At 59.4% G+C, this 41,488-nt stretch carries 36 protein-coding genes, 1 tRNA gene and 1 pseudogene; 17 read left to right on the forward strand and 21 right to left on the reverse strand.

The annotated features are described in order from the left end of the window. On the forward strand, positions 1 to 698 hold a 698-nt coding region (locus tag WCZ84_RS06480), incomplete at its 5' end, for a DEAD/DEAH box helicase (protein WP_372685445.1). 238 nt (positions 699 to 936) lie between these two features. On the opposite strand, the gene WCZ84_RS06485 is transcribed toward WCZ84_RS06480, so the two are convergent. From WCZ84_RS06485 to WCZ84_RS06505, 5 genes are all read right to left on the reverse strand, one after another. Then, positions 937 to 1,122 carry a type I restriction-modification system subunit M N-terminal domain-containing protein gene (locus tag WCZ84_RS06485; protein ID WP_372685446.1) on the reverse strand — a complete coding sequence of 62 codons (186 nt, stop codon included), beginning with the start codon at positions 1,120 to 1,122 and terminating at the stop codon, positions 937 to 939. Positions 1,123 to 1,139: 17 nt separating this feature from the next. After that, positions 1,140 to 2,009: a DNA damage-inducible protein D gene (gene dinD / locus WCZ84_RS06490; RefSeq protein ID WP_372685447.1), complete on the reverse strand. Its 870-nt coding sequence runs from the start codon at positions 2,007 to 2,009 to the stop codon at positions 1,140 to 1,142. 238 nt (positions 2,010 to 2,247) lie between these two features. Continuing rightward, positions 2,248 to 3,816 carry an IS66 family transposase gene (locus WCZ84_RS06495; RefSeq protein WP_372685448.1) on the reverse strand — a complete coding sequence of 523 codons (1,569 nt, stop codon included), beginning with the start codon at positions 3,814 to 3,816 and terminating at the stop codon, positions 2,248 to 2,250. A 221-nt stretch (positions 3,817 to 4,037) separates the two neighbouring features. Continuing rightward, positions 4,038 to 4,397, reverse strand: a complete 360-nt coding sequence (gene tnpB / locus WCZ84_RS06500) for an IS66 family insertion sequence element accessory protein TnpB (protein WP_372685449.1) — start codon at positions 4,395 to 4,397, stop codon at positions 4,038 to 4,040. After that, positions 4,397 to 4,747, reverse strand: coding sequence for a cobyrinic acid ac-diamide synthase (locus WCZ84_RS06505; protein ID WP_372685450.1), 351 nt, complete (start codon positions 4,745 to 4,747; stop codon positions 4,397 to 4,399). Before WCZ84_RS06505 ends, tnpB begins: the two co-directional genes overlap by 1 nt. Positions 4,748 to 4,833: 86 nt before the next feature. Here WCZ84_RS06505 and WCZ84_RS06510 point away from each other — a divergent pair. Further along, a pseudogene (locus WCZ84_RS06510) lies at positions 4,834 to 4,995 on the forward strand (integrase); the annotation flags it as partial. Positions 4,996 to 4,998: 3 nt separating this feature from the next. Here the strand turns inward: WCZ84_RS06510 and WCZ84_RS06515 are convergent. The 12 genes from WCZ84_RS06515 to rpmH all read right to left on the reverse strand — a co-directional run bounded on the left by WCZ84_RS06515 (position 4,999) and on the right by rpmH (position 18,498). Beyond that, positions 4,999 to 6,042, reverse strand: coding sequence for a virulence RhuM family protein (locus tag WCZ84_RS06515; protein WP_372685451.1), 1,044 nt, complete (start codon positions 6,040 to 6,042; stop codon positions 4,999 to 5,001). 70 nt (positions 6,043 to 6,112) lie between these two features. Beyond that, positions 6,113 to 9,214 carry a type I restriction endonuclease subunit R gene (locus WCZ84_RS06520; protein WP_372685452.1) on the reverse strand — a complete coding sequence of 1,034 codons (3,102 nt, stop codon included), beginning with the start codon at positions 9,212 to 9,214 and terminating at the stop codon, positions 6,113 to 6,115. Next, positions 9,207 to 10,382, reverse strand: coding sequence for an anticodon nuclease (locus WCZ84_RS06525; protein WP_372685453.1), 1,176 nt, complete (start codon positions 10,380 to 10,382; stop codon positions 9,207 to 9,209). The genes WCZ84_RS06520 and WCZ84_RS06525 overlap by 8 nt, the downstream gene beginning before the upstream one ends. A 1-nt stretch (position 10,383) precedes the next feature. Continuing rightward, the gene (locus tag WCZ84_RS06530) at positions 10,384 to 11,628 is read right to left on the reverse strand and encodes a restriction endonuclease subunit S (protein WP_372685454.1); all 1,245 of its coding nucleotides are present in this window, start codon (positions 11,626 to 11,628) and stop codon (positions 10,384 to 10,386) included. Further along, positions 11,625 to 13,181: a type I restriction-modification system subunit M gene (locus WCZ84_RS06535; protein ID WP_372685455.1), complete on the reverse strand. Its 1,557-nt coding sequence runs from the start codon at positions 13,179 to 13,181 to the stop codon at positions 11,625 to 11,627. Before WCZ84_RS06535 ends, WCZ84_RS06530 begins: the two co-directional genes overlap by 4 nt. 152 nt (positions 13,182 to 13,333) lie before the next feature. Continuing rightward, positions 13,334 to 13,651 (reverse strand): helix-turn-helix domain-containing protein, encoded by a 318-nt coding sequence (locus tag WCZ84_RS06540; RefSeq protein WP_372685456.1) that lies wholly within the window; start codon positions 13,649 to 13,651, stop codon positions 13,334 to 13,336. 163 nt (positions 13,652 to 13,814) lie between these two features. Further along, positions 13,815 to 14,531 (reverse strand): tyrosine-type recombinase/integrase, encoded by a 717-nt coding sequence (locus WCZ84_RS06545; protein WP_372685480.1) that lies wholly within the window; start codon positions 14,529 to 14,531, stop codon positions 13,815 to 13,817. A 21-nt stretch (positions 14,532 to 14,552) separates the two neighbouring features. Then, complete coding sequence (mnmE, locus tag WCZ84_RS06550) at positions 14,553 to 15,935, reverse strand: tRNA uridine-5-carboxymethylaminomethyl(34) synthesis GTPase MnmE (RefSeq protein WP_372685457.1); 1,383 nt, start codon at positions 15,933 to 15,935, stop codon at positions 14,553 to 14,555. A gap of 59 nt (positions 15,936 to 15,994) precedes the next feature. Further along, complete coding sequence (yidC, locus tag WCZ84_RS06555; RefSeq protein ID WP_372685458.1) at positions 15,995 to 17,677, reverse strand: membrane protein insertase YidC; 1,683 nt, start codon at positions 17,675 to 17,677, stop codon at positions 15,995 to 15,997. A gap of 45 nt (positions 17,678 to 17,722) precedes the next feature. Next, positions 17,723 to 17,959 carry a membrane protein insertion efficiency factor YidD gene (gene yidD / locus WCZ84_RS06560; RefSeq protein ID WP_372685459.1) on the reverse strand — a complete coding sequence of 79 codons (237 nt, stop codon included), beginning with the start codon at positions 17,957 to 17,959 and terminating at the stop codon, positions 17,723 to 17,725. Then, positions 17,953 to 18,309, reverse strand: coding sequence for a ribonuclease P protein component (rnpA, locus tag WCZ84_RS06565; protein WP_372685460.1), 357 nt, complete (start codon positions 18,307 to 18,309; stop codon positions 17,953 to 17,955). Before rnpA ends, yidD begins: the two co-directional genes overlap by 7 nt. 54 nt (positions 18,310 to 18,363) lie before the next feature. Beyond that, positions 18,364 to 18,498: a 50S ribosomal protein L34 gene (gene rpmH / locus WCZ84_RS06570; RefSeq protein WP_372685461.1), complete on the reverse strand. Its 135-nt coding sequence runs from the start codon at positions 18,496 to 18,498 to the stop codon at positions 18,364 to 18,366. A gap of 281 nt (positions 18,499 to 18,779) precedes the next feature. Here rpmH and dnaA point away from each other — a divergent pair, with 281 nt between their 5' ends. The 6 genes from dnaA (at position 18,780) to WCZ84_RS06600 (ending at position 27,348) form a co-directional block, all read left to right on the forward strand. Further along, the gene (gene dnaA / locus WCZ84_RS06575; RefSeq protein ID WP_372685462.1) at positions 18,780 to 20,192 is read left to right on the forward strand and encodes a chromosomal replication initiator protein DnaA; all 1,413 of its coding nucleotides are present in this window, start codon (positions 18,780 to 18,782) and stop codon (positions 20,190 to 20,192) included. A 4-nt stretch (positions 20,193 to 20,196) separates the two neighbouring features. Continuing rightward, positions 20,197 to 21,309, forward strand: a complete 1,113-nt coding sequence (gene dnaN / locus WCZ84_RS06580; RefSeq protein ID WP_372685463.1) for a DNA polymerase III subunit beta — start codon at positions 20,197 to 20,199, stop codon at positions 21,307 to 21,309. A 46-nt stretch (positions 21,310 to 21,355) separates the two neighbouring features. Next, a complete protein-coding gene (gene gyrB / locus WCZ84_RS06585) occupies positions 21,356 to 23,809 on the forward strand; it encodes a DNA topoisomerase (ATP-hydrolyzing) subunit B (RefSeq protein WP_372685464.1) in 2,454 nt (817 codons plus the stop codon). Positions 23,810 to 24,104: 295 nt separating this feature from the next. Beyond that, complete coding sequence (locus tag WCZ84_RS06590) at positions 24,105 to 25,730, forward strand: class I adenylate-forming enzyme family protein (RefSeq protein WP_372685465.1); 1,626 nt, start codon at positions 24,105 to 24,107, stop codon at positions 25,728 to 25,730. A gap of 21 nt (positions 25,731 to 25,751) precedes the next feature. Further along, complete coding sequence (locus tag WCZ84_RS06595) at positions 25,752 to 26,558, forward strand: enoyl-CoA hydratase/isomerase family protein (protein ID WP_372685466.1); 807 nt, start codon at positions 25,752 to 25,754, stop codon at positions 26,556 to 26,558. After that, positions 26,551 to 27,348 carry an enoyl-CoA hydratase/isomerase family protein gene (locus tag WCZ84_RS06600; RefSeq protein ID WP_372685467.1) on the forward strand — a complete coding sequence of 266 codons (798 nt, stop codon included), beginning with the start codon at positions 26,551 to 26,553 and terminating at the stop codon, positions 27,346 to 27,348. Before WCZ84_RS06595 ends, WCZ84_RS06600 begins: the two co-directional genes overlap by 8 nt. Here the strand turns inward: WCZ84_RS06600 and WCZ84_RS06605 are convergent. Genes WCZ84_RS06605 through WCZ84_RS06615 form a run of 3 tightly spaced genes read right to left on the reverse strand, consistent with a single transcriptional unit; the run spans position 27,341 to position 30,712 of the window. After that, positions 27,341 to 28,942, reverse strand: coding sequence for a class I adenylate-forming enzyme family protein (locus WCZ84_RS06605; RefSeq protein ID WP_372685468.1), 1,602 nt, complete (start codon positions 28,940 to 28,942; stop codon positions 27,341 to 27,343). The two genes, WCZ84_RS06600 and WCZ84_RS06605, sit on opposite strands and share 8 nt — an antisense overlap. Position 28,943: 1 nt before the next feature. Then, positions 28,944 to 30,158 (reverse strand): ABC transporter substrate-binding protein, encoded by a 1,215-nt coding sequence (locus tag WCZ84_RS06610; protein ID WP_372685469.1) that lies wholly within the window; start codon positions 30,156 to 30,158, stop codon positions 28,944 to 28,946. A 56-nt stretch (positions 30,159 to 30,214) separates the two neighbouring features. Further along, complete coding sequence (locus WCZ84_RS06615; RefSeq protein ID WP_372685470.1) at positions 30,215 to 30,712, reverse strand: nuclear transport factor 2 family protein; 498 nt, start codon at positions 30,710 to 30,712, stop codon at positions 30,215 to 30,217. Positions 30,713 to 30,921: 209 nt separating this feature from the next. Here WCZ84_RS06615 and WCZ84_RS06620 point away from each other — a divergent pair, with 209 nt between their 5' ends. The 3 genes from WCZ84_RS06620 to WCZ84_RS06630 all read left to right on the forward strand — a co-directional run bounded on the left by WCZ84_RS06620 (position 30,922) and on the right by WCZ84_RS06630 (position 34,339). After that, positions 30,922 to 32,094, forward strand: a complete 1,173-nt coding sequence (locus tag WCZ84_RS06620) for an isovaleryl-CoA dehydrogenase (RefSeq protein ID WP_372685471.1) — start codon at positions 30,922 to 30,924, stop codon at positions 32,092 to 32,094. Positions 32,095 to 32,205: 111 nt separating this feature from the next. Next, positions 32,206 to 32,814, forward strand: coding sequence for a TetR/AcrR family transcriptional regulator (locus WCZ84_RS06625; protein WP_372685472.1), 609 nt, complete (start codon positions 32,206 to 32,208; stop codon positions 32,812 to 32,814). Positions 32,815 to 33,295: 481 nt separating this feature from the next. Next, positions 33,296 to 34,339: a metallophosphoesterase gene (locus WCZ84_RS06630; protein WP_372685473.1), complete on the forward strand. Its 1,044-nt coding sequence runs from the start codon at positions 33,296 to 33,298 to the stop codon at positions 34,337 to 34,339. A gap of 2 nt (positions 34,340 to 34,341) precedes the next feature. Here WCZ84_RS06630 and WCZ84_RS06635 read toward each other — a convergent pair whose 3' ends face one another. Further along, on the reverse strand, positions 34,342 to 35,520 hold the full coding sequence (locus WCZ84_RS06635) for a methionine aminotransferase (RefSeq protein WP_372685474.1): 1,179 nt from the start codon (positions 35,518 to 35,520) through the stop codon (positions 34,342 to 34,344). A 261-nt stretch (positions 35,521 to 35,781) separates the two neighbouring features. Between WCZ84_RS06635 and WCZ84_RS06640 the strand changes: the two genes are divergently transcribed. The 6 genes from WCZ84_RS06640 (at position 35,782) to WCZ84_RS06665 (ending at position 41,480) form a co-directional block, all read left to right on the forward strand. Then, a complete protein-coding gene (locus WCZ84_RS06640) occupies positions 35,782 to 35,988 on the forward strand; it encodes a cold-shock protein (RefSeq protein ID WP_372685475.1) in 207 nt (68 codons plus the stop codon). Between the two features lie 836 nt (positions 35,989 to 36,824). Continuing rightward, entirely contained in the window at positions 36,825 to 38,741 is a 1,917-nt protein-coding gene (mnmG, locus tag WCZ84_RS06645; RefSeq protein ID WP_372685476.1) for a tRNA uridine-5-carboxymethylaminomethyl(34) synthesis enzyme MnmG, read from the forward strand. A gap of 26 nt (positions 38,742 to 38,767) precedes the next feature. Continuing rightward, on the forward strand, positions 38,768 to 39,460 hold the full coding sequence (gene rsmG, locus WCZ84_RS06650; RefSeq protein WP_372685477.1) for a 16S rRNA (guanine(527)-N(7))-methyltransferase RsmG: 693 nt from the start codon (positions 38,768 to 38,770) through the stop codon (positions 39,458 to 39,460). Between the two features lie 11 nt (positions 39,461 to 39,471). Beyond that, on the forward strand, positions 39,472 to 40,269 hold the full coding sequence (locus tag WCZ84_RS06655) for a ParA family protein (RefSeq protein WP_372685478.1): 798 nt from the start codon (positions 39,472 to 39,474) through the stop codon (positions 40,267 to 40,269). Between the two features lie 131 nt (positions 40,270 to 40,400). Then, a complete protein-coding gene (locus tag WCZ84_RS06660; protein WP_372685479.1) occupies positions 40,401 to 41,321 on the forward strand; it encodes a ParB/RepB/Spo0J family partition protein in 921 nt (306 codons plus the stop codon). 72 nt (positions 41,322 to 41,393) lie between these two features. After that, positions 41,394 to 41,480 (forward strand) — tRNA-Tyr (locus tag WCZ84_RS06665). The last annotated feature ends 8 nt before the right edge of the window (positions 41,481 to 41,488 follow it).

The raw sequence follows: 41,488 nt of genomic DNA on the forward strand, positions 1-41,488 counted from the left end.
GGTTGACGGCAACACCGATCCGGCGCGATGGTCGTCAACCCATATTGTTCATGCAGTGTGGACCGATCCGGCATATCGCTGCCAAACCGGCCAGTGCACCACAGATACTGGAGTGTGTGCCATGCTACCTGCCGGCGCGAACCGCATTTCCCGAAGACGCGGCCATCCAGGATATATTCCGCCAGCTTGCTAACGAGGTGACTCGTACCGCGTCGATTGCCGATGAAATCGCAGGCGCTTTTGCACAGGATAGCAAGGTGCTGGCCTTGTCCGAGCGGACTGAGCATCTTGACGCATTGCATGCTGCTCTGGTTGGGCGGGTGCAGCCTTTGTTCCTGCTGCATGGCCGTCAATCGAAGAAACAACGCGCCAGCGTGATCGCGGCCTTGAATGCATTGGATGCGGATGTACCGCGTGTGTTGCTGGCCAGTGGCAAGTTGGTTGGCGAAGGTTTCGACCATCCACCGCTCGACACACTGATGCTAACAATGCCGATTTCATGGAAAGGCACGCTGCAGCAGTATGCTGGTCGCTTGCACCGAGAGCAGGCGGGCAAGCAGCGCGTGCGTATCATCGACTTCATCGACACCGGGCACCCTTCGCTGCTGCGCATGTGGGAACGGCGTCAGCGTGGTTACCAGGCAATGGGCTATCGGATAGTTGCAACGGAGGAATTGAATATGGAATTGCCTGCGTAGAGCGAGTTTCTTGTTCTGGCAATGAATATGGGTAGCGCGCCGTTCGGATTGTTTGCGGCGACAGCGACGTTGCCAGGATGAAATAGCTTCCGGCAACTGCCGCAGGATCAGCAGCAAATCCTCATGGTGCGTCTCAGGGGATTGGCTCTGGAACAACGCCAGGCCGTCCTGGCGGAATGGGACGCGCGCTGTGACTCGGGTGCTGTGCATAACACCATTGCCTACCTGTACGGTCTGATCAAGAATTTTCGCCCGTCCATTCCGCATCGGCCTGACGCTTCTGGTCCAGTTCGTCGAGCCGTTTCATGAACAGCAGGTAGGTGATCTGCTCGATGGCGGTGAGCGGATTGCTGATGCCGCCACTCCAGAATTTGTCCCAGAGGCGTTTGATGGCGCTTTGCAGTTCAGGGTTGTTTTGCAGCATGGTGTTTGGCTCTCGATTCAGTCTGTGTCTTGCTGCTTTGGGGCAGGAAGTTTCCCGGCCTGTTTGACGAGCTTCTTTTCTTCGGTCTTGACGCGACGCTCCAGCTTCTTGATGTCTTCTTCTGCGGGAAGCCGCTCAGGCTGGATGCCGCGCTGCCCGAGCATGTCACGCACGCTGCGGTTGTTCTGCTCGTGCTCGCGGGTGATCGAGGTTTCGCCATGCAGCCGTTCCTGCGTGACGTTGTGGTTGGTCATTTCGGTGGCAAGGTTCTTGGCCGCTATGGTCAGCGTGGGCAGAAAGTCGGCCAGCGGACGGGTCTGGGTGATGCCATAGCGGTCTTTCATCATCTGGGTAGTGTGGCCGCCGAACAGCGCGGCATCGCCCTTGGAGCGGATGCGCCCAAAGCCCTTGTCGTCCACGCCGTGCTCGTAGAGGTTCTGCGACAGGGTCTTTTCCGACTCCCGCAGGCGGTCGCGCGCATCCAGCCGGGCCCGCAGGCGCATGCGATCTTCGATCAGTTCCTGCTTGCGGGTCTGGATGGCGAAGTAGCTCTGGGCGAAGGCGATGGCCTGCTTGCGCGGGTCGCCGTTCTGGGCGACGAGGTAGCAGGCATAGCGGGTGAGCATGAAGTCTTCGACTGGGCGGTCAGCGCCACTGCCGATCCCGACCATTTTCGTGACGCCACGAAAATGGTCAGTCTCGTCGTAACCCGTTGTTTTACAAGACTCAATGGCTCGACCAATAGCGGTCTTGAAGTTCTCCCAGCGGGCATAACCGAGGGGTTCCATCAGGTCACGGGCGAACCAGAACTCCACACCTTCTTCGGGGATGGTGTGGCTCAAACCATCGAAATGGCTTTTCAGCAGTTGGATGTCATGGGATTCCATTCGGCTTCTCCGAGCGTCGGGTCTTTGACGTTCCAGCCCGATAAAGCAACTTATCTGTTTGACAATTGCATCATTATATGATACTTATCGTAACCAAAAATATCTCAACGATGGATGGCGGCACCCCTTTGCTGCAAAAGGGATAAAGGCAAGGAAATGGTGTTCAAGGGACAACGGTCCTACCCGGAAAAGGAAAAGACCACCATCACGCCAAACCGTAAGCGGTGCACTTATCTCATTATTCACAGGCAGCCAGATTCATGGCTAAATCCTGGTCATGGGTATTCCACGGCAACAGCGCCTCAATCTCGTCCACCGTCTGGGCCATCGGCAGGCGCTCCAGCACGAAGCGCAGCCACGCATAGGGCTCGCGCCCATTGGCCTTGGCCGTCTCCAGCAGCGAGTACAGCACGGCACTGGCGTGCGCGCCCGCAGGGGTGGCACTAAAGAGCCAATTCTTGCGACCCACCACGAAGGGCCTGATGGCATTCTCGGCCACGTTGTTGTCGATGCTCAGGTCGCCGCGCTCGGTGTAACGCACAAGTCTGGGCCAAATCTTATGCAGGTACCCGAGCGCCTTACCCAGCTTGCTCTTGGGCGCGACCGCCGGCGCGGTCTCGTCCAGCCACGCGCGCAGCGTGTGCAATGCCGGCAGGCTGTAGGCCTGGCGGCCCGCCAAGCGTTGATCATCGCTGGCCTCTTTCAGGCGCGCCTCGATGCGATACAGCTGGCCGATCAGATCCAGCGCATAATCGGCCCGCGCGCTCTTGCCTTTGGCATTGGCCCGCTTGGCTTCTACGAACTTACGCCGTGCGTGGGCCATGCACGCCAGGTGCTCCACGCCCGGTGTGCGGGCCAGCGCCGCATAGCCTTCGTAGCCATCGGTCATCAGGTACCCGCGCCAGCCCTCGAGCAGGCGCACTGGTACCTGCCCCGAGCGGTTGGGGTCGTAATCGAACAGCACCACGGGCTTGCCTGGCGGCCCACCGCATTGCACCCACATATAGCTTTTGCTGTTCGGACTTCTGCCCGGCTCCTTCAACACCTGAACCGGGGTCTCGTCCATGTGAATGAGAGGAGCCTCCAGCAAGGCGTCGCGCGCCAGGTTATGCAGCGGCTGCAGGGCTTGGGCCAGCTTGATCATGGCGCGCGCCATGCTCTGGCGGGTGACCTGGATGTGGTGACGGGCAAGGACCTTTTCAAAGCGTGCCAGCGGCAGCCCATCGACGTACTTGGTGACGGCTATCATGGCAAGGATGCCGGGCCCGAAGTTGCTGCGTGGCAGCACCTGGGCGGGCGCGGGCTGCTGCACCGGAGCCTGGTCCCCCTTGGGGCAGGCGTAGCGTGGGCGCACCATGCGCAGCACCCGGATTTGCATGGGGATGATGTCCAGCTGCTCGCTGACGTCTTCGCCGATGCGCACCAGCGCGGTGCCGCAGGGGCACTGGCGTTGGTCTTCTGGCACATCGATGACGAGCTCCACGCGTGACAGCTCGGGGGGCAGGGCCCGGCGGTGGCCGCGCTGCGGCTTGGCTGCGTTGGCAGTGGCAGCAGGCGTCGCCCCCTCATCAGGATCGTTGGCACCGCCCGCCTGATCGGCCTCGTCGGCTAGGCGCTCGACTTCGTTGAAGAGTTCACCCTGGCGCGATTCGCTGCTGGGGCCGAATTGTTTGTGACGGGCCAGGCGCCATTGTTCAAGGATCTGCTGGACCTTCTCGGCCACCCCGGCGGCGATCCCGCGCTGCAGGTCGTGGGCGAACTGTTCGGCAAGCCCCTGGCGGATCTGCTCGGTGAGTTGTGCCGTCACCTGTTCGGTGATCCGATGCGTGACGCGCTCTGTGACTTGCCGCTCGATCGTCGGAGTGATCTGCGCGATGGCGCGGCTGCGCTCGGTGGCAAGTAGCGCCTACAGCTCTTCGATTGACTGGGGCAGCACCAGCGCCCAGGCACGGTGGCCAGGGGTTTCTTGGGCTGATGACGGGGGGGTGGCTGCATGGCTTGAGGGCATGCAGAATTATACCAAAGAATTTATGTAACTGATTGATAATGAAGCGATTTATGAGGCTTGTTGGCCCACAGATCGAAGCCCTCCAGAAGCCACTCGAGCTCCCTGGTGGTGATCTGGCACGTCGCCCCTGCGCTGGTCTGCCTGGGCCAGGCAAAGCGCTCGGCCTCCAGGCGCTTTTGCCACAGGCAAAAGCCATTGCGGTGCCAGTACAGGGCCTTGATGCCGGTGCGCCTGCGATTGACGAACACAAACAGCGCATCGCCAAACGGATCCATCATGAGCTCTTCTTGTACGATGGCCGACAGGCCATTGATCTGGCGCCGGAAATCCACCGGCTCGCAGTGCAGGTACACCGCACCGATGCGGCTGCCCGGGTGCATCAGCGGCTCCTCGCACTCAACGCCGCTGCGGTGGCCGCAAGCCAGCATGGATCGGGCAAGGCCGCCATCTCCAGACACAGGCCTGGCCCCACAACCAGCGTGCAAGGCAAGCTGCTGCCCATCTGTGTGGGCGCCTCGCGCACCACCTGAACGGTGGCAAACCGTGGCCTGGGCTCTGACACGACCGCCATCGCTGTGCGCTGCGCCTCGCGCTTGATGCGTTTGCGCCAGAAATACAGGTTTGAGGCCGCAATGCCCTCGCGCTCGGCATACGCCTTGGTGGTTGCCCCCTCGCGTTCGATTGCCGCCAGGTGCGCTCGCCAATAGGCCTCGTCCTTACGTGTTTCCATGTGCCATGCTCCGGTCAATATTCACGGCGCACGGCATGACAGCCTCAGATCATCGCCACAATTATGTGAGAAATGGACCGCTTACGTATGAGGTGCTGATGGGGTGGAAAGCGCCGGCGGCGGGTGGCCCTGATAAAGCTCAGCTCAATAGCAGCCAGCGATTGAGTGACCAACACGCCCGGCAGCAGATCAGCCATGAACTCGGGCATGAAAGGTTGAAAGTGACGTCGATCTATCTGGGGGCCTGAGGCTTATCCGTCATCTCTGGTGTTTGACTCACCGGCCGCCAGTTTTTTTACTGCTTTGTCGAAATCGCTTTCAAACAGGCGATCCTGCACAATTCTGTACTTTTCAAATTCGCTTTCCGCATGTGTCTGGGCAAGTTTTGCAGAAATCTTGCCGCTGTTCTGTAGCAATTCCCGTTCATCAAATTCGAGGAAAGCGTCCAGCCGCTTGGACCAGTCTTCCATGCTCATTGGAATCTTGCGGCGCGCCCGATCCTCGGCCAGTTCCAGATAGGCGTTGACGATGCGGCCCAATGAATCCAGCTCGTCCTTGGTCAAGTAGTTCTTGGCCACGGCCACATCGGTTTTCAATATCTTGCCTTCGGGCGCGCTCGCCCAGGACGTCAGTCCCATATGTGGCTTGCTGCTATCGGCCCGCTTGCGGATCAACTCTGCAGCGGTATGGCCGTGGATGGCGTAATGCAGTTTGTTCTGTACTTTGGCGAAGAAGGCCTTGGTGGTCGGCGCGTCCTTGTTGTAGTCCACGCTGGTGGCATAGATGTCGGTGATCTTCTGGTAGAAGCGTCGCTCGCTGAGACGGATCTCGCGGATTTCCGCCAGCAGCCGCTCGAAGTAGTCCTCGCCCAGGAAACTGCCGTTTTCCATGCGCTGACGATCCAGCACATAGCCCTTAATAGCGAACTCACGCAGGACGCCGGTCGCCCACTGCCGGAACTGCGTTGCGCGTAGGGAGTTGACCCGGTAGCCGACGGAAATGATGGCGTCTAGGTTATAGAAGTCCACTGCCCGGGACACCTCCCGCTGGCCCTCCTGCTGAACTATCCGGAATTTCCGGATAGTTGCCTCAGGCGCGAGTTCCTGGCTGGCAAAGATGTTCTTCAGGTGCTCGCTGACGGTGCGTACATCCACCCCGAACAGTTCGGCCATCAGCTTCTGCGACAGCCACAGGGTTTCGTCCTCGTAGCGAGCTTCGATACTCTGCTCGCCGGCCTGGCCAGTGAAGATCAGGAACTCGGCTGTGCTGTTACGGATCAATTTTTTGCCATTCATACCGAGTATCTCCACGTGGTCCGTATGTCGACCAAGCACGCTTTAACACCAGTGCGATAACTCTGGCCGGTCAAACATGCCCACCTACGCCTTTGAATTTTTCGACGAACGCGGCGATCTTCTGGAAGACGCTTTGCTTCTTTGTCAGGTACTCCGGATTGAGCGGGCTCATCTTGGGCAAGAGGGCATTGAGTTCGGTGCCGTTCTCGCTGGCGAATTCACGTCTCAGTGAGCTGCTGATGTACCGTCTGGCCGCCTCTGCATTCAGCGCCTCATCGTTGATCAACTCCTGAGCCTCGCGCTGCTGCTCGGCCTGGGCAAAGCTGAAGAATGCCTCGATCACGCTGGCCTTGTCGCCCAGCCCATCCAGGTCGGTCTGGTTGATGAAGTCCACTACAAGGCTTTCCTTGGCCCGATTACCCAGGCTGGCCCGGATCACCCGACGCACATCCTCGATCAGAGCCACCTTGTCTTTGGTCTTTTTGTTCTTCTCGAAGATCAATTCCAGGATGTAGTCCAGGTTTATTTCCTGCGACTTGAGCAGATCTACCTCGAACACCACATCATCCCAGTCGATGCTGGATTTTTCTTTTTCCGCTGAGGCTTTCTCCCTGCGCAGCCAGTCGCGGATGTCGTTGTAGGTGGAGCGGTAATCCTGGATTTTCCGATCGGCGGGAATGTGGATCTCCTGCAATACGGCCAAATCTTCGTCGCTCAGGTAACGTTCCGCCTTGAAGTCCTCCACCGCCTGCGGGTCGCTCGTATCAATGTCCTGCAAGGCTTTCAGGCTGGCGAATTCATCGTAGTTTTGCAGCACGTTTTCCACACGCAGGTATTCGCCGAACAGTTTGGCAAAGGCCTTTTTGTCGGATTCCTTGACGATGTTCGCCAGATCGGGAAAGCGCTGCTCCAACTCGTTCACCACATCCTTGAAGCCACGTCGCGCCTCGCCTGTGACGACATCGGTGAAGCCTTCCATGTACTCGGCATAGCTTTTCTCCAGCACCACGTTCCGGGTGTTCTTGTCACCGAACAGGGTGATAGCAGCAACGGTCGGCTGTTCCAGATCGCGGAAGGTGACGACATTGCCGAAGGTCTTGGTAGCGTCAAAAATGCGGTTGGTGCGCGAATAGGCCTGGATCAGGCCGTGGTAGCGCAGGTTCTTGTCCACGAACAAGGTATTCAGCGTGGGCGCATCGAAGCCGGTCAGAAACATCCCGACCACGATCAGCAAATCGACATCCTGCTCTTTGACTCTCTTGGCCAGGTCGCGGTAGTAATTCTGGAAGCCCTTGCTGTCCACGCTGAAGCTGGTCTTGAACAGCACGTTGTAATCAGCAACGGCCGCGCTCAGGAATTCCTTGGCGCTGCTGTCCATGGCCGAGACTTCAAAACCTTCGTCCGCAATGTCACCCACCGCGTCCTGCTCCTCGTTGGCGGCGTACGAGAAGATGGTGGCAACCCTCAAAGGCTTGTCACTGTCCTTCTGCAGGGTCTTGAAGGCTTGGTAGTAGAGCTTGGCCGCATCCACGCTGCTCACGGCAAACATGGCATTGAAGCCCTTGGCACCCGCTTGCAGGCGGTGGGTTTTCTGCCGGAAGTTGTTCAGGATGTACTGGGTGATTTCGCGGATGCGATCCGGGTGCAGCAAGGCCTGCCGGTTTTCCGCTGCGCTGAGCTTCTTTTCGTCCTGTTCGCTTTCGATGGCTTTGAACTGCGGACGTACATCGTTGTAGTCCACTTTGAACTTGAGCACCTTTTCGTCGCGGATGGCATCGGTGATGACGTAGGAGTGCAGTTCCCGACCGAACACGCTGGCGGTGGTGTCCGCACCCAGCGCGTTTTGCGGGAAGATCGGCGTACCGGTAAAACCGAACTGGTAGAACCTCTTGAACTTCTTCTTTAGATTCTTCTGCGCCTCGCCAAATTGGCTACGGTGGCACTCGTCGAAGATGAAGACCACCTGCTTGCCGTAGATCGGCAGGTCGTTTTCGCTCTTCATTAGGTTATTGAGCTTCTGGATGGTCGTGACAATGATCTTGTTGTCGTCCTTGTCCAGGTTGCGCTTCAGGCCCGCCGTGCTGTCCGAGCCGTTCACGCTGTCGGGTGAAAAGCGCTGGTATTCCTTCATGGTCTGGTAATCCAGATCCTTGCGATCAACCACGAAGAACGCCTTATCGATAAACTCCAGCTCCGTCGCCAGACGCGCAGCCTTGAAGCTGGTCAGGGTCTTGCCCGATCCCGTTGTATGCCAGACGTAGCCGCTGCCCTCGGTGCTGCTCCAGTGCTTAGCCTGATAGGCACTCTTGATTTTCCACAAGATGCGCTCAGTCGCGGCAATCTGGTAGGGGCGCATCACCAGAAGAGTATTGCCGACGTCGAATACCGAGTAGGTCAGCAGTACATTGAGCAAGGTGTGTTTCTGGAAGAAAGTCGCGGTGAAGTCCTTCAAGTCTTTGATCGGGCTGTTGTCAGCCTGCGCCCAATTCATGGTGAAGTCGAAGCTGTTCTTATTGCGCTGCGTGGTGTTGGCGAAGTAGCGCGTGTCGGTGCCATTGGAGATGACGAACAGCTGCAAATACCTGAACAGGGAATGCTCGCTGTTGAAGCTCTCCTTGCTGTAGCGATGCACCTGGTTGAAGGCCTCGCGGATGGCCACGCCGCGCTTTTTCAGCTCCACTTGCACCAGCGGCAGGCCGTTGACCAGCACGGTTATGTCATAGCGGTTAGCATGGCTGCCGGTTTGCTCGAACTGCTTGATCACCTGCACCTTGTTGCGGGCGATGTTCTTCTTGTCGAGCAGGTAGATGTTCTGGATGCGGCCATCATCGAACACGAAGTCATGGATGTAATCATCATGAATCTTGCGGGTTTTCTCGACGATGCCATCGCTGGGCTTGTCCAGCCAAGTTTCTACGAAGCGCGCCCATTCGCCGTCCGAGAATTGGACGCTGTTCAGGGTTTGCAATTGCTCACGGACATTGGCCAGCAAATCTAGCAGTGTTCTCAGTCCGGGTAGGTATTCATATCCTTGGTTGGCCAGGTCCTGGATGAACTCGCGTTCCAGGTCGCCTTCGCTTTGGTAGCCTTCAGCAACCTTCCACTCTTTGACGTACCTGTCGAGCACGATGAAATTGTTCGACTCGGCGATGGGCTTGATGTACTCAACCATTTTGGCGCTCCTGCTGCCAATATCCATAGTTGTTCAGGTTTCTAAGCAGCAGCCCAACCATCTCTTGCTCAGGCGGTGTCGGTTCTGCAATCTCTTCGTTGGACAGGGTATTGTGGGGATAGAAATTCATAACCCTGCTGGCGTAAGCTTTTTTATCGCCCGGCAGCAGATCAGACCAGCTTCGGTACCCAAGAAAGTTGGCGGTCTTTTCATAAAGATTACGCAGCAGCGCAAAATGGTAGCGCTGCACGCCGTTTGTATCGACAGCCTGCTCAATAAGTTTTTTAATGTGTAGGTGATACGAAAAGATTTTGTTTGAATCACCTTTCTTTTCCTCAAGCACAAATGTGCCATCATCCAATCGACTCAAAATATACCCGCTCTTAGCATCGATCTCGTTGTAGAACACGTTGTAAAACAGTGGGCTATGGGTCGATACGATGAACTTGACATCCGATGTACTTGACTTGATCAACTGCCCTAGGTTTACGGCAAGCTGAATTAAGTGGTTCTCATCCAGTGAGCTGACCGGGTCATCAATGAAAACATATTCCATTTGATTGAATTGATCTATCTCTCGATCAGCGGGCTCAGCTACATTGAGCACGCCGATCACCTGCTCAAGCAGCGTATAGAAAATACTCCAGATGAAGTTACTTTCTTCGCCCTTCGATATTTTCAAGTTTCCCGAATGCGTCGCATCGCCACGCTCCATCGAGAAAGTGACTTCCGAGAAGGCTCTGACGGTGATCTCTTTATCATCTCTGTCTTTTTCTGTTCGCTCTGCATTAAAACGTGGAGTGAGTTTGTCGTTGGTGTAACGCTGAAAGGTCGTGATGATATTTTGGTCTTGACCTTGGTCCTTCAGCACCCAGTCCGTAAAAGTATTCGGTTGGATTTTCAGCTTCGGGTCGGCGTCACTCTCCAAGTCATTGTCCCAATAGAACAGGTCTTCAGTGAAAGCGTTGTAATACAGGATTTTGTTGCGTGATAACTCAGGTGCATCGACTTCCTCATCGCCCTCTTCGCCATTGGCTTTGGGCGCAATCAGTTGCTTGAATTCACGCGACAGGCGCGTCTTCCCCGTGCCGTTGAAGGCATAGATCAGCTGCACTTTCTTGTTGCCGTCTTTCAGCTGCTGGGCGATTTCGGTCAGCGTCTTGCCCATGTCATGCCCCTACCGCTTCCGGGTCGGGGAAGCTCAACAGCAGGTCGCGGTAATGCTCGTATTGCTTCTGGCGCAATTCGATCTCGCGGGGCAGGCCTTCGCTGGTGGAGTTGGTGAGGGCATCAAATTTGTCGAGGATGGCGACAATGCGTGCTTGTTCGGCGAGGGACTTTTCAGGGTCGTTCGCATAAGGAAGAGGGAGCTTGAAACTTTTGATGATGCTTGAGTTCAGATCGCCTCTAGCACCTTGGCCTAGCGCCTTGATGTTTTCATAATTAAAACTTACCCAGTGAAATACATAGCGGTACAACGCCTTTTTGCTGTCAATCTCTAGGCAGCCGCAGTGCTGATTGGTGGTTAGTGGCATCTTGTTAATCGCAGATCTACCTGCGGTTGCACCAGATATTGCAACGATTACGCAGTTCGCCGGAATCCACTTCGCCGCCGAACTGTCTAGCGCCGCCTGAGTAATTTTTACTTCGGTACTCTCAATATCTAAAAACTTGACCTCTTGGGTTCTTAGCCATGGAATATCACCGCCTTCGTAATACTCTGGCACACCTGCTTTTGGCGTTCCGCCTGAGTACCACTTCTTGATTACGTCCCCTAACGTCTTCCACTCCACTTCCCCGTCTTCAAAACTCAACAACTGGTCGCGGTAGTGGTTGTATTGTTTTTTGCGGGCGGTAAGCTCGGTGGTCAGCTCGGTGGTCAGCTCGGTGAAGGCGTCCAGAATGCGGACGATTTCGGCCTGGATTGCCAGCGATTTTTTGGGGTTGTCTGGGCAGGGGATGGGAATGCTATATTCGAGGATCTTTGCTTTATCGCCGCGCGGCATCTTTGCCCCTTTGGCGTGCTGCATGTTGTAAGCAAAGAATTTTTCATCCGTGAGTATTTGGTGCAGATACCCGGAGCTTAATGATGGATCGTTAGGGCGAATGACAAGCACGTCGCCATTTGTGCCGCCCGCCTGATCGGAGAGCCAGATTTTCTTTAGATAAGGTCGAATATTCCCAATCAGTACATCTCCAGAGCGATACTCAATGTGGCGCCCCTCTGTGGGGACGTAACTTGAGTCGGTTTTGCCTGCCCGGTTCGGTAGCAAGTTATCAACGCCGACATAGTTTCTTTTGTTGACCTGATTGGAGTCGATGCGCGTGCCCGAGTACTTGGCAACTTCCCCCAGGGCCTTCCACTCTACCGGCATCCCATCCAGCAGCTTTTTTAGAAAATTTACGCTGCTCATGCCTTGAGCTCCTCGCCGTCAATCTCCTCGACGATGGCATCAATTTCTTTTCGAAGCTGGTCGATCCTGGCGACGGTGATTTTTAGCTCGGCATTGATCTGAACAATATCCACCATTTCGCGGTTATCTTTGGCTTTGACGTAGCTACTTACGGATAGGTTGTATTCTTTGGAAGCCACTTCCTCGAACGGTGCCGACTTGGCAAAGTGATCGATGTTTTCCTTGCTGTCGAACACCGACATGATTTGCTCGATGTGCAAGTCCAGCAGCACGTTGTTGTTGGTTTCTTTCTTGAACAGGCTGCTAGCGTCGATGAACTGGGTGTTGGTGTTGGCCTTGTGTTTGGAAAGCACCAGAATGTTCACGGCAATGGTGGTGCCGAAGAACAGGTTTGGCGCCAGCGAAATGACGCTCTCGACATAGTTGTTGTCCACCAAGTATTGGCGGATCTTCTGCTCCGCTCCGCCACGGTAGAAGATACCGGGGAAGCAGACGATGGCGGCGCGACCCTTAGCCGAAAGGTAGTGCAGCGCATGCAGCACGAACGCGAAGTCGGCTTTGGACTTGGGTGCCAGCACGCCGGCCGGGGCAAAGCGGTCGTCGTTGATGAGGGTGGGGTCGTCGCCGCCGATCCACTTCACCGAGTACGGCGGGTTGGAGACGATGGCATCAAAGGGTTTCTCGTCGCCGAAATGCGGGTTCCGCAACGTATCGCCCAGCTGGATGTTGAACTTGTCGTAGTTGATGTTGTGCAGGAACATGTTCATCCGCGCCAGGTTATACGTGGTGTGGTTGAGTTCCTGGCCGTAAAACCCGTCTTCGATGATATGGGCATCGAAGTGCTTTTTGGCCTGCAGCAGTAGTGAGCCGGAACCGCAGGCAGGGTCGTAGATCTTGTTGACGCTGGCCTGTTTGTGCATGGCCAGCTGCGCGATCAGCTTGGACACATTCTGCGGGGTGAAGAACTCGCCACCGGACTTGCCGGCGTTGGCCGCATAGTTGGAGATAAGGAACTCGTAGGCATCGCCGAATAGGTCGATGTGATTACCTTCAAAGTCGCCGAAGTCGAGTTCGGCTACACGTTTGAGCACGGCGGCCAATCGGCTATTTTTGTCGGCTACGGTGTTGCCGAGGCGGTTGCTGGTGGTGTCGAAGTCGGCAAACAGACCTTTGATATCACGTTCTGATGGATAACCATTGGCAGAGCTTTCAACGGCGGCGAAGATGCGCGCCAAGTCGGTGTTCAGGCTTTCGTTGCTGTTGGCACCGGCGGCCACGTTGACGAACAACTGGCTGGGGTAGATGAAGTAGCCCTTGGTCTTGATGGCGTCGTCCTTGATGTCCGAAGTGATGACGCTGTCGGGCAACTTGGCGTACTGGATACTGTCGTCGCCGGCCTCGATGTAATTGGCAAAGTTCTCACTGATGAAGCGATAGAACAGAGTGCCGAGGACGTATTGCTTGAAATCCCAGCCATCGACTGCGCCGCGGACATCGTTGGCGATTTTCCATATCTGGCTTCGCAGGATGGCGCGTTGTTCGGTGCTGGTCATATAGTTCTTCCTGTTTCAGTTTTTTGGTTTGGCTCAAGCATGAGGCTTGAACCAAGAAAATGGGGCATTGTCTTTACAGGCAACGCACGTAGCGATTTCTTGCCGAGCAGTTGTCCTTTCTGACGCATCGGCTCTCCTGATGTCCACGCTCATCAATCCAGCACGACCAGAAACTCAGTCGCCAGCGCAGTCGGCTGAACATCCCGAACATTGCGCTGTAGCGAAACCAGGCCGTAATCCGCCATCATCCGCAGGGTACGCGACAGGTTCGGTACCTTGCGGCCGCTGAGTTCGGCCAGTTCGGTCAGGGACTTGGGTTGCTTGTCATGGATCAGGCGCAGCAGGCGGCGGTTGTCGTCTGAAAGTACTGCTGCCAGTGATGCCAGAGACGGAAACCAAATGCTGGGCGTTTCGCTTCCCTTTGGTGGCGAACCGTCTGGCTGTCGGATACCTACAATGCAGCGCTTCATGATCGCGAATCCAATGACACGTTGATTTACAATTATATCAGTCTCTGATAATCATCGTCGATCATAAATGGCTGCTACAAAGGAAAAGACCGAGACAAGGGAATGGCTAAGGGGCAACGGCCCTACCCAAAAAAGGAAGAGGCCACCAGCGTCTCGGACAGACTCACACCACCAGATTTGCCGACGGCGCCAGCCTGTCGATGTAATCCGACCACGCCTGCAACATCTCCCGCCGCTGTTCGGCATACTCGGCCCGGTTGTAGACCCCCCGCACGCCGCCGATGGTGTGGTTCAGCGCCTTCTCCACCACATCCGAAGGCCAGCCCTGTTCGTGCAGCAGCGTCGATGCGGTGCGCCGCAGGTCGTGGATAGTGAAGGCGGGGATCTCCTGCCCCTGCAATGACACCTTCAATGCCTGATTCAGTGCATTGTTGGCGAAGGGCTTGGCCAGGGTGCCACGGCCCGGCAATACCCAGATACTGCCGCTGGCGAGCGGCTTGAGTTCCTTGAACAGCGTTTGCGCTTGGGTGGATAGGTAGACGATGTGCGGCTTGCCGGTTTTGGAGTTTTCCACCGGGATGTGCCATTCACCTTCGTCCACATGCACATCCTTCCACTGCGCCAGCATCAGCTCGGACTTGCGCACCAGGGTCATCAGGATGAGCTGGAAGGCGATCCTGAACTGGCGACGGATGTTGGAGGTCTGCATGGCGCGCAGGAACTGCCGGATCTCGTCCAGCGTCAGCTTCTCGTACTTGCCATTCAGCCGGTAGCGCCAGACGACGCCTCCGGTCGGGAAGACCTCTCCACATACAGTCCCCGGTCGTCGGTGACCGTATCGGTCTTGTCCCCGGGCTTGAGCGCCTTGAGCGCAGGTCAGTGGATCTCCTTGGACCCCGTCTCACTTCCCAATACAAAAACTGGAAAATATCCGTCCCAGCAAGTCGTCGCTGCTGAATTCGCCGGTGATTTCCCCCAGTGCTTCATGCGCCAGGCGCAGCTCTTCGGCAAAGAGATCCAGCACCTGATCGCTCTGCGCCGCATGCCCCGCCGCCTGCACCAGGTGGCCCTGCGCCATTTCGAGTGCACGCACGTGCCGTGCGCGGGCCAGCCACGGCGACTCGGACCCCGGCGTCCAGCCGGCGATCTGCAGCAAGCGCCTGCGCAAAGCATCCAGACCTTCACCCGAGCGCGCGGACACCATCAGGACGTCGGCGCCCCCCAGCCGCTGCGTCGCCGCCTCCCGGGCGGCCTCGTCCAGCAGATCCACCTTGTTGAACACGTCCAGCACCGGAGTGCCAGCCGGCAGACGAGCCACGATCGCGGCATCCAGCGCATCCCCAGGCTGACGCGCATCCTGCAGGTGCACGATCACCTGGGCGCGGGCGATCTCGGCCCAGGTGCGGGCGATGCCCAGGCGTTCCACCGGGTCATCCGTATCGCGCAGCCCGGCCGTATCCACCACGTGCAGGGGCACGCCCTCGATGTGAATGGCCTGCACCACCCGATCCCGCGTGGTGCCGGCGATGGGGGTGACGATGGCGACCTCGTCGCCCGCCAGCGCATTGAGCAGGCTGGATTTGCCTACGTTGGGCTGCCCGGCCAGCACCACGTGCAGCCCTTCGCGCAGGACCAGGCCGCTGCGTGCGGTACGCAGCACCTGCTGCAGATGGTCCAGGACGCCTTGCAGACGCTCGGCCGCCTGGTATTTTTCGAGAAAATCGATCTCTTCTTCGGGAAAATCCAGCGTGGCTTCCACCAGGGTGCGCAGTTCCACGATGCGCGCACTGAGTGCCTGGATTTCGGCGGAAAACGCCCCTGACAGCGACGCCATGGCGCTGCGGGCCGCGGCCAGTGAGCTGGCCTCGATCAGATCGGCCACGGCCTCCGCCTGGGCGAGGTCGAGCCGGTCGTTCAGAAACGCGCGCTGGGTATATTCGCCCGGCTGCGCCAGGCGCAAGCCCAACGCCTGCCCCCGAGCGAGGCAATCCTGCAGCACGCGCTGCAGCACTGCGGGCCCGCCATGGCCCTGGAGCTCGAGCACATCTTCACCCGTATAAGAATGCGGGCCCGGGAAGAACAGGGCGAGCCCCTCATCCATGACCTCGCCCTGGACATCGACGAAACGCAGGAAATGAGCGTGCCGGTCTGTCAGCGCCTGACCGCACAAGGCCTCGGCCCAGGGCCGCAGCCCCGTGCCTGAAATACGGACGATGCCGATGCCACCGCGACCCGGTGCGGTGGCAATGGCGATGATGGGATCCAGCGACGACGAAATGGCCATGCCGGCAGTCTAGCGCAGGTCGGCCGCCGGGGGGTGGCCAACCGCGCTGGCGAACCGCGCTAACTGGACGCCGAGGCCGCCTTCTCGCGATCCAGACGCGCCATGATCACCCGCTGCTGGATCAGCGACACGATGTTGTTCACGCACCAGTACAACACCAGGCCCGCCGGGAAGAAGAACATCATCCCGCCGAACACCAGCGGCATGATCATCATGATCTTTGCCTGGGTGGGATCGGGCGGCGTGGGGTTCAGCTTGATCTGCAGGAACATGGTGGCCATCATCACCGCCGGCAGGATGAACAGGGGATCGCGCACTGAAAGATCGTCGATCCACAGGGCCCAGGGGGCGCCGCGCAGCTCGACGCTGCCCAGCAGCACCCAGTACAGGGCGATGAACACCGGGATCTGCACCACCATCGGCAGGCAGCCGCCCAACGGGTTGATTTTCTCGGTGCGGTACATCTCCATCATGGCCGCGTTCATCTTGGCGCGGTCATCGCCGTATTTTTCTTTCAGCTGCTGCATGCGCGGCGCCACCAGCTTCATCTTGGCCATGGAACGATAACTGGCGGCCGACAACGGATAGAACACGAGCTTGATCAGCAACGTGAGCAAGATGATGGTCCAGCCCCAATTGCCCACCATCGAGTGCAACCAGATCATCAATTTGAACATCGGCTTGGCGACGATGGTGACCCAGCCATAATCCACCACCACATCCAGCCCGGGCGCGACGTGGCTCATGGCCTGCTGATCTTGCGGCCCCACCCACAGCTGGGCCTCGACAGCCTGATGCTCACCGGGCGCGATCTCGCCCACGGATTCGATGGTGCGGATCGCGTACAGGTTGTCGCCCACCTTCAGCGCCTGATTGGTGCGCACCGTGCCCTGTGGCGGCACCCAGGCGCTGGCGAAATAATGCTGCACGATCGCAATCCAGCCATTGTCGGCCTGATCGATGTAGCTGGCCTTGCCCTTGGCGATGTCCTCGAACGTGATCTTCTGGAACTTGTCTTCGGAGGAATACACGGCCGGGCCCGTGAACGTGCTGTAGAAACCCGACGTATTGGGCGGATCATTGCCGTCGCGCGTCAATTGCAGATAGAGCGACGGCGTGAGCGGCTGGTCGGTCTGGTTCCAGACCTCGTGGCGCACGTGGATGTCGTAGCCCTGGTTGTCGAGCACGAACGTCTTGACCAGCCGCAACCCCCCTGCCGTGGCCTCGAAGGCGATCTCGGTCGTGTTGCCTTTGACCACCGGTTCGGGCTCGACCAGGTGAAACGGCGTCAGGTGGGTGGGATAGCTGCTGCCCGCCGCGGCGCCCACCAGGCCGGTTTGCGCCACGTAGAAATCGCCCGGCTGATCATTGAGCAGATACATGGGGTTGTCGGAACTGTCGAGCGACTTGTATTTCACCAAGTCGGCCCGGATCAGCTGCGCACCCAAGGTATCGAAGGTCAGTTCATACACGCCGGTGCGCACGGTCACCTTCTGGCCTTCCGGGGCATCGGACGCTCCGGGCACGGCCGTGTCGGCGGCGGGTTGAGCCGCCACCGCCGGCAGATGACCCGCGGCATCGGCCGTACGCGCCGAATCGTTTGCGTCGGCTGCCGGGGCGGGCGTGCTGGCGGGCGTCAGAGAAAACAGCGACGGCTGACCCTGGTACACCTGCCAGTTGTTCCACAATAGCAGCAGTGAGAAGCTGAAAATCAGCCAGAGGATGGTGCGTCGAATGTCCATGAGCGCCAGTTTCCAGAAGGGGGGTCCAAGCAAAAGCCAGTCAGTTTAACGTGTTGGGGGATCATGCGGCGGCGGTACGGGGTCGAGCCCCCCCTCGCAACCGGGATGACAGCGGGCGATGCGGCGTATCCCGAGCCATAGACCGCGAACCACGCCGTGCGTCTCGATGGCCTCGATCATGTAGACTGAACAGGTGGGGGTGAAGCGGCATTGCTGGCCCACCCAGGGGCTCAGGAAATACCGATAGAACCGGATCGGGGCAATGACGAGCGCTTTCAGCATGCGGCCACCCGAAGCAGCAAGGCATCGGCCTCTTGGCGCACGGCCCGCTTGAGATGCGTGAGGCTGCCTTGGGGGGGCGGTGCCACCAGCCGGAAAACCAGGTCTGCGGCGGGCAGGGCGTGGCGGCGCTGCCGCCAGGCTTCACGCAGCACCCGCTTGATGGCATTGCGCACCACGGCCAAACGGGCCAGGCGCTTGGGGATGATGAGACCCAGACGAGCCTGGGCAGAGGGCTCGCGGCTCAGGTGAACCACGAACAAAGCCCCCCGGGCGACCCGGCGCCCCTTGAGGGCGGCCGCGTATTCTGAGGGGCGATGTAGCCGGGCTGATGGCGGAAAGTCAGCAGGCATGGCGATGTGCACACCAGGCCTGGGCAGGTCGGGCTGCGCAGGCCCGGCGCCTTGTCAAACCGCCAGGCGCTTGCGACCCTTGGCACGGCGGGCATTGATGACCGCGCGCCCGGCACGGGTCCTCATGCGCACACGAAAACCATGTGTACGCTTGCGACGGGTGACAGAGGGCTGAAATGTGCGTTTCATGGCAGATCCGGAAAAGAGCTCTAGATAAAAGGGCCAAGGGCTAAATGCCAAGGCGATAAAAAGCCTGTTATTTCAGCAAATTTTGCGGCTTTCGTCAACCGCGCCGGCCCGCCGGGCCGACTTGCCGCACCCCTCCGGCGGGCACTCTGGACGGTACGATGCCGACCATTTCCATGGGCCGCCCCCGCTCCGGACCGGACATCTTCGGCCCATTTCATCGGTGCGGGCTGTGGATAACTTTGCCGGGTACGGGTAGAATCAAGGTTTCGCACGACGTCACCATGAATGAATTCTGGCAGTCCTGTCTCGAACAACTCGAACAGGAACTCCCCCCCCAACAGATCAACGCCTGGATCAGGCCGCTCGTCCCGCTCGAATACGATGCAGAGCGGGCCGTTTTGCGTATTTCCGCGCCCAACCGCTTCAAGCTCGACTGGGTGCGCAAGAACTTTTCCACCCGCTTCGAGGCACTGGCATCCGACTGGTACGCCTGCAATGTGCAAGTGTGTTTCGAGCTGGCCAGCATTCAGGCCCGCCGCGCGGCTTCCCGCCAGGGCAACGTCCTGTCCGCGCAAGATGCAGCCGATGGGGCCTCCGCCCCATCCGGCGACGCCACCCGGCAGGCGGCGGGGCCGCAGGCCATGGCCGCAAACGGGGTGCCGGCAGCCGATCACTCCCGCCTCAATCGCGACCTGACCTTCGAGAACTTCGTCACCGGCAAGGCCAACCAGCTGGCGCGCGCAGCGGCCATTCAGGTCGCCGAAAATCCGGGGGTTTCCTACAACCCGCTGTTTCTGTATGGCGGCGTCGGGCTGGGCAAGACCCACTTGATCCACGCCATCGGCAACGCCCTGCTGGCCAGCCAATCGGGCAAACGCGTGCGTTATGTCCATGCCGACCAATACGTGTCCGACGTGGTCAAGGCCTACCAGCGCCGGGCGTTCGATGACTTCAAACGCTATTATCATTCGCTGGACCTGCTGCTCATCGACGACATCCAGTTCTTCGCAGGCAAGAACCGCACCCAAGAAGAGTTCTTCTACGCCTTCGAGGCCATGGTGGCCCAGCACAAGCAGATCATCATCACCTCGGACACCTATCCAAAAGAGCTGTCCAACATAGACAGCCGGCTGATCTCGCGCTTCAATTCCGGCCTGACTGTCGCCATCGAACCGCCCGAGCTCGAAATGCGCGTGGCCATTCTGCTGCGCAAATCCCAGACCCAGGGCCTCGAGATGCCCGAAGAAGTCGCCTTCTTCATTGCCAAGCACTTGCGCAGCAACGTGCGCGAGCTCGAAGGGGCGCTGCGCAACGTGTCGGCCTATGCCAATTTTCACGGCCGCAGCGTCCTGACCGTGGAAGTCTGCAAAGAAGCCCTGAAAGACCTGCTCTCGGTGTCGCACAGCCAGATCACGGTGGAAAACATCCAGAAGACCGTGGCCGACTTCTATAAAATCAAGGTGGCCGACATGTACTCGAAGCGCAGGCCGGCCAACATTGCCCTGCCCCGCCAGATTGCCATGTACCTGGCCAAAGAACTCACGCAGAAAAGCCTGCCCGAAATCGGAGACCTGTTCGGGGGGCGCGATCACACGACCGTCTTGCATGCCGTGCGCAAGATCACCGACCTGCGCGCCAAACAAACCGAGCTGAACCACGCGCTCCACGTACTCGAGCAAACCCTCAAAGGATAAGAACATGCAACTGACAGAAGCAAGTCGCGATACCGTGCTCAAGCCCCTGACGACGGTGGTGGGCATCGTAGAGCGGCGCAACACCCTGCCCATTCTGGCCAACGTGCTGATCCGCAAGCAGGCCGAAGCCGTCGAATTCATCGCCAACGACCTCGAAGTGCAGATCACCACCCGCTCCGCCTTCGGGGTGGGCGACGGCGCCCAGGCCACCACGGTGGCCGCGCGCAAGCTGCTCGACATCCTGCGCGCCTTGCCCGACGCGAGCCAGGTGAAAATGTCGCTGGACGACAACCGCCTCACGGTACAGGCCGGCCGCAGCCGCTTTGCGCTGCAGACCATGGACGCCGCCGACTATCCGCTGGTCAACCAGGCCGGGCAATGGGACGCGTCCTTCTCCATGTCGCAAAAAGCGCTTCGGGAGCTGTTCAACCAGGTCCACTTTGCCATGGCCCAACAAGACATCCGGCATTATCTGAACGGCCTGCTGCTGGTGCTCGAACCCGGCAAGGTACGCGCCGTAGCCACCGATGGCCACCGCCTGGCCCACGCCGGCACGGCGCTCGACGGCCAGACGGCCACGCTGGACGTCATCATCCCCCGCAAGACGGTACACGAAATGCAGCGCCTGCTGTCCGATGACGAGCAATCCAGCATTCAGGTCGACGTCTCCACCAGCCAGATCCGCTTTCGCTTCGACCACATCGAAGTCATCTCCAAACTGATCGAAGGCAAGTACCCCGACTACCGCCGGGTCATTCCGGATGGCTATGACTGCCATTTCGAGGTAAGCCGCGAAACCCTGCAAGCGGCCCTGCAACGGGCGGCCATCCTCACCACCGACAAGCTCAGGGGCGTGCGCATCCAGCTCGGCGAGCACCTCATGCGGCTATCGGCCAGCAACGCCGAAAACGAAGAGGCCCGCGAAGACATTGAAATCGATTATCCGCACGCCCCGCTGGACGTCGCCTTCAACGTCACCTACCTGCTCGATGTACTCGCCAGCCTCAAGGCCGACACCATCCGCTGGTCCATCCAGCCCAATACCAGTTCCTCCGTGCTCATCACACTCACCGGCGATGACGAATTCCGTTATGTCGTCATGCCCATGCGCATCTAATCGCCGACGCACTCGAACTGCCCACGCACTCAAACACAGGATTTTCATGTCAGAACCCATCCCCGTTCTCGCGGCCGAAACCGGCTACGGCGCCGATTCCATCAAAATGCTCAAAGGCCTCGAGGCCGTGCGCAAGCGCCCAGGCATGTACATCGGCGACACGTCCGACGGCACCGGCCTGCACCATATGGTCTTCGAGGTGGTCGACAATGCCATCGACGAGGCCCTGGCGGGCTATTGCGACGACATCGTCGTCACCATCCACGCGGACAACAGCATTTCGGTGATGGACAACGGGCGCGGCATCCCCACGGCCATTCACCAGGGCGACGAGCACCACCGCAGCGCCGCCGAAATCGTCATGACCGAACTGCACGCGGGGGGCAAGTTCGACCAGAACTCATACAAGGTCTCCGGCGGTCTGCACGGCGTGGGCGTCTCCTGCGTCAATGCCCTGTCCGAGTGGCTGCGCCTCACCATCTGGCGCAACGGCCACGAGCATTTCATCGAGTTTCGCCGTGGCCAGCGCATGGCGCCGCTGAGCATCACCGGGCCCTCCGAACGCACCGGCACGCGGGTCCACTACCAGGCCGATGATCAAATATTCAACAACATCGAGTACAAATACGAAATCCTGGCACGGCGCCTGCGCGAACTGTCCTTCCTGAACAACGGGGTCAAGATCCGCCTGGTCGATGAACGCACCGGGCAAGAAGAAAACCTGGCCTACCTGGGGGGCGTCAAGGGCTTCGTGCAGTACATCAACCGCAGCAAATCCACCCTGCACGACAACATCTTCGCCGTCAGCACCCAGTCGGATGCCGGCGGCGTGCCGGTCGGCGTAGAAGTCGCCATGCAATGGAACGACACCTACGCCGAAAACGTGCTGTGCTTCACCAACAACATCCCGCAACGCGACGGGGGCACGCATCTCACCGGCTTGCGCGCGGCCATGACGCGCGTGCTCAACAAATACATTGCGGACAACGAGCTCGCCAAGAAGGCGCGCGTCGACACCACCGGCGATGACATGCGCGAGGGGCTGGCCTGTGTGCTGTCCGTCAAGGTGCCCGAGCCCAAGTTCAGCAGCCAGACCAAAGACAAGCTCGTGTCCTCCGAGGTGCGCCCCGCGGTCGAAGAAGCGGTCAGCCGTACCCTCGAGACCTGGCTGCTCGAAAACCCCACCGATGCCCGCGCCGTATGCGGCAAGATCGTCGAGGCCGCCCGCGCCCGCGAGGCGGCGCGCAAGGCGCGCGAAATGACGCGCCGCAAGAGCGTGCTCGAAGGGGCCGGCCTGCCCGGCAAGCTGGCCGACTGCCAGGAAAAGGATCCCGCCCTGTGCGAACTCTATATCGTCGAGGGCGACTCGGCCGGCGGCTCGGCCAAGCAGGGGCGGGATCGCAAGTTCCAGGCCATCCTTCCTTTGCGCGGCAAAGTGCTGAACGTCGAAAAAGCCCGTTTCGACCGCTTGCTGTCCAGCGAACAGATCACCACCCTGATTACCGCTCTGGGCACCAGCATCGGCCCCGACTTCAACATCGACAAGCTGCGCTACCACCGCATCATCATCATGACCGACGCCGACGTCGATGGCGCCCATATCCGCACCCTGCTGCTCACCCTGTTCTACCGGCAGATGCCCGAGCTCGTACGCCGCGGCCATATCTACATCGCCCAGCCACCGCTGTACAAGGTCAAGGTCGGCCGCGAAGAACGCTACCTCAAGGATGACGCCGAAGAAGCCCAGTTCATGCTGCAGCTGGCCCTGAAAGACACCGAACTCGTCCCGCGCGAAGGCGCGGCCGTCCTGCGTGACCAGACCCTAATGGACCTGGCCCGTCAGTACGTGATGGCCGATGCCGTCATCGCCCGCCTTTCGCGCACTCTCGACACCGAAGCACTGACTGCCATGGCCGAGGGCGTCTCGATCAGCCTGGCCGACGAAAACGCCGCCCGCCAAAGTGCGGCCGCCCTCCAGCAGGCGCTCAACGAACCCGACACAAGCCCGGTCGTTCAGGTAGAGGCCCGCTACGATGATATCGAAGAGGCCTGGCAACTGGCCGTTCTGCGCCCCCATTTCGGCAACGTGCACGTCAGCGTGTTCGACCGCGCCTTCATCCGCGGGGGGGATTACGCCGCTCTTGCCCGGACTGCGCGCACCTTCATGGGGCTGCTCGGACCGGGGGCCGTGGTACGCCGCGGTGTGGGCGAACGGCAAAAAGAAAAACAGGTGTCCGATTTCCGCGAAGTCATGCAATGGCTGCGCACCGAGGCCGAGCGCGGCATCACCAAGCAGCGCTACAAAGGCCTGGGCGAGATGAATCCCGAGCAACTCTGGGAAACCACCATGAATCCTGAAGTGCGGCGATTGCTGCGCGTGGAGATCGACGATGCCATCGCGGCCGACGAGATCTTCGTCACCCTCATGGGCGACGACGTCGAACCGCGTCGCGCCTTCATCGAGACGCACGCATTGCAGGCGGCCAACATCGACGTCTAAGACTTGTACCGGGTTTTGGAAGAATCGCCAGGTATCATAGAAACAGGCCACTTTCCCGGCCATATAAATGAACTGACAGTCATATAATTAGACTCACGCGATTCTCCATCGCCGCCATTGCTTATCCATTACAGCAAGGTTTCTTTATGCTGCGGATCTTCGCGGCGCATCGTGCCATCCAAGTGAAAACACCATCCCTAAAACTTGACTGATCGGTCATAAATATTTAATCTCTAGCCTATGGATCCAATTTAAACGGACAAACGCACGCATAGAGACAGAACGGGAGGCAGGCATGTTTCAGGAGTGGCGCGGCCAGACCATCCCCGGCCTGCTACGGTACAGTGCCGGCAATTGGCCGGATCGCATCGCTGTCGATGACGGCCAGACGCAAGTCGATTACGCCACGCTCGCTCGGCGTTGCGCCTGCGTGCAAAACGCCCTGACCCGATTGGGCGTCGGCCATGGCGACCACGTCGCCTATCTGTTGCCATCGAGCATCCGTTGGCTGGAAGTGTTCTTCGCGACAAGCGCGCTGGGTGCCGTACTGGTGCCCCTGAATCTCACCTGGACGGCCGAAGAGATCATCCAGGGCCTGACACTGACGGACAGCAATGTGCTGCTGGTGGCCAGCGAACACCGGGGGGTTTCCCTCCTGGAGCGGATTCGGCCACTGATCGATCGGGGCGCATCCGGTCTCACCCCGGCTTTGCGTCAGATTATCCTGGCAGAAGGCGAAGCGGACGGCAGCGGGCTGGACGCACTCGACCCCCATCTGCCTTCCCCGTCGGCTCAGCCATCCGAACCGGACAATGGCCCGCCGGGGCCGGACGACACCGCCATGTTCATCCTGACGTCGGGCTCGACCTCTTTCCCCAAGCCGGCCATTCACACGCATGAATCCATCCTTTGCGGCTCAGCCAGCTATGCGGACGGGCTCGAAGTCCACGCCGAAGACATCTTCCTGCACTGCATGCCCAACTACCACGTGGGCAGCATCGCCACCGCGTTCCTGACGCTCATGCGCGGCGCCCGCCTGGAACTCATGCGCTTCTTCGAGCCTGGTGAGGCACTGCGCCGGATCCACGACAGCCAGGCCACCCTGTATTGGGGATTCGACACGCACATCCTCATGATGCGCGACCATCCGGCCTATGCGCCAGGCCTGCTCTCCAGCCTGCAAAGAACCATGATCGCCGCCAATCCCGCCACTTTCGACAAAGTGCGCGCCATGGGTTTGGATCACATCGGAAGCCTGTACGGCTCCACCGAATATATGGGATCCCAAACCTATTTCCCCTTCCGCGACCGGGCCGATGAAACCCGGATGAAGGCATCGAACGGCCGCGCGACGTCTGGCGAGATCCGCATTGCCAGGCTCGAGAATGGCGGCTGGGCCGCACCAGGCGAACTGGGCGAAATCTGCGTCAAGGGCCCGGCTTTGTTCAAGGGCTACTACCGCCAGCCCGAGGCCAGCGAGGCCTGCATGGACAAAGACGGCTTTTTTCACAGCGGCGACCTGGGTTTTCTGGATGAGGACGGCTATCTCTACTACCGCGGCCGCGTCAAGGAAATGGTCAAGTCCGGCGGCGAGAATGTGTCGGCCCTCGAAGTCGAAACGTTCCTGCTGGCCGAAATTCCAGGCATTACCCGCGCCATGATCTGCGCCACGCCGCACCCCAAATGGGGTGAAGCGGTCACCGCGCTGCTCGAGGTGGAAGCAGGACAGACCTATTCCGTCACGGACATCCAGGCGTTTTGCAAGGGCCGCCTTGCAGGCTACAAGATTCCCAAGCGCGTGCTGTTCCTCTCCGGGCCAGACTGGCCGATCACGCCGACGGGCAAACTCGACCGGCGTGCGCTCGCGACGCGGGCCTTGAACCACTATGCCAACACGACCGATTCCCAATCGGCGACATAGAAAATGGCAAAGGAACCCTTTATGTGGCAGTCAAAGTACCAACTGATCGAATTCGAAGCGCATGGCCCCGTACTGGTCGTGCGCTTTGCACGCAGCGATGCCCTGAATGCCATCAATGCCCGGATGCATACCGAAATGTCCTGGCTGTTTCGCGATATCGCCGAGCACTCGGACTGCCGCGCAGTCGTGCTCACGGGCAAGGGGAAGGCCTTCTCGGCCGGGGGCGACATCGACTGGTTTTCACGCATCCTGCCCGAGGAAATTGATCGGTTGTTCGTTGAAGCCCGGCGTCTCATCATCGACATGCTGGAGCTGCCCCAACCGATCATTTCTGCCATCAATGGCCCTGCCATTGGCCTGGGCGCGACGCTCGCACTGTTCAGCGACATCAGCTACATGGGCCAAAGCGCCGTGATAGCCGATACCCACGTGCTCGCAGGCATTGCTGCAGGGGACGGCGGCGCGGCCATCTGGCCCTGGCTGGTCGGCATGCACCGGGCCAAGGAATTCCTGCTGACCGGGCGCAAGATCACTGCGCCGGATGCCGAGCGCCTGGGCCTGGTCAATCACGTCGTCGCCGATGACGCGCTGCTGGAATCCGCCCTCGAAATGGCGCAAGAACTCGCCGACGGCGCGCAGGCCGCAATACGCGCCACCAAGGCCTCGCTCAACAAAATTCTCCGGGACACGGTCAACCTCAATCTCGATACCTCACTCGCCCTGGAAAGGGCCTGCTTCGATTCCGCCGAGCACAAAGACCGCATCGACTTCTTCCTGAACAAGCGCCATGCCCGACCATCAAGCCATACCCGCTCCCCAAATGCCTGAATCACCCAAAATCCTGTTCAACCTGGATGACGGCATCGCCCGCATCACGCTGAATCGGCCCGAGCAGCTCAATGCCTTGGATGCCGAGACGATCCGTGCCCTTGCAACAGCGTTTGAACGCGCCTGCGACGACGAGCGCAGCCAGGTCGTGCTGATCCAGGGTACGGGCAAGGCGTTCTGCGTCGGCGGCGACATCCATCTTTTCAACCAAACGATCGACGGCCTGCCAGAATTGCTCGAATCGCTGCTGCAGCCCCTGCACGCCGCGCTCGCGCGCGTCGTGACATCGGGCCTGCCCATCGTCTCCGCTGTGAATGGGCCTGTGGGCGGCGGTGGGATTGGCCTGGCGCTTTGTGCCGACTACGTGCTGGCCGCGCAGTCCATGGCGCTGCGCTGCGGGTACTCAGCCATCGGACTGACACCCGATGCCGGCAGCGCGCGCTTCCTGACGCTTCGGGTCGGTGCCGTACGGGCCAAGCAGCTATTTTATTTGAATGAAATGCTTGATTCGGCGACATGCCTGGCGTTGGGCATCGTCGACGCGGTCCACCCGGACGAAAACCTAGGCGCCGCCGCGCAAACCCTTGCCCGCCGACTGCGGGCCGGGCCCAGATTGGCGCTGGCACGCACCAAAGCGTTGATCGAAACCACCGGCGCACGGTCGCTGCTGGAGCACCTGACCGCAGAGCGGGAATACATGGTCGCTTCCGCACGCGAGCCGGATGCACGCGAAGGGATCACCGCCTTTTTGGAAAAACGCGAGGCACGCTTCGGATCCCGGCCTACCTGATGCGATCTCGGAGCACCGCCTTCTGGATTTTGCCCATGGAATTTTTCGGAAATTCCTGAAGGCAATCGATGCGCCTTGGCACCTTGTAATCCGCGAGATGTTCACCGCAGAATGCCCGCAATTCGTCCAGATCCAGGCGTGCGGCGTCTTTGGGAACCACGAAGGCAAGAATATCTTCGCCGAGCTTTTCATGCGGCATCGCCACGACCGCCGCTTCCAGCACCCCCGGGTGCTGGTATAGCACCTCTTCGATTTCAACCGAGCTGATTTTCAGCCCACCGCGGTTGATGATGTCCTTGATGCGGTCGCTGTAATAGAGATAGCCTTCCTCGTCCAACCAGCCGACGTCCCCGGTGCGGACCCAGCCATCTTGCAGAACCTGTCGGGTTGCGTCTTCATTCTTGTAATAGCCCCGCATGCACGCAGGCGAACGAATCGCGATCTCTCCAGGGGTCTGCCCGGTGACCGGCTGTCCTTGGTCGTCCAGAATGGCGACCTCGCACAAAGGCATGGGCCGGCCCGCTGAATCGATGCGTCGTAGCGCCTGGTCGGGCGTCAGCACGGTGCCCGAAGGGCCGGTTTCGGTCATGCCGTACTGCTTGCGTAGCTCGACCTTGGGATATTTCGCTGCCAACACCCGAACGGCAGACGCCGGCATGGCGGCGCCCCCGTAATCCCACAGCCTCATCGAAGACAGGGACCGGGGCGTTCGCTCCAGTACGTCGAGCATGAACAAGTAATGCGAAGGCACGCCGATGACCGCCGTCGAACCTTCGTCCTCGATCCGCTGCAGCATGGCTGCCGCATCGAACCGCGGTTCCAGCACCAGCGTCGCACCCACCCAGAATGCAGGCATTGGCGCAAACTGGGTACCCGAGCTGGTGAAGAACGGTATCGCATGATGAAACACGTCGTCATTGCGCAGACCCAAGGCCGCCGAGAAAATTGCACCGGTCGCCAACGCCGACCCGTGCGTATGCATGACCGCCTTGGGCCGGGCGGTCGTCCCCGAAGTGAAAACGATATTTGCCAGATCGTCCGTTCCCAACTCGGGCAAACCGTCCTTTCTTTCTGGAGAGCCCGCATCGGGTGTGCCCGCATCCGCATCCGCGACGCAATCCTCCAGATCGAGCACCTGGCGCAGTACGGGCAGGCCCGCCGCCAAGGCCCGGACCCGTGGCGTCAACTGAGATTGCGCCAGCACGGCGATGCAGTCGGAAAAACCGATGGCATAGCGCAACTCTTCGTCCACGAAACGCGGGTTGAGCGGTACCATCACCGCACCGGCCCGCAACAGCGCCAAGTACCCGACCAGGCAGTCGACGTAGGCTTCGCCATCGGCCAAGATGCCGACATGGTCGCCTGTTCTGATGCCACGGGCCTGCAGGCCCGTGGCCAAACGCATGGATTCTTGGCGCAGCGCGGACCAGCTGAGCCTGGACCAGCCCTGGCGGCCACGTGGCCCGATCAATGCCATCCGATCGGGCTGTGTCAGAGCCCAGTGGTCGATCAGCGCATTGACGGACTGGAACCGCCCCAGGGCCGTCGCCAGCCCAGGGGCGGGGTGCCGCGCAATGGCCGGCTTGCGATGCATGTCAGCTCTTGACCAGCGGGCAGGTGCTATCGGCCAGTTTTGGGAACGCCTCGTCGCCAGAGATGGTCTCCTGGATGGTCAACATGTCCCATGGGCCCGTCGATTCGTCCGGTGACTTGACTTGGGCCAAATACATGTCGTGCACCATCATCCCATCTTTGCGGACCAGGCCGTCCGTGGTGAAGAAGTCATTGACCGGCATCTTTTGCATTTGTTCCATGACGGCATCCGCGTCCAGCGTTCCTGCAGCTTCGACCGCTTTGAGGTAATGCATCGTCGCCGAGTACGCGCCGGCCTGGTTCATCGTCGGCATCAGCTTGCGGCGCTCATAGAAGCGCTCGGACCAGGCCCGGGACTCGGGGGTACGGTCCCAATAGAAGGCCGTGGTAAACAACAGCCCCTGGGCCAGGTCCAGACCCATGCCTTTAACGTCGGAATCAAAAAGGATCAAGGGAGCGACCTTGGTCTTGCCCGTCGTCAGACCGAATTCGCGCGCCTGGCGCACCGCGTTCTGCGTATCTTGGCCTGCATTGGCCAGAGCGATGACGTCTGGATTGGCGCTTTGCGCGGAAAGCAGGAAAGAGGCAAAATCCGTTGCCTTGAAGGGATGGGCGACGGACCCCACCACTTCCCCCCCCATTCGCTCGACCACTTTGGCGGTCTCATCCTGCAACGCTTTACCGAATGCATAATCGGCGGAGATGAAGTACCAGGATTTTCCACCACCTTGGGTCAAGACCTTGCCGGTCACGTTGGCCAATGCGTAGACATTCCAGACCCATTGCATGCCATAAGGCGAACATTCGTCGTTGATCAGCGCCGTCGTTCCTGACGTAAAGACCGTAACCCGTTTCTTTTCCCGTGCAAGCTTCTGGAGCGCGAGGGCCGAGGCCGAATCCGAGCTCTCGAGAATCATCTGCACGTCTTGCTGATCAATCCACTCGCGGGCACGGCTTGTGGCGACATCCACCTTTAACAGCGAGTCGGCGATCAGGACTTCGATGGGCCGACCCAGAACCTGGCCGCCAAAATCCTCGACCGCCATCTCCATGGCCACACCAATGCCGGGCCCGGCCAGACCTGAATAGGCCCCGGACAAGTCTGCAATTGCGCCAATCCGTACGGGCTGGTCTTTTTCCTGGGCCTGAACCAGGCCTGGGCCGGCCGCAAGCATCAGCATGCCCGCGATGATCGCCGTGATTTGTTTGATCTTCATGTTGTCTCCTGATCTTTATTTTCAGTAGGGGTCAAAGTAGGGGTCGAAGGGAAAATTCAACGGTTCACAGCCCGCCATGGATGCTGCGGTGGCAGCTGCCCCAGCAAGAACGGCGCAGCCCCAGGGCCCACGAAAATCGCTGATCCGCGACGTTCGACAAAGACCCAGCGGCCATCCCGCCGTGCACAGATATCGGCGAAGTCGACCACCGAAGACGGCGGCTCGATCTCGAGTGGAGCGGGGCCGAGGCCCGAATAGACGGTGACGGTGGAGTGGACGGTTGCGCGATCAGCGCCTTGTTCCTCGACCCTCAGGTTAGAAAAGACGTGCCGCGTCGTACGCACCGGCTGGCGCGCATTTCGTGCTGCAAAAAAGGCCTCGATGGCGGCCCGGCCCTCGAGCCGAAAATCGCCGAAGACCATCCGGCCATCGTCGGCATACAGTTGTGCGACACTGCCTGCCTGAGGTTGATCAACCCGGTGCCAGTATTGAGCATTCAGGCGAGCCAGCTCGATCTCGGCCAGGGCCTGTTCTACTGCGGCGCGTTCAGCCATGATGTGCCTCTTGTATGTCGGGGAATCACCAGCCCTTGAGTACGGCATACGACAAATATAATTATAAATGACTACTCAGTCAATAAATTTATTTATAACCACACTTTGGTTACGTGATAAATCATTTGTAATTTGCCTATATCAGTCTATAGAATGTCAGTTCTATGACCGATAAGTCATGAAATCACTTGAACACCAGGAGCCTACCCATGCATCTTCCCGGTTTGAATTTCGACCTCGGCAGCACCATAGAAGCGCTGCGTCATGCCGTGCGCCAATTCGCGCTGGCCGAGATCACACCCCGTGCGGCCGATATCGAACGCAATAATGATTTTCCGGCCGACCTCTGGCGAAAGTTCGGTGACATGGGCTTGTTGGGCATGACCGTCGACGAGGCCTACGGCGGAACCAATCTGGGGTATTTGGCCCACATGATCGCCATGGAGGAAATCACCCGGGCGTCCGCCGCCGTGGGCCTGTCCTATGGCGCCCACTCGAACCTGTGCGTCAATGTTCTGTACGCCAACGGCACACCAGAGCAGCGGCAGCGCTACCTGCCCAAGCTGATCTCGGGCGAGCATGTCGGCGCGCTGGCCATGTCCGAGCCCAATGCGGGCTCGGATGTCGTCAGCATGGCCTTGCACGCGCGCCCAGAAGGCGACGGCTATGTCCTGAACGGCTCCAAAATGTGGATTACCAATGGCGGAGACGCGGACACCCTCGTGGTCTACGCCAAGACAAACCCCGAGGCCGGCTCCAAGGGCATCACGGCCTTCATCATAGAAAAATCCATGAAAGGGTTCAGCCACGGCGCCAAGCTCGATAAGCTCGGATGTCGCGGTTCAAACACGTACCCCTTGTTTTTCGATGACTGCGTCGTGCCGGCGGCAAACGTTCTGCGTGGCGAAGGCCAGGGCGTCGGCGTGCTGATGTCGGGTCTGGACTACGAACGTGCGGTCATGGCCGCGGGCCCCCTGGGCATCATGGCCGCCTGCATGGACACCGTCCTGCCCTACGTACACGAACGAAAGCAGTTCGGCCGCGCCATTGGCGAATTCCAGCTGATGCAGGGCAAACTCGCCGACATGTACACCACCTGGCAGGCCTGCAGCGCCTATCTGTACGCATTGGGCAAGGTCTGCGACCGCGAACCGCATTCCCGCAGTCTGCGCAAGGATGCAGCGGGCGCCATCCTCTATCTCGCCGAAAAGGCGACCTGGATGGCAGGTGAAACCATCCAGATTCTGGGCGGTAACGGTTACATCAACGACTTTCCGGCCGGCCGCTACTGGCGGGACGCCAAGCTCTGGGAAATCGGGGCAGGCACGTCCGAGATCCGGCGCATGCTGATCGGCCGCGAACTCTTTTCTGAAACGGCCTGAAATCACCCGAGGCGTCGCGGTCCGTGCCCGGGTACGCAACGCGACGGCCGGTATAATGATGCTCTGTCGGCTCGGGCCACCATGAACCCGCCACAGAGGTCACGTTCATACATGTTGAGAATAAAGAAAACCCGCTCAGATAAATCCGAAGAAACACGACGGGCACTATTCGATGCGGCCGTACAGACCGTTGCCGATGAAGGATACGCAGGCGCTTCCGTCGACAAAATCGTTGCGCGCGCCAACGTGGCCAAGGGGACCTTCTACAATTATTTCGAGAACCAGCAAGACCTCTTCGATCAGCTGCTGCCCAATCTGGGCCAAAAACTGCTGGACTACATCCGCACCCAGCTCGACGACTCCCTCACCGGTCTTCCCCGGGAAAAGCGCCGCGTCGAGGCCTACTTCGACTTTTGCCGCAAAACGCCCGGGTTTCTGCGTATTCTGAACGAAGCGGAAATATTCGCACCCAAGGCCTTCCACCATCACGTCAAGACGTTTTATGAAGGCTACTTCCGGTCGATCCGGCGCAGCTGCCAACGGGGTGAAATCACAGGCTACGACGAAGATGAACTGGGAATCGTCGTCTTCATGCTGATGGGCATGCGCAGCTACCTGACAATGCTGTATCAATACAAGTACATCAGCCGCTCGAAAGTCGAACTGGACAAAGTCATCTCCACCTACGAGAAGTTCGTGGCGCGCGCCATGTTCGACTGATCCCGTTCTCTTACCCGCCCTCAACACACCCCCACCGGGCACGGCATGGATGGCGCGCGTGACCGGCCAGCCCCCTGCAGAAAGGGGCCAAACTCAAGCAAATAGCGTGATGACACGGCAGTGGATAACGACTATGGCGACAGGCTGTGCCCAAGCCGTGGATACAATGTGGACAACCCCTGGATTGCCGCTTGGCAAATTTTCTCTCCCCAAATCATCCCCGGTCGGGCCACAGGGTCCGTTGTCTTCAATCATGACGTAAACCACTGATGCCACGTAGATAAATCACTTATCCAAGTTATCCACAGGCTCCCATCATCATAATCAGTTAGATAAAGAAGAGAATGAATAAAACCGCCACTTCGCCAGCAACCACGAAACGCGCGAAGACCGCTGAAATTCCGGTAACGGCAGGTCGACGTCATCGGCACCAGTCAACCCGCCTATTGTTTTTGCGGCCAACACAGACCACAATAAAAAGATGACCCCATACCTTTTGCAAGAGCTGGATGAACAGCCACTGGCGATCATTGGTGACATACACGGTGAAATTCAGGCGCTGGATCAGCTGCTGGGCCACCTGCAGCACCAGGCACCTGGGCGCCTCCTGGTGTTCATCGGCGACCTGTGCGACCGCGGGCCAGCCAGCGTGTCGGTCATTCACAAGGTCGCCGAGCTGGTCGACCAGCGGCGCGCACTGTGCCTACTGGGCAACCACGAAATCAATCTTCTCGCCAATGATGCAAAAGATGGTTCCGGTTGGTTTTTCGACATCCGCGAGGCGTCCGATACGGCGTTCTATGCGCCCTTCGAACGGGCGACAGCGCGTGAACGGCCCGCGATCCGCGAGTTTTTCAGCCGGCTTCCACTGGCCATCCGCATGCCCGGGCTGCGCATCGTCCACGCGGCCTGGGATACAGCGGCCATCCAGGCGATTTCCCGGGTGCCCCTGGGGCATATCCTGGAATTCATCCACGAATGCAGCCAGGGCCTGGAAAACGCAGCCCACAAGGATGATCTCCATGCCCGTTACCTGGCTGAGCGGGCGCGCTGGCACAGCCAGCTCGAAGATCCCGACAACCCGCCGCCCTATCTGGATGCCGTGGCGGATCACGAAGTCCTGGAGCAGGCGCTCAGCCCGATCAAGCGGTTGACGTCCGGTATCGAAGCCTTGTGCCCACAGCCGTTCTTTTCCGGCAATCGCTGGCGCTACCTGGACAGGGTACCTTGGTGGAATGACGATCCCGATCCCACGCCCGTGCTTATCGGCCACTATTGGCGGCTCTTTACACCCCCGGAAAACAGCCAGTCATGGCGTTACAGCCGCCTGTTCGAAGGGGTGGCACCCACTGCCTGGCATGGGCTTCACAAACAGGCATTTTGTCTGGATTATTCAGTGGGCGCCCGTTGGCGGGAACGAAAACAGCAGGTACCGATCGATCAAAGTCAGTTCAGGCTGGCCGCCATGCTATGGCCCGAACGCAGCCTGGTGTTCGATGACGGGCAGGTTCTCCCCACCCTTTGAACTCAAAGTTTCTGCAGGCGCTCCACCGCCTGGTCCAGGGTGACATCCCGCTTGGCGAAGCACAGCCGCAACAGGCCATGGCTGGCTTCGGGTGAAGTTGGATCGCGATAGAATGTGGCCACGGGTATGGCCGTGACCCCCACCTTGTGCGTCATCTGTATGGCCATTTCCTTGGCGTCCTGCTTGCCCAGGGCAGACGTATCCACCAGCAGGAAAAACGTGCCTTCAGAGTGCAGGGGCCGCAGCCGCGTGGTCAGCAGACCTTCATAGAGCCGGTCGCGTTTCTTCTGATAGAAACTGGACAAGCCGGCAATCGTGCCATCGTCGGCCTTCATGAAGCGTGCGATGCCCGCCTGCATGGGGGTGCTGACCGAATACACCATGAATTGATGGACCTTGCGGATTTCGTCCATGATGGCGCGCGGTGCACAGCAGAAGCCGATTTTCCACCCGGTGGCATGAAAGGTCTTGCCAAAAGAAGAGATGAACACGGTTCGCGCGGCCAGGGTGTCACGTGAAATAGGGCTGACCTGGGGGTGGCCATCGAACACGATGTGTTCGTACGCCTCATCGGACAATAGCAGTAGATCAGGGAAGCGCGAGAGCAGATGTTCAAGGGCATCCAGGTCGGCTTCCTTCAATGTGATACAGCTCGGGTTACTGGGAAAGTTGAGTATGATCATCCGCGTGTTCGCATGGACGGCATCGCCGATGCGATCCCAATCGAGCATGAAGCGGTCCTGGCTTGCATCCGGCGCACGCATCGGCACCCGTACCGCCTGCCCACCCGCCAGCTGCACAGCGGGCTCGTACACGTCGTAGGCGGGATCCAGCAGGATCACGTCATCACCGGTGTGCACCAAAGCCAGGATGCTGCTCATCAAGGCCTCGGTGGCGCCGGAGGTCACGGTGATTTCATCCTGCATGTCATACGCTCGCCCGTGCTGCATTTGCATTCGCCCCGCAATGACTTCGCGCAGTACGGGCAGGCCCTGCATGGGTGCGTATTGATTCAGGTTTTCAAGCATGGCTTGGTGGATCGCGGCAATCAGCTTTGCCGGGGGCGAGTAGTCTGGATAGCCCTGCCCCAGGTTCAAGGATCCGGTCTCCAGCGCCAATGCCGTCATCTCGCAAAATATGGTCTGGCCCATGCCAGGCAGTTTCGATAGAAGTGGTTTCATGTTGCTAATGTGGGAAAAGTGACTGGAATAAATAAATTTTGAGCGCGCGGGCCAGAAACACCAGATACAATCACGCTAAGGGAATACCATAATTTGACTTAGTCGATTGCATGGTTATTCTTCTTGATGCAATGCAATCTGGCAGTACGCACGTCTCACTCACGGCTTGCCCCGTCGCCTTTGGCACTTCGGCACGATCTGTTTGGTTCCAGCGTTCTTGATTCATTGTTCTTTTTCTTTTCATTATGGACGTAACAAATCATGGTTCAAACGGGCAAAGTCAAGTGGTTCAATGCCGAGAAAGGTTTTGGTTTCATTACCCCTGATGCAGGGGGTTCCGACGTTTTCGCGCATTTTTCCGCCATCGAAGGGCGTGGCTATCGCAGCCTGAACGAAGGGCAGGAAGTCCAGTTCGAAGTCAAGGATGGCCCCAAGGGTCCCCAAGCTGCTGAAATCCGCCCGCTGTAACAAGCACGGGTTTGGCAAACAGGCACACCTTCGGGTGTGCTTTTTTGTCGGGTTCAAGAAGTAACGGGCTGGAGAGTTCATCGGCGGTCTTGTGTATCATGTTGGCAATCCAGGAAATTGCATCTGGGCGTATTCGCCCCTTCTTCCTGGGTTGTCTACCCGTTTCAACAGTCTATGCACAGGTTTATCCACACGGTCATGCTCACCGTTTCAGGTACCCGTGAGAGAGATTGATTTTGATTGTGTCATGAAGCGCCTGTGTTTGTCATTAATACTATTGTTTCACGTGAAACATGAGGCGCGCTGGTTTCTTGTCCCGAGGTACCCGCAGGTGGATCAATAAGACCCATCACGAAAACAGGGCGGGCATGCCTCCAACGGCCGAATAAAGCGTCTGATGATGGGCGATTTGGTTCCGAGTCCGGAAATAATTCCATGGTGCACCATCGGATCCCGCAATGACGGGTCGTCAAGGGGCGGTAAGGGCCTGTGTGCTATTCAGTGATGATTCGGATCGGTAACCATGATGTGGATACAGCTGGCGGGGCGGGTACCGATGATACCGATCATCCCGTACGGATTGGGCGTCAGGCGCCCTATTCGTGATGGGTAGTGAATGGTGGCCTCAATGGGCTGGCAAGGCCCTAAGACGCAGGTGCGTCTGGTATCCGATGACATCGATAGGGGTCCCCCGGGAATAAGCCGGATTCTGATCGTTGCGTCACATGGTCATGGTTTCACGTGAAACCATAAAATAAGACTGGCTATAATTTTGGTCTTTTCACCGATCCGGGTTCCGAGCCCGGTATGGTGGGCGAGTTGGATCGTTGATTGACATGAATTACCCTGAAATTTTCGACGTTTTGGTGATTGGCGGGGGCCATGCGGGCACGGAAGCCGCATTGGCTGCGGCTCGCATGGGCGCGTCTACTTTGTTATTGACCCATAGCATAGAAACCTTGGGGCAAATGTCCTGTAATCCGTCGATCGGTGGCATCGGGAAAGGGCATTTGGTCAAAGAAATCGATGCACTGGGTGGCGCAATGGCGCTGGCAACGGACCGGGCCGGAATACAGTTCCGGGTATTGAATCGCTCGAAAGGACCGGCTGTCCGGGCAACGCGAGCGCAGGCCGATCGATCGCTGTACCGGCGGGCCATCCGCATGGCCTTGCAATCCATGCCAAATCTGATGATCTTTCAGCAATCGGTCGAAGACTTGATCCTCGAAGGGGATCGGGTAGCAGGGGCAAAAACGCAGATTGGCCTGGACTTTCGGGCTCGTACGGTGGTGTTGACGGCCGGGACGTTTCTGAATGGCTTGATGCACGTGGGCCTGGAGCATCATGCGGCGGGCCGTGCAGGCGACCCACCCTCCATCAGTCTGGCACACCGCCTACAGGAACTGGCCTTGCCCCGAGGGCGGCTGAAGACCGGCACGCCGCCACGGATCGACTCGAAGAGCATCGATTTCTCGCGACTGGAAGTGCAGCATGGCGATACGGATCCGGTTCCCGTATTTTCATATCTGGGCAGCAGCGATCTGCACCCCGAACAAGTCCCATGCTGGATCACGCATACGACGCAGGAAAGCCACGATATCGTGCGTTCAGGTCTAAGCCGGTCGCCCATGTACAGCGAAGAAGGCACCATCGAAGGCATCGGGCCGCGCTACTGCCCGTCCATCGAAGACAAGATTCATCGCTTTGCGGATAAGACCAGCCACCAGGTGTTTCTGGAACCCGAAGGTGCGTCGTCATGTGAAATTTATCCCAACGGAATTTCCACCAGCCTGCCCTTCGATATTCAGTATGCATTGGTTCGCAGCCTGCCAGGCCTGGAGCAGGCCCGCATCATGCGGCCGGGCTATGCGATCGAGTATGACTACTTCGACCCGCGCCATTTGCAGCCCTGGCTCGAAACACGCTCCATCCGCGGCCTGTTCTTTGCGGGGCAGATCAACGGTACGACGGGCTACGAAGAAGCCGGCGCGCAAGGCTTGCTGGCCGGCGCCAATGCGGCTTTACAGGCGCGCGGCGCGGCGCCGTGGACAGTGGCGCGCAGCGAGGCTTACCTGGGGGTTCTCGTCGACGATTTGGTCACCAAAGGGGTGACGGAACCCTACCGGATGTTTACGTCGAGGGCAGAGTACCGGCTCAGCCTGCGGGAGGACAATGCAGACGCGCGGTTGACAGAACAGGGCCGCGCACTGGGCCTGATCGATGATGTTCGCTGGGATGCCTATTGTCGCAAGCGCGATGCGGTGGCGGCAGAAATCGAACGGCTCAGGGAAACGAGGCTCAATCCATCCGTATTGCAGGCACATGATCGCCAGGCGCTTGGGCTGAACAAGGATGGTATGCATCCATCCTTGCACGATTTATTGAAGCGGCCGGAAATCAGCTATGAACGGCTGATGAGTCTGGTGGACGAACAGGGAGAACACGTAGCGGGCCCAGGCCTGGCCGATGCGGTACAGGCGGAACAGGTCGGCATCCGCATCAAATATGCGGGCTATGTCGACAGACAGCAAGAGGAGATCCGTCGGCAGCAGGACCTGGCCGATCAGGCAATTCCCGAAGATTTCGACTATTCGGATGTATCGGGCCTGTCATATGAAGTGCGTCAGCACCTGCAGGATGCCCGACCCCTGAGTATCGGCCAGGCCTCGCGCGTCTCGGGCGTGACACCAGCTGCCGTGTCCTTGCTGTTGGTGCATCTGAAACGACGCCAGCGCAAAGCGCGGGCAGCCTGAGTGGCCGTCGGGATACGGGCCTGCATATGACACATGTCCCTGTACCGGACCTGCCTGCTGCAGATCCTGTCGCTGAATCCCGTTTGCGGGATGCCTTGGATGCCCTGGGCATGTCATCCGACCAGGTACACGTGCCCCGCCTGCTGGCGTATCTGCATCATCTCCAGCACTGGAACAAGGCGTACAACCTGACGGCGATTCGTGATCCCGAACATATGCTCGTCCAGCACGTGTTCGATAGCCTGGCCGTCCTGCCCACCCTGCGGCAGCTGGCCGAAATGCGGGATGCGTGTGCATTCAAGATCGCAGACGTAGGCTCAGGCGCGGGCTTGCCAGGTATCATCATTGCCGTATGCGAACCGCATTGGTCCGTGACCTGTGTCGATACCGTGGGCAAGAAAACGGCCTTCATGCGGCAGGCTGCGGGTCTTTTGGGTCTGTCGAACGTACAGGTAGCGCAGGGGCGGATCGAAGCCATGGCCAGCGTGCAGGCCGATGTCGTGATTTCCCGGGCCTTTGCCTCGCTGGTAGACTTCGTGCGGCTGGCGGCGCATCACTGCAGGCCCGACGGCGTGATGGTGGCCATGAAAGGCCAGAATCCGCAATCCGAGCGCGCAGATCTAGAGCAGCATACGGACTGGCACGTCGGCCAGATCACCGAGCTGAAAGTGCCCGAACTCGATGCCCAGCGCTGTCTGGTGCACCTGGTACCCAACTGATGAAACATGTCATGTCCGATACCCCTATCCGCAGCGCCCGTGTTTTCTGTATTGCCAATCAAAAAGGCGGGGTCGGCAAGACGACCACCAGCATCAACCTGGCAGCCGCGCTTGCGCAGCTGGGGAAAAAAGTGCTGCTGATCGACCTCGACCCACAGGGCAATGCCACCATGGGCAGCGGGATCGATAAAAACGAGGCCACGGTCAATCTTTATCAAGTGCTGATCGGGTCCGCCAGCATCCACGAAGCTCGACTGCGCTCCGAGACCGGCCAATACGACGTGCTGCCCGCCAACCGCGAAATGTCGGGTGCGGAAATCGACCTGGTACAGATGGCCGCCCGCGAAACGCGGCTCAAGCAGGCGCTGGCGAGCGTGCAGAATGAATATGACTTCGTGCTGATCGATTGTCCGCCGGCGTTGTCTTTGCTGACACTGAACGGACTGGCCAGCGCCCATGGGGTCATCATCCCGATGCAGTGTGAATACTTTGCACTCGAGGGTCTGTCTGATCTGGTCAATACCATCAAGCGTGTGTACCGCAATCTGAATCCGGATCTGGTGCTGATCGGTTTGTTGCGCGTCATGTACGATACCCGGATCACGTTGCAGCAGCAGGTGTCGGCACAGCTTGAAGCACATTTCGGTGACAAAGTGTTTCAGACTATCGTGCCCCGCAATGTCCGGCTGGCAGAAGCGCCCAGCTATGGCATGCCAGGGGTGGTTTATGACAAATCGGCCCGGGGGGCAAAAGCCTATTTTGCATTTGCCCAGGAACTGGTGCGCCGAGTGGATCGTATGGCGGCCTGAGGGCCTTCTTCAGGCCCTGTAACAGACGACGAACAGCGCCAGGGCCGGGCCAGGCCAGGCCGATCCAGCACCGGGCTGATCAAATGCCAAGCCAAGCACACACCGAGTCGGTCAATCAAAGAGAGGACATCATGGCAACACGCAAAAAGGGATTGGGACGCGGGCTGGATGCCCTGTTGGGGGTCGATCATGGCGCACTCGACAGCCTCGGCAAACCGCCGGGCCAACCCGATAGCCTGCCGCTGGATGTTTTGCAGCCGGGGCGCTACCAGCCGCGATCCCACGTGGATGAAGAAGCGTTGAATGAGCTGGCGGATTCCATCCGCTCGCAGGGGATCATGCAGCCCATATTGGTGCGCCCCCTGGCGGACGCGCCCGGTCGCTACGAAATCATCGCCGGCGAGCGCCGTTGCAAGGCGGCGCGCCTGGCGGGCCTGGCCGAAGTACCGGTGCTGGTGCGCGAGGTCGCCGACGAAAACGCCGCCATCATGGCCCTGATCGAGAACATCCAGCGCGAAGACCTCAATCCGCTGGAGGAGGCTCAGGGGGTGCGTCGCCTGCTCGATGAATTCGGCCTCACGCACGAACAGGCGGCCAGCGCCATCGGGCGTTCCCGTTCGGCCACCACCAACCTGCTGCGTCTGCTGAACCTGGTCGAACCCGTCCAGACCATGCTGCTGGCCGGGGACGTGGACATGGGTCACGCCCGCGCGCTGCTGGCGCTCGATGGCGCGCGCCAGATCATGCTGGCCAACGAAGTGGTCGGTCGCCGCCTGTCCGTGCGCGAGACCGAGAAGCGGGTCGCCCAGGCGCTGCGCGGAGACGACACCGAATCCAGGCGGTCCGAATCGCCGGCAGGCCGTGGCCAGGCAGCGGCGCCATCCGGAGACGTCCGCCGCTTGGAGCGGGCCCTGTCGGAACAACTGGGTACCGCAGTGACGATCCGCACCCGACGCAGGCAAGGGGGCGAATTGGTCATAGCCTGGCATGATTGGGCGCATCTCGATTCATTGCTCGAGCGCCAGGGCCTCGCGGGTCCGGACGCGTCGTAGGCTTGCACCGCGGCGCACCGCGGGCCAACTTGACAATGACCGGTAACCTCTTCATAATTCGGGGTTCGCTTCGGTGGGGTGCCCGAGTGGTTAAAGGGGGCAGACTGTAAATCTGTTGGCCTTGCGCCTACGTTGGTTCGAATCCAACTCCCACCACCAGGCGAACA

Origin of the sequence: Castellaniella sp., assembly GCF_041675725.1 — a bacterium.
Lineage (GTDB): Bacteria > Pseudomonadota > Gammaproteobacteria > Burkholderiales > Burkholderiaceae_B > Castellaniella.

What these genes read in the sequence shown, in the direction of transcription:
- WCZ84_RS06630 (WP_372685473.1), top strand. Translation starts at nt 33,296, where the DNA reads ATGACCCCATACCTTTTGCAAGAGCTGGATGAACAGCCACTGGCGATC.
- WCZ84_RS06620 (WP_372685471.1), top strand. Translation starts at nt 30,922, where the DNA reads ATGCATCTTCCCGGTTTGAATTTCGACCTCGGCAGCACCATAGAAGCG.
- WCZ84_RS06655 (WP_372685478.1), top strand. Translation starts at nt 39,472, where the DNA reads ATGTCCGATACCCCTATCCGCAGCGCCCGTGTTTTCTGTATTGCCAAT.
- WCZ84_RS06595 (WP_372685466.1), top strand. Translation starts at nt 25,752, where the DNA reads ATGTGGCAGTCAAAGTACCAACTGATCGAATTCGAAGCGCATGGCCCC.
- rnpA (WP_372685460.1), bottom strand. Translation starts at nt 18,309, where the DNA reads ATGCCTGCTGACTTTCCGCCATCAGCCCGGCTACATCGCCCCTCAGAA.
- mnmE (WP_372685457.1), bottom strand. Translation starts at nt 15,935, where the DNA reads ATGGCCATTTCGTCGTCGCTGGATCCCATCATCGCCATTGCCACCGCA.
- WCZ84_RS06515 (WP_372685451.1), bottom strand. Translation starts at nt 6,042, where the DNA reads ATGAATGGCAAAAAATTGATCCGTAACAGCACAGCCGAGTTCCTGATC.
- WCZ84_RS06600 (WP_372685467.1), top strand. Translation starts at nt 26,551, where the DNA reads ATGCCTGAATCACCCAAAATCCTGTTCAACCTGGATGACGGCATCGCC.
- WCZ84_RS06615 (WP_372685470.1), bottom strand. Translation starts at nt 30,712, where the DNA reads ATGGCTGAACGCGCCGCAGTAGAACAGGCCCTGGCCGAGATCGAGCTG.
- dinD (WP_372685447.1), bottom strand. Translation starts at nt 2,009, where the DNA reads ATGGAATCCCATGACATCCAACTGCTGAAAAGCCATTTCGATGGTTTG.
- WCZ84_RS06540 (WP_372685456.1), bottom strand. Translation starts at nt 13,651, where the DNA reads ATGAAGCGCTGCATTGTAGGTATCCGACAGCCAGACGGTTCGCCACCA.
- tnpB (WP_372685449.1), bottom strand. Translation starts at nt 4,397, where the DNA reads ATGCACCCGGGCAGCCGCATCGGTGCGGTGTACCTGCACTGCGAGCCG.
- WCZ84_RS06505 (WP_372685450.1), bottom strand. Translation starts at nt 4,747, where the DNA reads ATGGAAACACGTAAGGACGAGGCCTATTGGCGAGCGCACCTGGCGGCA.
- WCZ84_RS06635 (WP_372685474.1), bottom strand. Translation starts at nt 35,520, where the DNA reads ATGAAACCACTTCTATCGAAACTGCCTGGCATGGGCCAGACCATATTT.
- yidC (WP_372685458.1), bottom strand. Translation starts at nt 17,677, where the DNA reads ATGGACATTCGACGCACCATCCTCTGGCTGATTTTCAGCTTCTCACTG.
- rsmG (WP_372685477.1), top strand. Translation starts at nt 38,768, where the DNA reads ATGACACATGTCCCTGTACCGGACCTGCCTGCTGCAGATCCTGTCGCT.
- rpmH (WP_372685461.1), bottom strand. Translation starts at nt 18,498, where the DNA reads ATGAAACGCACATTTCAGCCCTCTGTCACCCGTCGCAAGCGTACACAT.
- WCZ84_RS06520 (WP_372685452.1), bottom strand. Translation starts at nt 9,214, where the DNA reads ATGGTTGAGTACATCAAGCCCATCGCCGAGTCGAACAATTTCATCGTG.
- WCZ84_RS06530 (WP_372685454.1), bottom strand. Translation starts at nt 11,628, where the DNA reads ATGAGCAGCGTAAATTTTCTAAAAAAGCTGCTGGATGGGATGCCGGTA.
- WCZ84_RS06605 (WP_372685468.1), bottom strand. Translation starts at nt 28,942, where the DNA reads ATGCATCGCAAGCCGGCCATTGCGCGGCACCCCGCCCCTGGGCTGGCG.
- gyrB (WP_372685464.1), top strand. Translation starts at nt 21,356, where the DNA reads ATGTCAGAACCCATCCCCGTTCTCGCGGCCGAAACCGGCTACGGCGCC.
- WCZ84_RS06640 (WP_372685475.1), top strand. Translation starts at nt 35,782, where the DNA reads ATGGTTCAAACGGGCAAAGTCAAGTGGTTCAATGCCGAGAAAGGTTTT.
- WCZ84_RS06590 (WP_372685465.1), top strand. Translation starts at nt 24,105, where the DNA reads ATGTTTCAGGAGTGGCGCGGCCAGACCATCCCCGGCCTGCTACGGTAC.
- dnaA (WP_372685462.1), top strand. Translation starts at nt 18,780, where the DNA reads ATGAATGAATTCTGGCAGTCCTGTCTCGAACAACTCGAACAGGAACTC.
- WCZ84_RS06535 (WP_372685455.1), bottom strand. Translation starts at nt 13,181, where the DNA reads ATGACCAGCACCGAACAACGCGCCATCCTGCGAAGCCAGATATGGAAA.
- WCZ84_RS06610 (WP_372685469.1), bottom strand. Translation starts at nt 30,158, where the DNA reads ATGAAGATCAAACAAATCACGGCGATCATCGCGGGCATGCTGATGCTT.
- WCZ84_RS06625 (WP_372685472.1), top strand. Translation starts at nt 32,206, where the DNA reads ATGTTGAGAATAAAGAAAACCCGCTCAGATAAATCCGAAGAAACACGA.
- dnaN (WP_372685463.1), top strand. Translation starts at nt 20,197, where the DNA reads ATGCAACTGACAGAAGCAAGTCGCGATACCGTGCTCAAGCCCCTGACG.
- yidD (WP_372685459.1), bottom strand. Translation starts at nt 17,959, where the DNA reads ATGCTGAAAGCGCTCGTCATTGCCCCGATCCGGTTCTATCGGTATTTC.
- WCZ84_RS06525 (WP_372685453.1), bottom strand. Translation starts at nt 10,382, where the DNA reads ATGGGCAAGACGCTGACCGAAATCGCCCAGCAGCTGAAAGACGGCAAC.
- WCZ84_RS06485 (WP_372685446.1), bottom strand. Translation starts at nt 1,122, where the DNA reads ATGCTGCAAAACAACCCTGAACTGCAAAGCGCCATCAAACGCCTCTGG.
- mnmG (WP_372685476.1), top strand. Translation starts at nt 36,825, where the DNA reads ATGAATTACCCTGAAATTTTCGACGTTTTGGTGATTGGCGGGGGCCAT.
- WCZ84_RS06660 (WP_372685479.1), top strand. Translation starts at nt 40,401, where the DNA reads ATGGCAACACGCAAAAAGGGATTGGGACGCGGGCTGGATGCCCTGTTG.